The sequence below is a fragment of the Paraburkholderia bryophila genome, from assembly GCF_013409255.1.
Classification (GTDB): Bacteria; Pseudomonadota; Gammaproteobacteria; order Burkholderiales; family Burkholderiaceae; genus Paraburkholderia.
On sequence record NZ_JACCAS010000001.1, the window covers coordinates 519045 to 575424 of the forward strand.

General features: G+C 64.8%; 54 protein-coding genes and 1 pseudogene (1 of these 55 running past the window's edge). 22 read left to right on the top strand and 33 right to left on the bottom strand.

The features are described from left to right. Positions 1–342 precede the first annotated feature (342 nt). Complete coding sequence (locus GGD40_RS02255) at positions 343–513, bottom strand: hypothetical protein (RefSeq protein ID WP_179704529.1); 171 nt, start codon at positions 511–513, stop codon at positions 343–345. Between the two features lie 998 nt (positions 514–1511). Here GGD40_RS02255 and arcD point away from each other — a divergent pair. The 13 genes from arcD (at position 1512) to GGD40_RS02320 (ending at position 14846) form a co-directional block, all read left to right on the top strand. Next, on the top strand, positions 1512–2996 hold the full coding sequence (gene arcD, locus GGD40_RS02260) for an arginine-ornithine antiporter (RefSeq protein ID WP_179704533.1): 1485 nt from the start codon (positions 1512–1514) through the stop codon (positions 2994–2996). A gap of 17 nt (positions 2997–3013) precedes the next feature. Further along, positions 3014–4231 carry an arginine deiminase gene (locus tag GGD40_RS02265; RefSeq protein ID WP_179742679.1) on the top strand — a complete coding sequence of 406 codons (1218 nt, stop codon included), beginning with the start codon at positions 3014–3016 and terminating at the stop codon, positions 4229–4231. A gap of 29 nt (positions 4232–4260) precedes the next feature. Further along, positions 4261–5259, top strand: coding sequence for an ornithine carbamoyltransferase (gene argF / locus GGD40_RS02270; protein WP_179742680.1), 999 nt, complete (start codon positions 4261–4263; stop codon positions 5257–5259). 9 nt (positions 5260–5268) lie between these two features. Next, positions 5269–6183 carry a carbamate kinase gene (gene arcC, locus GGD40_RS02275; protein ID WP_179742681.1) on the top strand — a complete coding sequence of 305 codons (915 nt, stop codon included), beginning with the start codon at positions 5269–5271 and terminating at the stop codon, positions 6181–6183. Positions 6184–6232: 49 nt separating this feature from the next. Next, the gene (locus GGD40_RS02280; protein ID WP_257030319.1) at positions 6233–7246 is read left to right on the top strand and encodes an HlyD family secretion protein; all 1014 of its coding nucleotides are present in this window, start codon (positions 6233–6235) and stop codon (positions 7244–7246) included. Next, positions 7243–8187: an ABC transporter ATP-binding protein gene (locus GGD40_RS02285; protein WP_179704541.1), complete on the top strand. Its 945-nt coding sequence runs from the start codon at positions 7243–7245 to the stop codon at positions 8185–8187. Before GGD40_RS02280 ends, GGD40_RS02285 begins: the two co-directional genes overlap by 4 nt. Beyond that, positions 8184–9137 (top strand): ABC transporter ATP-binding protein, encoded by a 954-nt coding sequence (locus GGD40_RS02290; protein WP_179742682.1) that lies wholly within the window; start codon positions 8184–8186, stop codon positions 9135–9137. Before GGD40_RS02285 ends, GGD40_RS02290 begins: the two co-directional genes overlap by 4 nt. Further along, positions 9134–10270: an ABC transporter permease gene (locus tag GGD40_RS02295; RefSeq protein ID WP_179704545.1), complete on the top strand. Its 1137-nt coding sequence runs from the start codon at positions 9134–9136 to the stop codon at positions 10268–10270. The genes GGD40_RS02290 and GGD40_RS02295 overlap by 4 nt, the downstream gene beginning before the upstream one ends. A gap of 6 nt (positions 10271–10276) precedes the next feature. After that, entirely contained in the window at positions 10277–11407 is a 1131-nt protein-coding gene (locus tag GGD40_RS02300) for an ABC transporter permease (protein WP_179742683.1), read from the top strand. Positions 11408–11512: 105 nt separating this feature from the next. Beyond that, positions 11513–12943 (top strand): MBL fold metallo-hydrolase RNA specificity domain-containing protein, encoded by a 1431-nt coding sequence (locus tag GGD40_RS02305; RefSeq protein ID WP_179744845.1) that lies wholly within the window; start codon positions 11513–11515, stop codon positions 12941–12943. Between the two features lie 23 nt (positions 12944–12966). After that, positions 12967–13995: a transporter gene (locus GGD40_RS02310; protein WP_257030320.1), complete on the top strand. Its 1029-nt coding sequence runs from the start codon at positions 12967–12969 to the stop codon at positions 13993–13995. Between the two features lie 81 nt (positions 13996–14076). Beyond that, positions 14077–14658, top strand: coding sequence for a lipocalin family protein (locus GGD40_RS02315; protein ID WP_179742684.1), 582 nt, complete (start codon positions 14077–14079; stop codon positions 14656–14658). Between the two features lie 11 nt (positions 14659–14669). Beyond that, complete coding sequence (locus tag GGD40_RS02320) at positions 14670–14846, top strand: hypothetical protein (RefSeq protein WP_179704551.1); 177 nt, start codon at positions 14670–14672, stop codon at positions 14844–14846. A 90-nt stretch (positions 14847–14936) separates the two neighbouring features. Here GGD40_RS02320 and GGD40_RS02325 read toward each other — a convergent pair whose 3' ends face one another. Beyond that, positions 14937–15626, bottom strand: coding sequence for a CBS domain-containing protein (locus tag GGD40_RS02325; RefSeq protein WP_179704553.1), 690 nt, complete (start codon positions 15624–15626; stop codon positions 14937–14939). Positions 15627–16013: 387 nt separating this feature from the next. Here GGD40_RS02325 and GGD40_RS02330 point away from each other — a divergent pair, with 387 nt between their 5' ends. From GGD40_RS02330 to adhP, 3 genes are all read left to right on the top strand, one after another. Continuing rightward, positions 16014–18371 carry an EAL domain-containing protein gene (locus tag GGD40_RS02330; protein ID WP_179742685.1) on the top strand — a complete coding sequence of 786 codons (2358 nt, stop codon included), beginning with the start codon at positions 16014–16016 and terminating at the stop codon, positions 18369–18371. 116 nt (positions 18372–18487) lie between these two features. Beyond that, positions 18488–20014, top strand: coding sequence for a phytoene desaturase family protein (locus tag GGD40_RS02335; protein ID WP_179742686.1), 1527 nt, complete (start codon positions 18488–18490; stop codon positions 20012–20014). A gap of 158 nt (positions 20015–20172) precedes the next feature. Beyond that, positions 20173–21198, top strand: coding sequence for an alcohol dehydrogenase AdhP (gene adhP, locus GGD40_RS02340; RefSeq protein ID WP_179704561.1), 1026 nt, complete (start codon positions 20173–20175; stop codon positions 21196–21198). Positions 21199–21258: 60 nt separating this feature from the next. Here adhP and GGD40_RS02345 read toward each other — a convergent pair whose 3' ends face one another. Next, a complete protein-coding gene (locus GGD40_RS02345) occupies positions 21259–21909 on the bottom strand; it encodes a BON domain-containing protein (protein ID WP_179704563.1) in 651 nt (216 codons plus the stop codon). A 59-nt stretch (positions 21910–21968) separates the two neighbouring features. Further along, positions 21969–22196 (bottom strand): DUF3562 domain-containing protein, encoded by a 228-nt coding sequence (locus GGD40_RS02350; protein WP_179742687.1) that lies wholly within the window; start codon positions 22194–22196, stop codon positions 21969–21971. A 270-nt stretch (positions 22197–22466) separates the two neighbouring features. Here GGD40_RS02350 and GGD40_RS02355 point away from each other — a divergent pair, with 270 nt between their 5' ends. Continuing rightward, on the top strand, positions 22467–23396 hold the full coding sequence (locus tag GGD40_RS02355; RefSeq protein ID WP_179704567.1) for a histone deacetylase family protein: 930 nt from the start codon (positions 22467–22469) through the stop codon (positions 23394–23396). 9 nt (positions 23397–23405) lie between these two features. Beyond that, positions 23406–26084 carry a bifunctional acetate--CoA ligase family protein/GNAT family N-acetyltransferase gene (locus tag GGD40_RS02360; RefSeq protein WP_179742688.1) on the top strand — a complete coding sequence of 893 codons (2679 nt, stop codon included), beginning with the start codon at positions 23406–23408 and terminating at the stop codon, positions 26082–26084. Between the two features lie 41 nt (positions 26085–26125). Here GGD40_RS02360 and GGD40_RS02365 read toward each other — a convergent pair whose 3' ends face one another. The 5 genes from GGD40_RS02365 to GGD40_RS02385 all read right to left on the bottom strand — a co-directional run bounded on the left by GGD40_RS02365 (position 26126) and on the right by GGD40_RS02385 (position 31472). Continuing rightward, positions 26126–27268, bottom strand: coding sequence for an ABC transporter permease (locus GGD40_RS02365; protein WP_179742689.1), 1143 nt, complete (start codon positions 27266–27268; stop codon positions 26126–26128). Beyond that, positions 27265–28806 carry an efflux transporter outer membrane subunit gene (locus GGD40_RS02370; RefSeq protein ID WP_179742690.1) on the bottom strand — a complete coding sequence of 514 codons (1542 nt, stop codon included), beginning with the start codon at positions 28804–28806 and terminating at the stop codon, positions 27265–27267. Before GGD40_RS02370 ends, GGD40_RS02365 begins: the two co-directional genes overlap by 4 nt. Next, positions 28806–29891, bottom strand: coding sequence for an HlyD family secretion protein (locus tag GGD40_RS02375; protein ID WP_179704575.1), 1086 nt, complete (start codon positions 29889–29891; stop codon positions 28806–28808). The genes GGD40_RS02370 and GGD40_RS02375 overlap by 1 nt, the downstream gene beginning before the upstream one ends. Continuing rightward, the gene (locus GGD40_RS02380) at positions 29888–30595 is read right to left on the bottom strand and encodes an ABC transporter ATP-binding protein (protein WP_179742691.1); all 708 of its coding nucleotides are present in this window, start codon (positions 30593–30595) and stop codon (positions 29888–29890) included. Before GGD40_RS02380 ends, GGD40_RS02375 begins: the two co-directional genes overlap by 4 nt. A 178-nt stretch (positions 30596–30773) precedes the next feature. Further along, entirely contained in the window at positions 30774–31472 is a 699-nt protein-coding gene (locus GGD40_RS02385; protein ID WP_306456569.1) for a hemerythrin domain-containing protein, read from the bottom strand. A 95-nt stretch (positions 31473–31567) separates the two neighbouring features. On the opposite strand from GGD40_RS02385, the gene GGD40_RS02390 reads away from it, so the two are divergent. Beyond that, entirely contained in the window at positions 31568–32104 is a 537-nt protein-coding gene (locus GGD40_RS02390; protein ID WP_179742692.1) for a hypothetical protein, read from the top strand. Positions 32105–32185: 81 nt separating this feature from the next. Here the strand turns inward: GGD40_RS02390 and GGD40_RS02395 are convergent, their stop codons facing one another. The 3 genes from GGD40_RS02395 to GGD40_RS02405 form a co-directional block, all read right to left on the bottom strand. Continuing rightward, entirely contained in the window at positions 32186–32422 is a 237-nt protein-coding gene (locus GGD40_RS02395; protein WP_179704580.1) for a UDP-glucose 4-epimerase, read from the bottom strand. Between the two features lie 61 nt (positions 32423–32483). Beyond that, positions 32484–33230, bottom strand: a complete 747-nt coding sequence (locus GGD40_RS02400) for a beta-ketoacyl-ACP reductase (RefSeq protein WP_179704582.1) — start codon at positions 33228–33230, stop codon at positions 32484–32486. After that, positions 33220–33402, bottom strand: coding sequence for a hypothetical protein (locus GGD40_RS02405; protein ID WP_179704584.1), 183 nt, complete (start codon positions 33400–33402; stop codon positions 33220–33222). Before GGD40_RS02405 ends, GGD40_RS02400 begins: the two co-directional genes overlap by 11 nt. Positions 33403–33697: 295 nt before the next feature. Between GGD40_RS02405 and GGD40_RS02410 the strand changes: the two genes are divergently transcribed. Then, on the top strand, positions 33698–34999 hold the full coding sequence (locus GGD40_RS02410) for an NRAMP family divalent metal transporter (RefSeq protein WP_179704586.1): 1302 nt from the start codon (positions 33698–33700) through the stop codon (positions 34997–34999). Between the two features lie 70 nt (positions 35000–35069). Here GGD40_RS02410 and GGD40_RS02415 read toward each other — a convergent pair whose 3' ends face one another. The 12 genes from GGD40_RS02415 to GGD40_RS02470 form a co-directional block, all read right to left on the bottom strand. Beyond that, a complete protein-coding gene (locus GGD40_RS02415; protein WP_179704588.1) occupies positions 35070–35909 on the bottom strand; it encodes a F0F1 ATP synthase subunit gamma in 840 nt (279 codons plus the stop codon). Beyond that, entirely contained in the window at positions 35906–37489 is a 1584-nt protein-coding gene (locus GGD40_RS02420; protein ID WP_179742693.1) for a F0F1 ATP synthase subunit alpha, read from the bottom strand. The genes GGD40_RS02415 and GGD40_RS02420 overlap by 4 nt, the downstream gene beginning before the upstream one ends. A gap of 1 nt (position 37490) precedes the next feature. Further along, the gene (locus GGD40_RS02425; protein ID WP_179742694.1) at positions 37491–38240 is read right to left on the bottom strand and encodes a F0F1 ATP synthase subunit B; all 750 of its coding nucleotides are present in this window, start codon (positions 38238–38240) and stop codon (positions 37491–37493) included. 9 nt (positions 38241–38249) lie between these two features. Beyond that, a complete protein-coding gene (locus GGD40_RS02430) occupies positions 38250–38498 on the bottom strand; it encodes a F0F1 ATP synthase subunit C (RefSeq protein WP_179704594.1) in 249 nt (82 codons plus the stop codon). Then, positions 38495–39193 (bottom strand): F0F1 ATP synthase subunit A, encoded by a 699-nt coding sequence (locus GGD40_RS02435; protein ID WP_179742695.1) that lies wholly within the window; start codon positions 39191–39193, stop codon positions 38495–38497. Before GGD40_RS02435 ends, GGD40_RS02430 begins: the two co-directional genes overlap by 4 nt. Then, positions 39190–39471, bottom strand: a complete 282-nt coding sequence (locus GGD40_RS02440) for an N-ATPase subunit AtpR (RefSeq protein WP_179742696.1) — start codon at positions 39469–39471, stop codon at positions 39190–39192. The genes GGD40_RS02435 and GGD40_RS02440 overlap by 4 nt, the downstream gene beginning before the upstream one ends. After that, positions 39464–39736 (bottom strand): AtpZ/AtpI family protein, encoded by a 273-nt coding sequence (locus GGD40_RS02445; RefSeq protein ID WP_179744848.1) that lies wholly within the window; start codon positions 39734–39736, stop codon positions 39464–39466. Before GGD40_RS02445 ends, GGD40_RS02440 begins: the two co-directional genes overlap by 8 nt. Positions 39737–39777: 41 nt before the next feature. Continuing rightward, positions 39778–40221 carry a F0F1 ATP synthase subunit epsilon gene (locus GGD40_RS02450; protein ID WP_179704598.1) on the bottom strand — a complete coding sequence of 148 codons (444 nt, stop codon included), beginning with the start codon at positions 40219–40221 and terminating at the stop codon, positions 39778–39780. After that, positions 40218–41702, bottom strand: a complete 1485-nt coding sequence (atpD, locus tag GGD40_RS02455) for a F0F1 ATP synthase subunit beta (RefSeq protein WP_179742697.1) — start codon at positions 41700–41702, stop codon at positions 40218–40220. The genes GGD40_RS02450 and atpD overlap by 4 nt, the downstream gene beginning before the upstream one ends. Before the next feature lie 120 nt (positions 41703–41822). Further along, positions 41823–42659, bottom strand: a complete 837-nt coding sequence (locus GGD40_RS02460) for a potassium channel family protein (RefSeq protein ID WP_179742698.1) — start codon at positions 42657–42659, stop codon at positions 41823–41825. A 29-nt stretch (positions 42660–42688) separates the two neighbouring features. Beyond that, a complete protein-coding gene (locus tag GGD40_RS02465) occupies positions 42689–43129 on the bottom strand; it encodes a hypothetical protein (protein ID WP_179704604.1) in 441 nt (146 codons plus the stop codon). A gap of 22 nt (positions 43130–43151) precedes the next feature. Continuing rightward, entirely contained in the window at positions 43152–43691 is a 540-nt protein-coding gene (locus tag GGD40_RS02470; RefSeq protein WP_257030321.1) for a flavodoxin family protein, read from the bottom strand. Between the two features lie 155 nt (positions 43692–43846). On the opposite strand from GGD40_RS02470, the gene GGD40_RS37315 reads away from it, so the two are divergent. Together GGD40_RS37315 and GGD40_RS02480 are read left to right on the top strand one after the other, a co-directional pair. Next, positions 43847–44203, top strand: coding sequence for a poly-beta-hydroxybutyrate polymerase N-terminal domain-containing protein (locus GGD40_RS37315; RefSeq protein WP_179744849.1), 357 nt, complete (start codon positions 43847–43849; stop codon positions 44201–44203). Further along, a pseudogene (locus tag GGD40_RS02480) lies at positions 44145–44633 on the top strand (poly-beta-hydroxybutyrate polymerase); the annotation flags it as partial. The gene GGD40_RS37315 and the pseudogene GGD40_RS02480, both read left to right, overlap by 59 nt. Before the next feature lie 54 nt (positions 44634–44687). Here GGD40_RS02480 and GGD40_RS02485 read toward each other — a convergent pair. The 9 genes from GGD40_RS02485 to GGD40_RS02525 all read right to left on the bottom strand — a co-directional run. Further along, positions 44688–44867, bottom strand: a complete 180-nt coding sequence (locus GGD40_RS02485) for a hypothetical protein (protein ID WP_179742700.1) — start codon at positions 44865–44867, stop codon at positions 44688–44690. Between the two features lie 21 nt (positions 44868–44888). Continuing rightward, positions 44889–45419 (bottom strand): hypothetical protein, encoded by a 531-nt coding sequence (locus GGD40_RS02490; protein WP_179742701.1) that lies wholly within the window; start codon positions 45417–45419, stop codon positions 44889–44891. A 94-nt stretch (positions 45420–45513) separates the two neighbouring features. Next, positions 45514–46737: a GGDEF domain-containing protein gene (locus GGD40_RS02495; protein ID WP_179742702.1), complete on the bottom strand. Its 1224-nt coding sequence runs from the start codon at positions 46735–46737 to the stop codon at positions 45514–45516. A gap of 29 nt (positions 46738–46766) precedes the next feature. Then, positions 46767–48701 (bottom strand): methyl-accepting chemotaxis protein, encoded by a 1935-nt coding sequence (locus GGD40_RS02500; protein WP_179742703.1) that lies wholly within the window; start codon positions 48699–48701, stop codon positions 46767–46769. A gap of 190 nt (positions 48702–48891) precedes the next feature. Further along, on the bottom strand, positions 48892–49731 hold the full coding sequence (locus GGD40_RS02505) for a response regulator (RefSeq protein ID WP_179742704.1): 840 nt from the start codon (positions 49729–49731) through the stop codon (positions 48892–48894). Next, positions 49728–50948 carry an EAL domain-containing response regulator gene (locus GGD40_RS02510; protein WP_179742705.1) on the bottom strand — a complete coding sequence of 407 codons (1221 nt, stop codon included), beginning with the start codon at positions 50946–50948 and terminating at the stop codon, positions 49728–49730. The genes GGD40_RS02505 and GGD40_RS02510 overlap by 4 nt, the downstream gene beginning before the upstream one ends. After that, positions 50932–54498, bottom strand: a complete 3567-nt coding sequence (locus GGD40_RS02515; RefSeq protein ID WP_257030322.1) for an amino acid permease — start codon at positions 54496–54498, stop codon at positions 50932–50934. The genes GGD40_RS02510 and GGD40_RS02515 overlap by 17 nt, the downstream gene beginning before the upstream one ends. After that, positions 54495–56261 (bottom strand): hybrid sensor histidine kinase/response regulator, encoded by a 1767-nt coding sequence (locus GGD40_RS02520; RefSeq protein ID WP_179742706.1) that lies wholly within the window; start codon positions 56259–56261, stop codon positions 54495–54497. The genes GGD40_RS02515 and GGD40_RS02520 overlap by 4 nt, the downstream gene beginning before the upstream one ends. Positions 56262–56373: 112 nt before the next feature. Continuing rightward, positions 56374–56380 carry the final stretch of an EAL domain-containing protein gene (locus GGD40_RS02525; RefSeq protein WP_306456570.1) on the bottom strand. 1760 nt of this gene lie beyond the right edge of the window, so 7 of the gene's 1767 nt are visible here — the last part of the coding sequence; the start codon falls outside the window, past its right edge — the gene reads right to left on this strand; its stop codon occupies positions 56374–56376.

The window sequence follows — 56380 nt, forward strand, 5'->3', positions numbered from 1 at the left end:
TAATATAAATTATCAACCATCTGTCTGTCTGTGGCGGCAATATGCGAATGTCGTGTTTCAGCAAGATACAGATGTCGTGTTTTGCAGCTGATGCCATGCTGGGCGTTTCCGGCGTGACGCTGGCTAAGGAAACCGTGTGGCGCTGGATGCGTGAGGCCGGGCTGTGGATTCCACGCCGCCACCGACCATAAGATGTCCAACCGCGGTATCAAGACCGTGCAAGGGCGGCAGCGTCGATGCGCACGTGGTACCGAGGCTCGATTAACCCGTGCTCTATCGAGCGATACAAAAGACGTGGCCGCAGCATGTACCTGCGGCCACGCCGGTATCCCGCAGCTTTGCTCACTTCCGGGACAGCGCAAGCATGGCCTGCTCCAGTGCGGCGAGCCGGGCATCGGCGAGCTCGGCATGAAGCTTTATCGCGCGAATCAGGAACTGAACGTTGGCGTCCTCGCTTTTCGAGGCGAGGTCGTCAAAATCAGAAAGCAGTTTGCTGACAGTATCGGCATTCATAGCTGTTCCTTGCAGGGTAAGTAGAGGGTTTGCGATTCGACTGGACTCCTGGCAAGGAGCGATACGTCTGGCGCCGCCCCGATGGATCCGGGGCAACCGCAAGCGCCTTAAAACGTTCATGTCGCCATAACCTTGCCAGCGCTGACTCGGGCGAGCCGACGCTCAGAGCATGGCTGGCTTGCCCGCAATTTCCGGTCGGGCACGCCATTACCCAACAGGACCCGGCACACGCCTTGGCGGCCGCGTGCCGATCACAACGCGATCGGCCTTGTGCCCGGAAACGGCATTGGCGAGGACCACCGCAACGTCTTCGCCATATGCGTTGATTTCAGTCACCAACCCGCGCAGGCGATGCGTACGCAAGACTGCGAAACCATGTAGACGACAACAGCGGCAAGCTTCACGTGTTTCACATGTACCTGCAGAGTCTGCCGGCGCCCGTCGAGGTCCGGACGGTCGATGGCCAATAAAGACGATGCAAGGCGCCCTTCTGCTGCGCCTGTTCGAGCCAGAAATGGGCTGGAAATGGCCGAAAGTCCGGATCGCTTTCCCGACGAACTCGGTCCAGCGTCCTCTTCACAGGTCGGGTGCCGCTTTCAGCAATTCGATCGCAGTCCGTGTGAACAGAATAGAGGTGTCCGTGGCACCCTTCATGATCCAGATCAAGCGCATGCCAGGCATGCAATCCGCCCGCCGTACGTCAATCATGAAGCGCGTTGCGAAACCGCTTCGCAAACCCGGCAAACCGTTCATCGCCCTGCTTTGCGGTGAACCATTGTTGGGAAGCAACCCCGTTGCTCCGCGATATCCGGGATGCGACGTCCTGTTCGCGGCCCGATGTCGTTTAGGAGAACACCGGCGCGCAAAGGCAGCCTAAAGGTGACCCACATGCGAAGCATGCCCGCCAGCGCCCGCGGTCGGCGAAGGCTGATCCAGATCAATCGTTCCGGGGAGTTGCTGTGACTTAATCCATGCGTCTCCAGACCCCAGAGGTCGTCATGAAAAATTTAGCAGATCACCTGACAGGCGCACCCGTCCCATCCTCCGCACAGGCGCCGATCGCGTCGAGCGCACCGAAGCAATTGAAGCTCGGCTTGCTGACCGCCCTGGTCATCGGTTCGATGATCGGCAGCGGGGTCTTCTCCCTTCCGCAGAACATGGCCTCCGGCGCCGGCGCCGGCGCGGTGCTGATCGGGTGGCTGATCACCGGCGTCGGCATGCTGATGCTGGCGCTCGTCTACCAGACCCTGACCACCCGCAAGCCGGATCTCGACAACGGCATCTACGCGTATGCGCGTGCAAGTGCCGGAGAGTTCGTCGGCTTCAATTCGGCGTGGGGATACTGGGTGAGCGCGTGGCTCGGCAATGTCGGCTATCTGGTGATCGTCTTCGGCACGCTCGGCTATTTCTTCCCGATTTTCGGCGACGGTAATACGCGCGCCGCGGTGCTCGGTGCATCGATCGTCCTTTGGGCCATGCACTTCGTGATCCTGCGCGGCGTTCGCGGCGCAGCGGTCCTCAATGCGATCACGACCGTCGCCAAGATCATCCCGCTGCTGCTCTTCATCGTGCTTGCCCTGGCCGCCTTCAGAAGTCATGTTTTCACGCAGGACTTCTGGGGCAATCCGAAACTCGGCACGGTGTTCACCCAGGTCAAGAGCACGATGCTAATCACCGTCTGGGTGTTCATTGGGATCGAAGGCGCGAATGTGTTTTCTGCGCGCGCACAACGTCGTGAAGACGTCGGCCGTGCCACGGTGGCCGGTTTCGCGGTCGTGCTGCTGTTGCTGATGGCCGTGTCGCTGCTGTCGCTCGGTATCGTGCCGCAGGGCGATCTCGCCGCGCTGAAGAATCCTTCGATGGCCGGCGTTCTGGACAAGGCCGTCGGCACCTGGGGCGCAGTGCTGATCAGTATCGGGCTGCTGGTTTCGGTCGGCGGCGCCCTGCTCGCCTGGACGCTGCTCGCGGCAGAAACCCTGTTCACGCCGGCGAATGGCGGCGTCATGCCGAAGTTCCTGGCGCGTGAGAACTCCCACGGCGTGCCCGCCAATGCCCTCTGGGTGACGAACGGGCTGGTTCAGCTTTTCCTGCTCATCACGCTGGTTTCCAATGCGACCTATCAGGCACTGATCTCGCTCGCGACGTCGATGATCCTGGTCCCGTACCTCTTTTCGGCGGTGTACGCGACCCGCATCGCCGTCGCCGGCGAAAACTATCCGGCGGGCGATTCGGCACGTGGGCGCGACATGCTGATCGGCGCGCTGGCCACGGTCTATTGCTGCTGGCTGCTGTACGCAGCGGGCCCCAAATATCTGCTGCTCTCCGCCCTGCTCTACGCGCCTGGCGTCGTCCTGTATGGCTGGGCCAAACGCGAACAGCATGCGCGTCTGTTCAAACCATTCGAAGCCGCCGTGCTGGTCGCGTTAGTCGTGCTGGCGGCGATTGCCGCGTGGCTGCTGTCGAGCGGTGCACTCGGTCTTTAACCGACAAGGAATCTATCATGGGATTCGGCGTTTTCTCCGAAGTCGGGACGCTGCGCAAGGTCATGGTGTGCAAGCCGGGCTTGGCCCAGGCACGCCTGACTCCGCTCAACTGCCGGGAACTGCTGTTCGACGACGTGTTGTGGGTCGCGCAGGCAAAAACCGACCACTATGCGTTCGTCAGTGCGATGCAGGACCATGGAATCGACGTCGTCGACACCCATGATCTGCTGGCGGAAATTCTCCGCGATCGGCAGGCGCGCGACTGGGTGCTCGATCGGAAACTATCGCCCGGCACCGTTGACGCGGAATTGTCCGCGCAATTGCGTCCCTGGCTCGACGAGATGAAGCCGCAAGAACTCGCCATGCGCCTGATCGGCGGCATTGTGCGCGGCGAGTTGCCGTTCGAGCCTGCCGGCCTGCTGGCGCGTTGCGTGGATCACGCGGGCTTTCTTTTGCCGCCGCTGCCCAACGCGCTCTTTACGCGGGACAACAGTTGCTGGATCAACGACGGCGCCGTGCTCGGCTCGATGTACTGGCCGGCCCGCCGCCAGGAGACGTTGCTGAGCGCCGCCATCTATCGCTTTCATCCGCTCTTCAATGACGGGGCACGCATCTGGTGGGGAGACCCCGACGTCGATCACGGCGGCGCGACGCTCGAGGGGGGCGACGTGATGCCACTGTCGCGCGATGTCGTTCTGATCGGCATGGGCGAGCGCAGTTCGCCGCAAGGGGTCGCTCAACTGGCGCGCGCGCTTTTCGCCCGCGAGTCGGTCAAGCACGTGATCGCCGCCCAGTTGCCCAGCTCCCGCGGCGCGATGCATCTCGACACCGTATTGACGTTCTGCGACCGCGACCTCGTCACGATTTTCCCGCAGGTGGTCGACCGTATTCGCTGCACCAGCCTGCGCCCCGGCGAACGACCCGGGCAACTCGACGTACGCGCGGAAACCGCCCCGTTCCTCGATGTCGTCGCGAACGCAATCGGCTTGAAAACGCTGCGCACCGTCGCCACTGGCGGCGACGAGTGGGAGGCCGAGCGCGAGCAATGGGACGACGGCAACAACGTCATCGCGCTCGCGCCCGGTCTCGTGGTCGCGTACAACCGTAACGTCTACACGAACACCTTGCTGCGCAAGGCCGGCGTCGAAGTGATCACGATTCCGAGCGGCGAACTGGGCCGCGGTCGCGGCGGCGGTCACTGCATGACGTGCCCGCTGGAACGCGACCCTGTCTGACTCCCCCCACACGCTGAGGATCATCTGCCATGGCATTCAATCTGCGCAACCGGAGCCTGCTCAACATGCAGGACTTCTCGCCCCGCGACATCCGCTTTCTCCTCGATCTGGCCGCCGAGCTGAAACGGGCGAAGTACGCGGGCAATGAGGTACCGAAACTGGCTGGAAAAAATATCGCACTGATCTTCGAGAAAACGTCGACCCGTACGCGTTGTGCGTTCGAGGTCGCGGTCCACGATCAGGGCGGGCATGTGACTTATATCGATTCGGCGAGCTCCCAACTCGGCCGTAAAGAGTCGCTCAAGGACACCGCGCGCGTGCTCGGACGCCTGTACGACGGAATCGAGTATCGCGGCTTCCATCAGACCGTGGTCGAAGATCTCGCCACCTACTCGCACGTGCCGGTCTGGAATGGCCTGACCGACGAATTCCACCCGACCCAGGTGCTCGCCGATCTGCTCACCATGCAGGAGTTCGGCGAGAAGCCCTTGCATGAACTGTCGTTCTGCTACCTCGGCGACGCGCGTTTCAACATGGGCAATTCCCTGTTGATAGGCGGCGTGCAGATGGGCATGGACGTGCGGATTGCCGCGCCGCGCGAACTGTGGCCCAACGACGACCTGATCGCACAGATGCGCAGCCTCGCCGAACGCACGGGTGCGCGCGTGACGATCGTCGAAGACCCGCAGGCAGGCGTCGACGGTGCCGACTTTCTCTATACCGACGTGTGGGTGTCGATGGGCGAGTCGATGGACGCCTGGGGCGCCCGTATCGAGCTGCTCAAGCCCTATCAGGTCAATGCCGCGTTGATGAAGGCCAGCGGCAAAGCCCGCACGCGCTTCATGCACTGCCTGCCTGCATACCACAACCTCGAAACCGAGACGGGCCGGCAAATTCACGAGCGGTTTGGTCTGGCAGAGCTGGAAGTCACCGACGAAGTCTTCGAATCGGACGCATCGATCGTCTTCTCGCAAGCTGAAAACCGCATGCATACGATCAAGGCGGTGCTCGTGGCGACCCTCGGATAGGAGAACACCTTGCGTATCCTGATCGCACTCGGCGGCAATGCGCTGCTGCGGCGCGGCGAGCCGATGACGGTGACCAACCAGATCGCCAACATTCGTCGAGCCGCGGCCCAGATTGCGCGTCTTGCTCCCGGCAATCAACTGATCGTCGCGCACGGCAATGGCCCGCAGGTCGGCCTGCTCGCGTTGCAGGCCGCGGCGGAGGACGCTCCCGGCGCCACGCCGCTCGACGTACTCGATGCCGAGTCCGAAGGCATGATCGGATACCTGCTCGAACAGGAGCTATCCAACGCCCTGCCAAAGGGCCGCGAGGTCGCCACCTTGCTCACACGCGTCGAAGTGCACGCCGACGATCCCGCGTTCGGCCATCCGACCAAGCCGATCGGTCCTGTCTATGCGAAAGAGGACGCCGAACGCCTTGCCGGGCGCTACGGTTGGACCATCGCAGCCGACGGCGCCGGCTATCGGCGCGTCGTCGCGTCGCCCAAGCCGCAACGCGTCGTGGAACTGCAGCCGATCCAATGGTTGCTGGAGCGCGATGCGGTGGTGATCGCAGCGGGAGGCGGCGGCATTCCCGTGACGGTCGCCGCCGACGGCAAGACACGCTCCGGCGTCGAAGCGGTGATCGACAAAGACTTGTGCTGCGCGCTGCTGGCCGCGAACGTTGGCGCGGATCTGCTGTTGATCGCCACCGACGTCGACGCGGTCTACGAGCACTGGCACACGTCTCAGGAACGCGCACTCGGTGAGATAACGGTAGCGGAGTTCCGGGCCATGTCCTTTCCCGCGGGCACGATGGGGCCCAAAGTCGAGGCCGCCTGCGAATTCGCGTCACGCACGGGACGACCGGCCGTCATCGGTTCGCTCGACCAGATCGAACAGCTCGCCCGCGGGACAGCCGGCACGCGCGTCACCGGTGGTAAGTAGTCGTGCTGCGATGCCGCTGGTTTCACCACACCAGGGACACGACAAGACGATGTTCGACAAACTGCACATGACGTTATCCACACGCCGCCTGCGCATCCTGCTCGCGTTAGCGCTGCTTGTCGCCACTATCGGCGCCTATGGCGCGTGGCGCTGGTCGACGCTGTTCGGCCCCTCCGCGGACACGAGTCACGTCATCGTGTCCGGCAACATCGAAGCCCACGAAAGCGTGCTGAGCGTCACGCAGGTGCAGGCGCAGATCGTCAATCTGCCGTTCGACGAAGGCGCTTACGTGCAACGCGGCACCGTGCTCGCGCGGCTCGACGATAGCCTGTACCGGCAGCAGACGGAAATCGATCGCACCGATCTGGATGTCGCCACCGCGCAGATCAGCGCGAACGAAAGCACCCTGGCCGCCGCCCGGAACAGCGTCGTCAGCGACCAGTTCGATCTGGCCGAAAAGCAGCTCGATCTCGCCCGCGACGAGACGCTCCTGAAAAGCAACGCGGTCGCCACGCAGGCACGCGACCTCGCCCTCACCGCCGCGCGGCAATCCGCCGCCACGCTGGCGCACGATCGCGCTTTGGTCGACGTCGCACGCAACAACATCGCCCTGGCGCGGGCCAATCAGGCGGCGGCCGACGCGAAGCTCAAGCTCGACCAGGTGATGTTGTCCTATACCGTGCTGCGTGCCCCGTTCGACGGCGTGATCGCCGTGCGAGAAGCCGAACTCGGCCAGCTTGCGGGGGCCGGCGTCGCGATTTTTACGCTCGACGAACTCGATCATGTCTGGCTGCGCGCCTACGTGAACGAACAGGATATCGGCAAGGTTCGTCTGCACGAGGCCGTCGACGTGACGACCGACACCTACCCCGGCAAGACCTATCGCGGCCGTATCAGCTTCATCTCTCCCCAGGCCGAGTTCACCCCCAAGACGGTCGAGACGCACGCGGAGCGGGTCACGCTGGTGTACCGGATTCGCGTCGATATCGACAACCCAACGCACGAACTGCTGCCGGGCATGCCCGCCGATGGATCGATCGCACTGCTGGCGCCCGGCCAATGAGCGCTGCGCCGTCGTCCGTCGCGATCCACGCGCATGCGCTGGTGCGCAGCTTCGGCGCCGTGCATGCCGTGCGCGGCGTCAGCGTCGACATCGCGCGAGGGGAAATCTTCGGACTGGTCGGGCCGGACGGCGCGGGCAAAACCACCATCATGCGCATGCTCGCGGGGGTGCTGCGCCCGGATTCCGGCGAGATCCGGCTGGACAATATCGACGTCGTGGCGCAGCCCGAACGCGCCAAGGCGGCACTCAGCTACATGCCGCAGCGATTCGGCCTGTATGAGGACCTGACGGTCGCCGAGAACATCGCGTTCTACGGCGAACTGTTCAGCGTGCCCCGCAAAACGCAGCGCGAGCGCAGCGGCCAGCTTCTCGAGGCCGCCGGCCTCGTCCCGTTCAGGCAGCGCCTGGCCGGCCAGTTATCCGGCGGCATGAAGCAGAAGCTCGGTCTCGTCTGCGCGTTGATCCACACCCCCCGCGTGCTCCTGCTCGACGAACCGACCACCGGCGTCGATCCGGTGTCGCGCCGCGATTTCTGGGAGATTCTGTACAACCTGCGTGAAAGCGGCGTCACGATCGTGCTGTCCACGGCGTATATGGACGAGGCTGAACGCTGCTCGCGCCTCGCCTTGCTGCATGCCGGCGAGATCCGCCAATGCGACACGCCGGCGCGGCTCAAGCAGGCCATGCCGGGCGCGTTGCTGGCTATCGCCGCGGCCGATCCGCGCGCGGTGCACGATGCGCTCGTCGATGCGCCAGGCGTGCTGGGCGCATTGCTGATGGGCGACCGCGTGCACGTGCGAGTCGACGACGCAGCGCGCCGCACGCCGGAGATAACTGCGCGGCTGGCCAGCCGAGCCATCGGACCCGCGACGATTACGCCCGTCGAGCCAGGCATCGAAGACGTCTTTGTCGCGCTCGTCGGGTCGGGCAGCGCGGCATGAGCGATCCCGGCGATCCGGTCGTCAAGGCGGCGGGCCTAACCAAACGCTTCGGCGCGTTCACCGCGGTCGATCGTCTCGACCTGTGCATCGGCAAAGGCGAAGTGGTCGGCTTCATCGGTCCCAATGGCGCGGGCAAATCGACAACCCTTCGCATGCTGTGCGGACTGCTCTCGCCAAGCGCCGGACAGGCCTCGGTGGCCGGCTTCGACGTGAGCACCCAGGCCGAGGCGCTGCGGGCGCACATCGGCTACATGTCGCAAAAGTTCTCTTTATATGGCGACCTGACCTGCCGTGAAAACCTGCGCTTTTTCTGCGGCATCTACCGCGTGCCCCGTGCGGAGATCGACGAACGGATCCGCCGCGCTATCGCGATGGCAGGACTGGATGGGCGCGAGGACACGCTCGTGCGAACGCTCGCCGGCGGCTGGAAACAGCGTCTCGCGCTCGGCTGCGCGATCCTGCATCGCCCGCCCGTGCTGTTTCTCGACGAACCGACCTCCGGGGTCGAGCCAGAAGCGCGCCGACGGTTCTGGGACCTGATTCACGAGCTGGCCGCGAGCGGCGTCACCGTGCTCGTGTCCACACACTACATGGAAGAAGCGGAATACTGCCACCGCATCGCGCTGATCGACGCGGGACGGCTGGTGGCGATCGGCAGTCCAGGCGACCTGCGCGCGCACAACCTCGGCGGCAATCTGTTCGAACTGGTCTGCGCGCCGCTTGGCGCCGCCCTTGCCGCCTTGCGCGAGATGCCGGAGGTGATCGACGCCGCGATCTTCGGCGACCGCTTGCATGTGCTGATGCGCAGCGGCGCCGCAGAAGCCGGTCTTCAGCTCCTGCTGGCGCAGCGCCATATCGATGCGACGGCGCCCCGACCGATTCGTCCCTCGCTCGAGGACGTGTTCGTGCAGATCGTCTCCCGCACGAACAAAGGAGACACTACGCCATGAACCTGCGACGCCTGCTGGCCATGGCGCATAAGGAAACGCTGCAGATCTGGCGCGACCCGCGCAGCCTTGCGATCGCACTGCTCATGCCCTTGCTGCAGATGGTGCTGCTGGGCTATGGCGTCAGTCTGGATATCAGGCGCATTCCGCTGTGCATCGACGATCAGGCGCATAGCCAGATCAGTCGCGAACTGGTGCAGAACTTCGTTGCGTCGGGTTGGTTTTCGGCCGTCCATCCGCTCGACAACGAACGCTCGCTGCGCGATGCGATGGACCGTGGCACGTGCGCCGGCGTGGTCACGATTCCGGTGGATTTTTCGCGCGCACTCACGACCACCGGCATCGCTTCGGTGCAAACCGTGTTCGACGCGACCGATGCGAATACCACCAATATCGCCATTGGCTATGCGCAGGGCGTGATCGCGCGGACCACCGCGGACTTTCAGTCCCGCTGGAACCAGGCGCATGGTCTGCGGCCACAGGCAGTCGGCGTAGTCGATCTGCAGGCGCGCGTCTGGTTCAACGAAGGGCTGGACAGCCGCAACTTCATCATCCCGGGGATCGTGGCGGTGATTCTCGCGCTGGTCGGCGCGCAGCTCACTTCGCTGACCGTCTCGCGCGAATGGGAGCGCGGCACGATGGAGCAGCTTATCTCCACCCCCGTCACCGCGCTCGAAGTCATGCTCGGCAAGCTGCTGCCGTACTTTGCGATCGGCCTCGCGAATGCGGCGTTCTGCCTGCTCAGCACCGTGTTCTGGTTTCACGTGCCGTTTCGCGGCAGCATCGTCACGCTGCTCGCCACCACCGCGCTCTTTACCCTGGTGGTGCTCGGCATCGGCTATCTGGTCTCGGTCCACATTCGCAGTCAGCTCGGCGCGAGCCAGGTTGCACTGTTGTTGACCATGCTGCCAACCAGCATGCTGTCCGGCTACACCTTTGCCATCGACCAGATGCCCGCGCCGATCCAGGCCGCGACGCTGCTGGTCTACGCACGCTACTACATCACCATCCTGCGCGCCCTGTTCCTGAAAGGCAGCACCCTGACCGAGCTCGCCGCGCCGATCCTCGCGCTGGCCGTCTATGCGCTCGCGATCATCTGGATGGCCGCGCGCGCCTTCCACAAACACCTGGATTAGCTCGTCATGTTCGACCGCCTGCAGGTCATGCTGATGAAGGAATTTCTCGAGCTCAAGCGCGATCGCTGGGCCATGTTCCGGCTGATCGTGCCCCTGCTTCTGCAAGTCGTCGTCTACGGTTACGCGGCAACGTTCACGGTCAATCACGTGAGTCTTGCCGTGCTCGATCTCGACCACAGTCAGGCGAGCCGCAACCTCGTCTCGCACTTCGCGGCGACCGGAAGGTTCCATGTCGTGGACCATGCCGGCTCCGAACGCGCGCTGACCCATGACATCGACAGCGGCGACGCCTCCGTGGCGATCGTGATTCACGCGGGGTTCTCACAGTATCTGTACAACGGCCGCAGCGCGCCGCTGCAGGTCATCGTGGACGGCACCAACTCCAACACGGCGCTCATCGCGCTCGGCTACATCAACCAGATCGTGGCGCAATTCCAGAGCGATCAGGTGAAGGACGCGTGGCCCGAGTCTGCCGGCGCCGCGCCGGCCGCCGTGACGGTCGCGCTGCGCGAGCGCCCCTGGTACAACGACACCATCGACGATCGCTGGTTTTTTATCCCCGGCGTGGTCGGTACGCTCACGCTGATGCAGGTGGTGAGCCTCACGGCGTTCGCGGTGGTCCGCGAGCGGGAAATCGGCACCCTGGAGCAGATCATGGTGAGCCCGATCAGACCGATCGAATTCATCCTCGGGAAGACCGTGCCGTTCTTCCTGATCGGGCTTGCCGACGTCGCGCTGGTCACGGCGGTCGGTGTCGGCTGGTTTCACGTTCCGTTCGTCGGCAACCCGCTCGTGATGCTGGCGGGCGCCTCGCTGTTCCTGTTGGCGGCGCTCGGCCTCGGCTTGCTGCTGTCGACGTTCTCGCGCACGCAGCAACAGGCGTTCGCGCTCAACTTCTTTCTGATCAACCCGCTTTTTATCCTGTCGGGATTCGCCTTCCCCATTGCGGCTATGCCCAAAATCATGCAGTGGATTACGCTGTTCAACCCGCTGCGCTATTTTCTAGTCGTGCTGCGCTCGGTGTTTCTCAAAGCGGTGGGCTTCGACGTGTTGTGGCCGCAATTCGCCGCGATGGGCTTGCTCGGCGCGATCATGCTGGGCATCAGCGTCCTGCGGTTTCGCAAATCGCTCGACTGAATCGGCCACCCTCCCCCATTCGATGATCCATGTCAAAGCGCCAGCAGGCAAATGCAGTGCAATGGGATGCATCCCCGCAATCGGCGGGTTCTGCGCGAGGGCATGATGAAGCTGACTTTTCTGGGTGCAGCCGAAACGGTCACCGGCTCGAAATATCTGCTCGAAGGAGCGGGCCTGCGCATTCTGATCGATTGCGGTCTGTTTCAGGGCACCAAAAACCTGCGCTTGCGCAACTGGAACCCGTTGCCCACGCCGGTCGATACGCTCGACGCCGTGATCCTCACCCACGCGCATCTGGATCACACCGGCTATCTGCCCGTGCTGGCGCGCAGCGGCTATCGCGGCCCCGTCTACTGCACGCCCGGCACGGCCGACCTGTGCGACATCATGCTGCGCGACAGCGCGCATTTGCAGGCAGAAGAAGCCGACTTCGCGAACCGTCATGGCTTCTCGAAGCACAAGCCGGCGCTGCCGCTCTACACGCTCGACGATGCACAGCACGCGCTGCGGCTGATGGTCCCGCGCGAGTTCGATGTGCCCACGCCGCTGAACGAGCAATTGAGCTTCCGCTTTCTGCCCGCCGGACACATCCTCGGCGCGGCCAGCGTCGTATTGTGCTGGCGCCATACGGTGCTTGCCTTTTCCGGCGATCTCGGACGGCCGGGCGACCCGATCATGCGCCCGCCCATGAAGCTTGCGCATGCCGACTATCTCGTCGTGGAGTCGACCTACGGCGACCGCCTGCATCCGGAAACCGATCCCGAGCAGGAGTTGGCCGCGCTATTCGAGAGAACGTTCGCGCGCGGCGGCGTGGTGGTCATGCCGTGCTTTGCGGTGGGCCGCGCTCAGGAAATTCTCTATTACATCGCGCACCTCAAGCAAGCCGGCCGCATGGCGAACGTGCCGGTGTATCTGGACAGCCCGATGGCCACCGGTGTGACGGATCTCTACAGGCACCACCTGAACGAGCATCGCTTAACCGCTTCGCAAACCGCCGTCATGGACCAGGCCGCGATCATGGTGCGCACGGTCGAGCAATCCAAGGCCATCGCAGCGCATCATGGCCCGATGGTCATCATCGCCGGCAGCGGCATGGCCACGGGCGGTCGCGTTCTTCATCATCTGAGCCTCTACGCGCCGGACCACCGCAACACGATCGCGCTGGTCGGCTACCAGGCCGCCGGCACGCGCGGCGCCGCCATTGCCGCACACGAGCCGACCATCAAGATTCACGGCGAATACGTGCCGATTCGCGCACAGGTCGAGTCGATCTCATCGCTATCGGCGCATGCGGACTATGCCGAGACACTGGAGTGGCTCACGGCGATGTCGCCGGCGCCCACGCAAACCTTCATTACGCACGGTGAGCCCGCCGCCGCGGATGCGCTGCGCCGCCGGATCAGCGACACGCTCGGCTGGCCGTGCACGGTGCCGGTCTACCTGCAAAGCGTCGAACTGGCCGAAAGAGCGGCGCTCGACTGTCGGCCCGCTGCCTCCGCTGCGGCAGGAGCGGCAGTTCCGTCGGCAAAGTCATGACGGGGGCGGCAGGAACGGGCGACATGGGGCACGGCATGATCATGGAAGCGTCGCCGGCGGGCACGGTCGGCCAGTTCCCGCTGGACCGCGGATACGTTTTCTCCAGCGAGGGCGTGGGTCGCGAAATCGACGCGGATACAGCGGCCGACTGGCTCAATCGACAGCATGACAAAGATGGCGAATTCATCTGGCTGCACTTCAACGATCTGCCTACCGTGCTGGAAGGTTGGCCGCTACCGCACGTTCAACTGCCGGACGCTTTCGCCGAGACGCTAAGAGAGGGCTCGCGCTCTACCCGGATCACGCATCACAACCAGAACCTCATTGCCGTGCTCAACGACGTCGACTATGACTTCGCGCGCAAGCAACCGCTCAACGTGGCGACGTTGTGGCTGACCGTCGGCGCTCGCCGCCTGATAAGCGTACGCAGCCTCCCTCTGCGGTCGGTGAGCCAATTGAGGCAGGTCGTCGACACGGGGACCCGCTTTCGCAGCCCCATGGCGCTGCTGATCCACCTGCTGCAGGGGGAGGCCGATGTGCTCGCGGACCTCGTCCGTACGGCGGCGCAGGCGGCCAATGAGGTGGACGACACGCTGGCTGCCGGGAAACTGCCGAAACGCCCTGTGCTGGGCGGGATTCGCCGCGATCTCGTGCGTTTGCGGCGGCTGCTGGCACCCGAGCCGGCAGCACTGTTCCGCCTCGTCAACCGGCCGCCGAATTGGGCGCATGAAGACGATGTGCAGTCGCTGAGACAATCAGCCGAGGAGTTTTCGGTGACGCTGCGCGACATGGCCGGGCTTCAGGAGCGAATCAAGCTGCTGGAAGGAGAAATCGCCGATCGGGTTGCCGAGCACACCAACCGCAGCGTGCTCATTCTGACCGCCGTCACGGTCATTGCATTGCCGATCAATCTGATCGCCGGCTTCCTCGGCATGAACGTGGGCGGCGTGCCGTTGAGGTACGACCCTCGTGGGTTCTGGATCGTCACGCTGATCGCCTTTGCGCTGACGAGTCTCGCCGCCTGGCTGATCTTTCGGCTCAGGAAAGACTGATGCAACGACTACGCGGTCGACTGACCGATATGACGTACAGCGTCTCTTTGCGCGTGACGCCCAACCAACCGGATTGATCCTATGTTCAAGTCATTTGCATGCGCCGCTTCGTTGGTCATCTGTATGGCCGGCTGTGCACACGCTCCCGCTATCCCGGCCGATACGCAAGCGCCGCAGTCGGCCTGTGTCGCTGGGCCGCCCATCGATCTGGCGCGCTACATGGGACGCTGGTACGTGATCGCGGACACGCCGTTTCTGAGTGAGCAGGATTATGTCGGCAGCTACGACGAATGGACGCAGCGCGGCGACGGCCGAATCGACGACCACTATCTCGGCCGGCGTCACGGCTTCGATCAGCCGGTCACGGGCAGTCATTTCGTGGCCAGGGTAATGCCGGACACCGGCAACACGAAATGGCGCGTGGAGCTGATCTGGCCGTTCGAAGTCGTGGTCGTCACCGCGTATGTGGACCCGGACTATCGTTACACGATCCGCTGCATGGCCGACGGCAACATGATGTGGCTGCTCTCGCGAACGCCCGCGATGGACGACCCCACCTATGCTGAGATGCGCGCCCGGATCGGCCGGATGGGTTTCCACCTCGACCGGGTGCAGCGCGTTCCGCAAAGTGCCGGGCAAATCGGTCAGCCGGGTTTTCAGTAAGCGCGGTCGCCGTGGGGGAGCGCTTCTGGCGCCGGGCCTTCGACGTCGAGTTCCTGGTCGACGAAGGCATGATCGCCGCGCACGATACGGACCTGTTCTGCTTTGCGGAAGCGGCTTCGCAGATCTGGCGAATCATGACCCATTGGTACGAACAGGCGAAGGTTCAGCAAGAGCGCTGCGGCGATTGACGCATCCAGCAACTGGTGAGATGACGGCCCGGAACCGGTCGAAGGATGCGCTTCGGCTGGCCGCGGGCGCGACATGGCCGCGACGTGCCGTCAGAGACCCGGCATCACAGGATAAGGCTCCGTATGGTCCTCGACCCGCTTCACGCCGGGGATCCCTTCGGCCGCGACGCGCACGGCCTCGATGGCGTCGAGCGAGTGGAACACGCCCCACAGATGAATGACCCCGTCGCTCACCACGACGTTGCGCCCGGCGAATCCCCAGTTGCGACCGGCCAACTCGCCCATCAGGACAGCGCGAATCTCGCCGTCGGACAACGTGGTGTCGGTGAGCGGATCATCCGGCACGCTGGCCAACGCCTGGACCAGATTGGCCCGACTGACAATGCCGACGAGCCTGCCTTCTTTCTTGACCGGCACGCGCTTGATGCGGCGTGTTTCCATGAGGTTGGCGATTTCGCCGAGCGTCGTTTCCTCGTTGACGGAAACGACGCGGGTCGACATGACGTCGGCCACTTTCAGCGCGTGGGCCTTGATGTAGTCTCGCGCGCTTTCGCCCGACGCGAACATCTCGAGCCATGACGAGCGCGGGCGTTGATCGGTGCCGAGCTCGACGCGGCGCAGCATATCGCCTTCGCTGATCATACCCACCAGATGGCCGGCGGCGTCCACCACCGGCGCACCACTGATCTTACGGTCGGCGAAGATACCGGCAACTTCACGCACGGTCATCTCGGGTGTCACCGATACGACCGGGCTGGTCATAACATCTGAGGCACGCATGGCAAGTCTCCTTTGATAGTTGTAGCCGGGTCAGCCGGCCACACATCAGTCAGACTATGTCCGCGAAGCTCGCGGACTTTTGACGTGCATCAGTGCTCCTCCCGATAGCGCGACGGTATGCCCTTCTTCGGCCATGGGGGCCGGCGGCGCAGTCTGCCGGGTTGGCGGCCAGGGGTCTCGCACAAACGGCACCGCAAGCAGCGTTGACTACCCCGGACTATCCGACGGTAGCGCATGTTTTCTCAACCACCTCTGCTGCGGGGTAAATGTTGCCGATTCTGGTCGAGGCACCCAGTTTTTTCTACGGTTACAAAGAAGGAAATCCTGGTGCGCACCCGGGGGCGCATCAAGAACGGGGCCTGGCTGTTTTTTCCATGAGCGTTCTCCATGACGAAGGTTGCAATTGCCGATGCACACGGCGTCATGCGAGACGGTCTTCGCGCCCTTCTCGCAAGCACGGGAGAGTTCGAAATCGTCGGCGAAGCGGTTGACGGCGCCGGTACGCTAGCCCTCGCGAAAACCACCGACGCAACCCTTCTTACGTTTGGGCTCGCCATGCCCGGTGTCCATGGCATCGAGCTGATTCCTCTGATCAAGCTCGAAAATCCGCTTCTGCGCATTCTGGTCGCGACGCGGTATCCCGAGCAGGCGCGTGCGATGCTGGTGTGCGCCGGACAATCTTCCTTCAAGATCCGCCGGTGCGACGCCGTTATACTGAAGTCACCCCGTAGTCAGCCCGGCCTCACGGTTTGCAGGGCGCTTTCCAGAAGCGGTTTCAATATGCGACTTGCAGGCTTTAGATTGAAGCGGCGGCGCGCAGCCGCGAGCAATGAACTCATCGGCGCGCAGTTCGACGCCTTTTCGCGGCAGGTGCCGCTGCTCTACTTCATACTTTTGATCAACACCGGAGCAGTTGCTTACACGCATCAGCCCCACTCGCCCGCATGGCTTTCGATCGACATACCCGTCGTGCTGGGTTTCATCGGCCTGGCGCGTCTTCTGGTGTGGCTCGGGAGGCGGGGCCAGCATCGTCGGCTAACCGACGGCGAGATGCGGCAACGGCTGTCCGCGGCGACCTGGTTTACGGCGGCGTTCGGCGTGGGCTTCACGGGTTGGGCGTTCGCACTCTATCCATACGGCGATGCCTATGCACGCGTGCAGATCGCGTTCTCGATGGCGATCACCGTCATCGGCTGCGTCTTTTGCCTGATGCATCTGCGCCGCGCCGCGCTGTTGCTGACGGCGATCGTGGTGCTTCCGTTCACGGTGTTCTTCGTGCGCACCCAGAATTCGATTCTGGAGGCTATCGCACTGAACATGTTCCTCGTCACCATCGCCATTATCGTGATGATGCTTACGCATTACCGCGACTTCGCGAACCTGATCGAATCCAGAAAAATCCTGCAAGATCTCAGCGACGCCAACTCGACGCTGGCGAACGAGGACACGCTGACCGGCTTGCCGAACCGCCGCTCGTTCCTGAAAAGGCTTGAGGGACTCTGCGCCGAGATGGCCGGCGGCGGCCGGACCTTCGCGGTCGGCGTGATCGATCTCGACGGCTTCAAACAGGTCAACGACCTTCATGGACATCAGACCGGCGATCAAGTCCTGGAGGAGGTCGGCAAACGGCTGAAGAAGCTGCAATCGAAGCTGCAATCCGCTGGGTGCACGTTCGCGCGTTTAGGTGGCGATGAATTCGGACTGCTGGTCGGGAACGAAACGGAAATCGACTGCCTGCAGGGGCTGGGCAAAACGATTGCCGCTGCGCTGGAAGCGCCCTATCGGTGCGCCGGTGCAAACATCAGGCTGTCCGCGTCGCTGGGTATCGCGCAATTTCCCGTTGCCGCGACGACGCCCGGCCAGTTGTTCGAGCGCGCGGATCACGCGCTCTATCATGCCAAGGAACACGGGCGCGGCGGCACCACGATCTTTTCCGGCGCGATTGAAAGCGCGATACGCCGCACGAACATGATCGAGCAATTGCTGCGTCAGGCCGACCTGAATCGGGAAATGAGCCTGCACTATCAACCCATTATCGACGTCACGGATCAACGCGTCGTGTCGTACGAGGCCCTGGCGCGCTGGCGCAATCTGACGCTGGGCGACGTGCCGCCTTCGGAATTCATCGCCGTCGCGGAGCGCAGCGATCTGGTCCGCGCGATCACGCTGGTGCTGTTCGGCAAGGTACTTGGCGCGTTGCAGGAAGCGGAACCCGCAGTTCGCGTGTCGTTCAATCTGTCGGCCCAGGACCTGAATTCGTCCGAGACGATTCCTGCCATCATCGACATGATCCGGCGTAGCGGCATTTCGCCCGAGCGCCTGACCATGGAGATTACCGAAACGGCCGTGATCCGGGATTTCGATCAGGCGCGGCACGCATTGACCGAACTCAAGAAGCTGGGCATGCACATCTCGCTCGACGACTTCGGAACCGGCTTTTCGAGCCTGCATTGCATTCACCGACTGCCGCTCGACAAGGTAAAGATCGATCGGAGTTTCGTGCGGGAAATCGACTTCGACGGCGGTGCGCAGGACATTGTCCGCAGCATCGTCGGTCTGTGCCGGAGTTTGAAACTGACGTGCGTGGTCGAAGGCGTGGAAACCGAGGCACAGGCAACAACGCTGCGCGGACTGGGTTGCAACGTCATGCAGGGCTATCTGTTCGGCCGGCCGGCCCCGGTGCTCAGTCACCCCGCCGGTGCCCGGCGCCCCCTCGCGACGCCTGCAGGTAGCGCGCCGCGCTAGCCTAACGTTGACCTGTATCAAGCGCGCCGCGGCGCAGTGCGTTTTGATGTGAAACGTACGGCCCGCTGCACGAGGCACACGTTGCACACAGGGCCGGGGCAACCGGGGGCGGTGTCATGTGGGATGCGATTGTGTTGGGTTCCGGCATCGGCGGTCTGGGCGCCGCGGCCGCGCTCGCGCGTCAGGGGCGGCGCGTGCTCGTGCTGGAGCAGCATGACGTGGCCGGAGGGCTCACCCAGACCTTCACGCGCGCGGACTGGACCTTCGCTACGGGCGTGCACTACATCGGCGGGGTGGGCGACATCACCGGATCGAGCGGACAGATCGGCAGGCTTCTCGCGTGGCTGACCGGGGGTGCGCTTCGCTTCGTCTCCTGCGGCAATCCTTACGACATCGTTCGTTTGCCCGATTTCGAGTTCGCCATCCCGTACCCGGAGGCGCGCTATCGCGAAGCGCTGCTGGCACGCTTTCCGCAGCAGAGCGAAGCCGTCGGGCGCTGGTTTGCCGCCTGCGAAGCCGCGCGGCACTCGGCCTTCGCGATGTTCGCGATGCGCGGCATGCCGCAGTGGCTCGCGTGGGGCATGCATCTGATTCAAGGCGACGAAGTCGAGCGCTGGGCGCAATGCACGCTCGCCAGCGCACTGGCCGACGTGCCCGACGCGCAATTGCGCGCAGTGCTCGGTGCCCGCTGGGGCGACTATGGTGCGCCGCCGGAGCGTGCCCCGATGCTCGAACATGCGCTCGTCACCAGTTCGTACAATGCCGGTGCGTACTATCCGGCAGGCGGCCCGGCGCGCTTCGCGAGCACGCTCGTTCCCGTCGTCGAGGCAGCGGGCGGCGAGGTGCAACTCGGCGCCTGCGTCGAACGCATCCTCGTGACCGGCGGCCATGTGGTCGGTGTGGCGTTCAACCAGGGCGGCACGCGCCGCACGGAGTTCACGAGCCGCGTCATCTCGGCGATGGGCATCGCCAACACCGTGTCCTGCCTGGATGCCGCGACGGCACCCGCGTGGCAGGACACGCTGCGCGGGCTGCGCCCGGGCCTTGCGCACCTGGCGCTTTACATCGGCTTCGATGGCGACATCGCCGCGGCGGGCGCCTCCGGCGCCAATATATGGATCTACGAAAGCGAGGAAATCGGCCGGGTGTGGCAGAACGTCGAGGAAGACGACCCGCCGGGGCTGTTCGTGTCGTTTCCCTCGATGAAAGACCGGACATGGGCGGGTAAGCCGACGGCCGAGGTGATTGCATTGTGCGACGCGCGAGCCTTCGCCTCCTGGCTGGATACACCGGACGGCCGACACAGTGCGCCGTACCAGGAACTGAAAGGACGAATCGAACAGCGATTGCTGGCACGGTTCCGCAGACACTTCCCTGCCCTCGCACCACTGATCCGCTTCCACGAACTGTCGACACCCGTCACGCAGCAACGCTACCTGCGCTCGCCGGGTGGCGCCATGTATGGACTCGATGTGACCGCAAGCCGTTTGACCAGCGCGGCGCTGCGCGTGCGCACACCGGTCCACGGCTTGCTGCTTGCCGGCCAGGACGTCACGGGGCCCGGCGTCGCGGGCGCTTTCATGGGCGGCCTGATGGCCGCGGCCGTCATCGAGCCGGCGATCCTCACGCGCTTTGCCAGCTAGCGCGATCGCGGCAGGGGCAACCGGATAGAGCGGCGACGCTTCATGTCTCAGCGGCCCGCGTTCGCCGGCGCATCACCCGGCGGATTCCTGATCCACGTCAATTTGCCCACCTGCGCCGCGCGGATACTGGGGCACCTCAGCCCCTCCCGGAGAATCCCATGGCTCAGTCGATGAAAGCCGCTGTCGTCCACGCATTCGGAGAACCGCTTCGCATCGAGGAAGTACCCGTGCCCACACCGGGCCCAGGACAGATCCTCGTCAATATCAAGGCAACGGGCGTCTGTCACACCGACTTGCACGCGGCCGACGGCGACTGGCCCGTGCGTCCCTCCCTGCCCTTCATTCCCGGTCACGAGGGGGTCGGCTTCGTCACGGCTGCAGGTTCGGGTGTCAAGGCGGTCAAGGAAGGCGACCGGGTGGGGGTGCCGTGGCTCTATACCGCCTGCGGTCACTGCGAGCACTGCCTCGGCGGCTGGGAAACGCTCTGTCATGAACAGCAGAATACCGGCTACTCGGTGAACGGCAGCTACGCGGAATACGTGCTGGCCGATCCGAACTACGTCGGACACCTGCCCGCGCAAGTCGGCTTCGAAGAGATCGCGCCGATCCTGTGCGCCGGCGTCACCGTCTACAAAGGCATTCGCATGACCGACACGCGGCCCGGCCAATGGCTCGCGATCTCGGGAATAGGCGGACTCGGCCATGTGGCGGTTCAATACGCGATCGCGATGGGCCTGCATGTCGTCGCCGTGGATATCGCGGAGGACAAGCTCGCCCTCGCGCGCGAACTGGGTGCGAAACTCACCATCAACGCGGCGACCGAGGATCCCGCCGCCGTGATTCAAAAGGAAATCGGCGGGGCGCACGGCGTGCTGGTCACCGCAGTATCGCGTAGTGCATTTGCGCAGGCGCTCGGCATGGTCCGGCGCGGCGGTACGGTTTCGCTCAACGGTTTGCCGCCCGGCGATTTTCCGTTGCCGATCTTTTCGACCGTGCTCAACGGCATCACCGTGCGCGGATCGATTGTCGGCACCCGGCAGGATTTGCAGGAGTCGCTCGAGTTCGCCGCGGAAGGACGGGTGCGGGCGCATATCCACCTCGACCGTCTGGAAAACATCAATACGGTGCTTGCCGATCTCAAGGGCGGCAAGGTCGACGGCCGCGTGGTACTGAAGCTCGATTGAACGGCGCCCCGTGTCGTGACTCACCACGACTCACGACACGGGGCGACCGCCTACGGCATGCTAGCCGACGGTCAGATTATCGACGACCGCATGGACACCCGGCGCCGACCATGCCGCTCCCCGCGCGGCCGATCGCTCCGCGTATGAACCCACGTTGCCCGTCAGCGTGACGATGCCCTCGTGCTCGGTGACCCGGATGTGATTCGCTTCGCGCTCGGCATGGCGTTGCAGGGCCTGGCCGATCTTCTTCCCGATGTCTTGCGCCGCCAGGCCGCCGCCCACCTCGATCAGATTGGAGACGCCCGTCACGCCGCGCATGTGGCGCACCGCGCGTGCGACCACCTGGCGCTGGTAAGCCCAGTCGACGTCCCCGCGCAAGGTTATCCAGCCCTTTTCGACTTGCACCTGAACCGAGCTCTCAGGCACGCCGACCGTCCATTTCAGGATCGAACGAATCGAGTTGGCGATGTCTTCGTCGGTTCTCACCGCGCCGTTCGGCAATCGAACGTTCATATCGACCACCACCGCCTTGACGCCGGCGACCCGTTGCGCGGCTTTTTCCGCTGCCAGCTTTTCCGCGTAGCTGGACGGATGCCCCGACAGCGTGACAATCCGCTCTTTCACTTCGACGCCGACGTCGGTCACCGTCACCGCGGGATCCCACGCAAGCTCCTCTTCCACATCGTGCTGCAACTGCTGGTCCGTTTTCATCGCATTCTCCTAAGGTGGCATCGACGTCCTGGAATTGGGTTGGTGCCGCAGCGCGCCTGTCATCCCCCGCTTGCGAGACGATGGCTGCCGGCCCGGTTGTGAGCGGCGCTCTGTCTTACCTTGTCGCCGACCTGTTTGATCGCAATCAACGGAATGTAGTCGTGGATCCGCGCGCCGGCCGACAAACGGCCGATCTCGTCGTCTACCATGCGGGCCAGATCGTCTTCGTTCAGATCGGTCCCTTGTGCGATATCGAGCAGTGGCACCCATAACGTGTTGCGAGGCATGACGAAACTCCCGGTGAGAAAAGGCACGATGCATGAATGCACACACCCTGCGCCTAATGTGATCTCAACGCGCCTGTCGCAGCTTGACCTGAGTCAAGGCTCCGATGCCGTATGCGGTGCCTGATAGAGATGCCGGCCAACATGCGTTTCCGGCAGGCATCCCAGCCGCGTTCGCAATCAGCGTCTGGCCGACCGCGTGACGATTGAAGTCGACGCGCGGCGCCCCCATACCGGGGTCCAACGGCAGCAATCTCGTCACCTCGAGCCACCATGCAACCCGCCTATATTTCGCACGATGATTGCGCTAGACACGAGATGGGAGCCGGACATCCCGAATCGCCGGACCGTATCGGCGCGATTCACGATATGTTGCTGATCAAGGGCCTGCTCGACTGCATGCAGACTTACGAGGCGCCGCTGGCAACGGAAGATCAACTGGCCGAGGCGCATTCGTTGTCGTATATCCGCTCCATCGCCGGGATGGTGCCGTTCGAAGGCTATGTGCGTGTCGACCCGGACACGAGCATGAACCCTCATACGTACCGGGCGGCGTTGCGCGCCGCCGGTGCCGCAGTACTGGCGACCGATCTGGTGCTGGCCGGCGAGGCCCAGTGCGCCTTCTGCAATATTCGGCCGCCTGGGCACCACGCGAAATACGCGGCGGCGGGCGGGTTCTGTTTTTTCAACAATGTCGCGGTCGGCATTCGCCATGCGCTAAACACGCATGGACTCACACGCGTCGCGCTGATCGATTTCGACGCCCATCACGGCGACGGCAGCGAAGACATTTTCCACGCCGATGCCCGTGTCCTGATGTGCTCGATCTTCGAGGACAAGCTGTACCCGTTCTGCGGCAACGAGCCGCGCGGTGAGAACATGGTCAACGTGCCGCTGCCGACGCGTTCGTACGGCGACGCGTTCCGGGCGGCGGTCACGCAGACATGGCTGCCGGCGCTCGAGGCGTTCAGGCCGGAGATGATTTTCATCTCGGCCGGCTTCGACGGTCATCGCGAAGACGACATGGGCAACCTCGGCCTCGTCGAAGCGGACTATGCGTGGGTCACCGGGCGGATGGTCGAGGTGGCCCGGCGCCACGCCAAGGGGCGTATCGTGTCCTGCCTCGAAGGCGGCTACGAACTGTCGTCGCTTGCACGGGCCGCCGCCGCGCACGTGCGCGCTCTCATCGACATGGATTGCTGAGCCCCGCTCATGGACAAACATTACCTGACACCGCTCTTCTCCCCGTCTTCCATCGTGGTGTTCGCCGGCAAGCCCGACGACCCCGGCAGCCAAAGCCACTACGGCCGTTGCGCGAGCGTGCTGATACGGGAAAGCGGCTTCGCCGGTCCGGTCACGTTCCTCGATGTGGGCATGAGCGGCACGCTCGCCGAACTGGCTCATTCGCGCGCCGACCTGGCCGTGATTGCCCTGCCGGACGACGAATTGCCCTCGGCCCTGGAAGTCGCCGGGCGGATCCAGTGTCAGGCCGCGCTGATCATTTCGTCGGGCGTCGATCAGACGCAGGCCCGAGCGCTGCATGCCATTGCGCGCAAACACGGTATTCATTTGCTAGGACCGAACTGTCTCGGTTACCAGCGCCCACGGCTGAAGATCAATGCCAGCGTCGCCGGCGGGCTGGCGCAGCAGGGCTCGCTCGCCCTCATCTCGCAATCGGGCGCCCTGACCTCGTCGATCCTCGACTGGGCCAACCGGAATGCGGTGGGTTTTTCGATCGTGGTGTCGCTCGGGCCGAACACGTCGGTCGACCTTGCGCAAACGCTCGATTTCCTGGCAACCGACCCGGCCACCCAAAGCATCGTCATCTACATGGAGGGCATCACCGACGCGCGCCGCTTCCTCAGCGCGCTGCGGGCCGCCGCGAACACCAAGCCGGTCGTCGTGCTCAAAGCCGGCCGCAAGGCCGCCGGCTCGCAAGCCGCGCTCACCCATTCGGGCAACATCGTCGGCAGCGACGAGGTATTCGATAGCGCCTTGCGTCGGGCCGGCGCGGTGCGCGTGCGCTCGTTTACCCAGCTATTCTCCGCGGTCAAATGTCTCGCCTCACGCTATCGTCCGGTGGGCTCGAGACTGGCGATCGTGACCAACGGCGGTGGACCGGGCGTGCTGGCCGTCGACTGGCTGATCGAGCTGGGCCTGGGACTCGCGCGGCTGTCACCCGAAGCCGCCGCCGCGCTGGCGCCGCACCTGCCGCCGGTCGCGACCCTCTCGAACCTGCTGGACCTGTCGGAAGAAGCGGGTCCCGACCACTACCGGGCGGCGATTGCCGCCTGTGCCGTGGATCCGGACGTCGACGGCATACTCGTGATCTATTCCCCCAAGCTGGAAATCGACCCGACTGCGGTAGCGAGGGCGCTGGTGCTCGCGAGCGTCGATATCGGCAAGCCGCTTCTGACGTGCTGGATGGGCGACGAGAAGGTCGCTGAAGCACGCGAAATCATCAATGGCGCGGGCATCGCAACGTTCCGCTCACCCGAGGCGGCGGTCGATGCGTTCGGCAACATCGCTTCGTTCTACCAGAACCAGCAACTGCTGCAGCAGACTCCTCCGCCGCTGTCGCAACTCGCCAAACCGGACCTGGCCGGCGCGCATATCCTGATCGAAAGCGTGCTCGCCGAACGACGCAAGGTCCTCACGGAGATGGAGTCGAAAGCGCTGTTGGCCGCGTTCCACATTCCGATCACGCAAACCATGCTGGCCCACAGCGCCAACGAGGCGATGCTGATTGCCAGTCAGCTCGGCTATCCGGTGGCACTGAAAATCGACTCGCCCGATATCCCGCATAAATCGGACGTTCAGGGCGTCGTGCTCAACGTGCTCAATGCCACCAGCGTGCGCGACATCTACAACGACATGATGGCGACCGTGCGCCGGCTCAAGCCGGCGGCGCAGATCAACGGCGTGACCATTCAGAAAATGTCCGGCATGAAACACGGGCGCGAACTCTATATCGGCATGGTCACCGATCAGCCGTTCGGCCCGGTTATCACATTCGGAGCGGGTGGCACCATGATCGAATTGATCGACGACCGGGCGGTCGAATTGCCTCCGCTCAACCAGTTCCTGGCGCAGCGCCTGATCATGCGGGTACGCTCCGCGCAAACGCTGGGCGAATGGCGCGGTGCGCCGGCCGCCCGCCTGGAAGCGATCGAACAGGTCCTGCTGCGCGTCTCGGAGATGGTGTGCGCGTTGCCGCAACTGCGTGAGATGGACATCAATCCGTTGATCGTCGACGAGTCGGGCGCGCTGGCGGTGGATGCCCGCGTCGTGATCGACAACGCCCAACCCTCACTGCACCGCTACGACCATCTGGCCATCCTGCCGTACCCGTCGAACTACACGCAGGAATGGCCGATGCCGGGCGGCGGCCAATACATGTTGCGGGCCGTGCGGCCCGACGACGCGCAGATGCTGCAGACCTTCGTGCGCAAGCTCTCGGACCAGTCGCGCTATTACCGCTTTGTCTCGTCGCTGCGGGAACTGTCGATACCCATGCTGGCGCGGTACACGCTGATCGACTACGACCGCGAAATGGCGCTCGTCGCGGTCTGTCGGGAACGCACGCCGGGCGAAGACGGCGAATTCAGCGAAACCGAACGCATGATCGGCGTTTCGCGCTACATCGCCAACCCCGATCTCACCAGTTGCGAGTTCTCGCTCGTGGTGGACGACGAGTTCAACGGCCAGGGGATCGGATCGCGCCTGATGCTGTCGATCATGGACGTGGCGCGTCACAAAGGTCTGAGCGAAATCGACGGCCTCGTGCTGGTCAAGAATGCCGGCATGCTGAAACTGATGAAGACGCTCGGCTTCCAGATCCAGACCTATGCGGAAGATCCCGACTTCAAACTCTGCAGCAAAACCCTGTAGCACGCGGCCGGCGTGAATCGTCGCGCGCCGCGTCGCGAACCTTATCCCCTGAAGATGTCGAACGGCTCGATCGTGAGCACCTTGCGCACGCCGATGTAGCTGGAGATGCCGGCAATCAGCACCACCATGCCGAACGCCAGCGCGAGGTTCCAGAAGGTGGTGATGGCGGCGTAGTTGGGCACGGTGGCTTTCGCGAGCGAAATCACGAGGGTGACCAGGCCGACTCCCAGGCCATAGCCCGTCAGCGCCGTGAAGGTCGCCATGAACAGGATCATGTACACCAGTTCGTGCCGCTTTGCCCCGATGGCCTTGAGCGCGCCGAACTTGTCGAGGTTTTCCAGAATGAAGGTGTAAAACGTCTGGCCTGAAATAGACAGCCCGACAATGAAACTGATCACGGTCATCAGCAGGATATTGGTGCCGATGCCGGTCTGGTACGTGTAGTAGTCGGCAATGCGCCGGTTGAACTCGTCACGGGTCAGCGCAAGATAACCGAGCCTGGCGACCTGCTGCTTGATGCCGGCAATCGCCGCATCGTTTTTTGCCTGCACGAGGATATAGGAGATCGTGAAGCGCGTGCCGGGAATGTACTGGATCGCGCGGTTGTAGGTGGTATAGAGCGTGGGCACGCCGTTGAGGCCGTTCGCGGCGACCTCGGCGACGCCGACGATCACGCCACGGTGGTCGTTGATTTCGAACGTGGTCCCGATTTTGGGATTTTCCAGCTTGGAGAACTCGGAATCCTTGACGACCATGAAGGCATCGTCGGCATAGATGTCGAGGATGTTGCCCTGCTTCATGTTCGGGCGGCCGAACAGGCTGGCGTCGTCGAGCCCCACCACGTTGACGGACTGGTAGGCGCCGTCGGCGAGCTTGAGCTGGGCGCCGCCGATAAAGAGCGGCACCGCGTACGCGACGCCGTCCATGCTCAGGGTAGCGTCCAGCAGATAGTCGGGCAGCGGAAAGGCGCTCGTCGGCGTGTTGACGGCGGGGTCCATGATCCAGATCGACGCGCCGATATTGGTCACCGTCGAATAGGCGCGGTTCAGGATGCCGGCGAACATCGCGGTCATCTGCATCATCAGGAACACCGCGAAGGTGATGCCGATCAGCAGCGCGGAGAATTTCGCCCGGTCGTTGACCAGCAGCTTGAAGCCGATGCGCATGATGCCGCTGTATTTCATGGCTGCGGCGCCCCGCTCGCTTCGTCCTGCCGGTTCCACCAGCCGCCGCCCAGCGCGACGAACAGCGCAACGGTATCCTGGTGACGCTGGGCGACGGCCTGGAGATAGGCAATGGTGGTCTGGTGGAGTTGCACGTCGCCTGCCAGCACGTCCAGATAGCCGATCGTCCCCGCGCGGTAATTGGCTTGCAGCAGGGCCAGCGCTGCCGCCGCGTCGCGCTGCGCTTGCGCTTGCGCGTCGAGAGCCTGTGCGTCGTACTCCAGTGCCTTGAGCGCGTCGGCGACCTGCGCGAACGCGGCCAGCACAGTCTGCCGGTAGTTCGCCGCCGACTGCCGGTACGCGTCGATCGCCGCCTTGCGTCCGTACCACAAACTGCCCCCCTGAAAGAGCGGCACTGTCACCGACGGACCGATGCTCCAGAACCTGAAGCTGTCCGTCGAAAGATTGCCGAAGCTCGTGCCTCCCGCGCCGTAAGTGCCGCTCAGGCTGATGCTCGGGAACATCGCGGCGGTGGCGACGCCGATGTTGGCGCTGGCCACGTGCCACTGCGCCTCGGCGGACAGAATGTCGGGACGCTGCCGAACCAGATCGGAAGGCAAACTGACGGGCAGGTCTTTGGGCAACACGAGCGAACTCAAATCGATTTCCGTCAGATTCGCTTCGGAAGGAAACACGCCTTGCAGCGTCGCGAGCAGATGATCCGCTTCGCTGATTTTCTGCCTTAGGGGCGCCAGCGACGCCTGGTTGGCGGCGATCAGACTGTGCACGCTCAAGACGCTCGAATAGGCGGCCGTACCGGTGCGCACCTGGGTTTCGGTGATCTCGAGCTGCTGGTTTTCGAGGTCGATCAACTGTTCCGTCGCGCGAATCTCCGCGGCATAGGCCGCGCGCGCGATCGTGGTGTTCACCACGTTGGCCGACAAGGTCACATAGGCTGCCTTGGTCAGATAGCGCTGGTAGTCCGCCTGGGCCTGCAGTCCTTCCACGGCGCGGCGCTTGCCGCCGAACACGTCGAGCGCATAGCTGACGGTGCCGCTCGCCGTCACCAGATTGAAGATCGTGGCCGGCGCCGCCGAACCGTTCTCGAGCGGCGCCGAGCGCTCGCGGCCGCCCTGCACCTGGGCGCCGATCTGCGGATAGAAAACGCCGTAGCCGGCGCGCAGATTGTCCTGGCTCTCGCGCAAGCTGGCCTCGGCCGCCTCGAGCGTCGGATTGTGGGCAAGCGCTTGCTCGACGCTCACGTCCAGTTGCGGCGATCCGAACAGGCGCCACCAGTCGAACGGCACCGCGGTGCCCGGCGTGAAATGCTGCGACTCGCGGTTCGCGGTGACCGTCGTCGCCACCAGCGGCTCATGGGTATAGGCCTGCACGGCGGGCGCCGCGGGCCGGCTGAAATCGGGGCCTACCGCGCAGGCGCCGAGCAACGCCGCGGCCATCACGCCGGGCCAGACCGGGCGCCATGCGCAACGCTGCAAGACGCCTCGCAAGGACGCATTGCCGCTCGTCGGGTTGTCGCGTATCGGCTTGAGCGGAGACATTATTTGGGCCCGATAAAGACGTCGACCAACAGGCCCGGATAAACCATCGGGAGATCTTTTTTGCGGAAGCGGAAAATCACCGGCAACACACGGAGGTCGACTTTTTCCGCGCGCTGGTTGGAGAGCTCGATCTTGGGCGACACATAGGGCTGCACGCGCACGAACTCCAGCGGCACCTTGATGTCGGTGCCCCGCACCGAGAGTTGCGCCTGCATGTGCGTAGGTGCGGGCAGGCGCGCGACCAGAATCTCGTCGACGTAACAACGCACCGACAGATAGTCTTGCGACGCGCCCATCACGACGAGTGGATCGAACCCCTGCGTATAGGCGTCGTACACGCCCTGAGACGACACATAACTACCCGGCGTGCCGTTGAGTGCGAGCACGACCCCATCCGCTTGCGCCGTCACCGTATATTTCTTTAGCAGCGCACCGGCGGCCCTGTACGACTGGCTCAGCGCCTCATATTGTTTCTGGGCATTGCTGATGTCGTAACTCCATGCCCCCGCGCGCGTCAGCTCATACTGCCGCTGCGCGACTTCCAGGCTCGTCTGCGCCTGGGCGACGGCGTCCTGAGCGGTGTCCACCGCGTCCTTGCTGATCGAGCGGTTATCGAACTCGTAGGACGCGCGGCGCTTGTCGTACTGGTCGCGCGCGGCCTTGAGGTTCGCTTGCGCCTGATCGACCTGCGCCTTCGTCACCGCGAGGGTCTCCTTGCGCGGCTCGGCCTGAAGCTCCTGCAAGGCGACCCGCGCCGCCTCCGACTGCGCTCGCAGTTGCTGGGTCGTGGCGGACTGCACGGAGTCGTCGATCTCCAGTAACGGCGTGCCGGCTGCCACCTGCTGCCCCTCGTGGACCAGCACCCGCGTGATCGGACCCGCCACCTCGGGATAGATGTTGACGTTCTGCCCGCCAACCTGTTCGCTTTCGACAATGCCGTCCGCGTAGATCGCCGTCGCATAGGGGTTGCTCACCGGCGCGAACACCGGCGGTTGCGCCTTGCGTTGCGTCCCGAAGAGAAAGGCGCCTGCCAGCGCGACCAGGATGCCGAGGATCGCGAGACCGAAAATGACCCGGGTTTTCATTCCGTGCCCTTGTCCAGACCGGTGATACGTCCGTCTTCCATATGGATGATCCGGTCGGCGTATTCGTTGATCCGTGCGTCGTGCGTCACGATGACGATGCAGCGATTCTGGTTGAGGACCTTCTCCTTGACGAAGGCAATGATCATTCGCCCCGTGTCGCCGTCGAGCGAAGCGGTCGGTTCGTCCAGAATCAGAATCTGCGGCGCGCCCACGATCGCACGGGCAATCGCCACACGTTGCTGTTCGCCTCCCGAGAGCTTGACGGGCAGTATCTCGCTGCGGTTTTTCAGACCGACCACCTCGAGGCATTTCACCGCCGCCCTGATGGATTCGTTCCAGTCCTGGTGCTTCAGAATCAGCGGAATCGCAACGTTCTCGGCGCTGGTCAGTCGCGGAAACAGATGGTAGTCCTGGAAGACAAAGCCGATGGTGTTCAGGCGGAAGTCCGCGAGGCGGTCGTCGTCCAAGGTCCAGAGGTCGTCGCCGTTGACGCTGACCGTGCCCGCGTTGGGCCGCAGAATGCCGGAGATCATGCTGAGCAACGTGGTCTTGCCGCTTCCGGACGGTCCGACGATGAATAACATCTCGCCGAAATGCGCCACGAAGTCGACACGGTTGACCGCCGTCGTTCGCGTGCTGCCGTCGCCGAACCATTTGGTCAGGCCTGCCGCTACGATTGCTTCGTGTTTCGCCTGGTCGGTCATCTCGGGAATCCGTGGTCGCCGCCCACACCAGAATCAGATTTCTGGCGCCCGCTCTTTCGAGGTGAGCGACGACATTTTTTGCGTTATTCGCGTGATAACCATCGTGTCCGAAAACGAATCGACGCTATTGATTTGAGTCAATCAGGGGCATAGGACGCATTTCTATCGTCCGTGTCGGTCAGCGACTCACCTGGGACGCAATGTTCGAGATCATGCAGAACAGCTTGTCGAGATCTTCCTCGACTTCGACGCCCTCAAAGGGATCGCGATTCGCACCGAATGCGGCATCGATCTCTGCCCAGTCTTCGCGGGTGAGCACGCGCAGCGCGACGGGCAGCACAACCTCTTCCTCGATGCGGCGGTGGTTCGCGTAAAAGTCCGCGTATCGCTCGACCTTTCTGCGAAAGTCCTCGAGCGCGGCATCCCCCACCAGTTCATAACGCGTGAGCGAATGTTCGAGACTGCGGACCCTCACTTCGCCTTCGGCATGCTGCCGGTTCAGTTCATCCAGAACATCATTGATCTCGCTAGTTCGCGCGCGTAGCCGCGCAAACAGGTAACGCTCCTCTTTCGGGTGATGCACTCTCTCCGGATATTCGCGGATGTAGTACAGCATGGCCCGGAAGATCACGAACGCCGGTGAGGCGCCGGCCTGTTCGCGCCGGTGAACAAATTGAAGCATCGCGCCAATTACAGTGGTCAGTTGCTGATGCTCCTTGATGATGATGCTGCATCCGTCCGTACGCGCCCAGGCTGTCATGGGAGAACTCCGTTGAGTCGTTTTCGCTGCGCCACGCGCACCGTGGATGCAGCGTCTGCCGCGAGCCGGTCGATGGTCGCTGATGACGAGCGTGAACCCGCTGAAAGCGTCGCGCATTGATGACGATCAAATCCACGACGGCACTCGCCACTAAGCTTGAACCACGACATTTTCGATCCGTATGTTCACCGTGAACCAAACAAGGGGCAGCCATGTCGACCCACACTGACGAAGTCACCTACCTGCTGGATCGCGCGGCCACGCTCGACGCAGCGGTGCAAGCATTGGCGATAGCGCTCGAGGCACCCAGCCAGTCGCCGCGCTTCGTGCTGAAAGGTATCGTGTACAAGTCGTTGAGCGAGCGGCCGGGCTTTACGGTCACGCTGCACGGCGTCACCCTGCAGTCCGTGTACGAGCAGGTGCTGGACCGCTCGGGGAACTGTCCGGAGCTGTTCGGACGAATTCACCTCTGCCTGCCGGACGACGGCGGCACAGCGGGCGACGTCGTGATCAGCCTGCTGATCGCCGACACAGGCGACTATTCGGACGACGGCACGACGCACTGGGCCTATAGCACGTACGACGAAACCGGGCGGCCCAGCGAAACCAACCGCTACCGGCTCTCGCTGGCCATCGCACGAGCCGTGCAAGCCGTGCTGCCGGTGCTGCCGCTTGCTGCGACGATCACATCGTCGAGCGAAGAAGCGGCCAGTCATCCGGCACAAACGGATGCACAGCATGCGGCCTGAAGCCGTGAGAACCCGATAAGCTAAACGAACCAGAGCGGGCCGGCTCACACCGGCCCGCTCTTTCAATCTCCGCCTTCAGACCTACATGGACAAGGTTTTCGACATCTTCAACTGCACCCACACCATGCCTTCGCGCAAGCCGGCCAGCACGGCCTCGCGTTCGTTTGGAAAAATGCTGCTGTGTCTGAACTCGTGCGCGAAGACGCCGTCGGGCGTCGGGTGGCTAATTTGGATCGAGCAGTCGAAACCGCCCGGCACCTGATGCGTGACGGCCGCGACCGACCAATCGCCGTCGTTGACCTTACCGGAAAGCGCCATGAACCGCTCCTGATGTCGAATGCCAATGTGAAACCCGGGCCACGGGTTGCTTGCCCACGCTTCATCCCATGTGCATGCCGCCGTTGATCGCGAGATCCGCTCCCGTGATGAACCCCGCGTCGTCCGAGCACAGAAACGCCACCAGCGCCGCCACCTCGTCGGGTTGACCGAGTCGGCCAAGCGGAATCTGCGGCAGGATCCGGGTCTCCATGACTTCCTTCGGCACGGCGTCGGTCTTGGGTGTCGCGAGATAGCCGGGCGACACCGTATTGACGGTAACGCCGTGCTGCGCGAGTTCGAGTGCCAGCGACATCGTGAAACCATGCACGCCCGCCTTGGCCGCCGCATAGTTGGCCTGACCGAAGGCGCCGCGCTCGCCGTTGACCGAGCTGATGTTGACGATCCGGCCGAAGTTCTGCGCAACCATGCTGTTCAGCAAAGGCTTGGTCATATTGAACAGCGAATCGAGGTCCGTACGCAGCACTGCGTCCCAGTCGTCCTTGTTCATCTTGGCAAAGGTCGAATCGCGTGTGATGCCGGCGTTGTTGACAAGAATGTCGACCGATCCGAATTCGTCCAGCACGCGCGAAGCACAATGCGCGCACGAATCGTAGCTGGTGACGTCCGCTTCGTAGGCATGAAAGCGGCGGCCGGCATCGCGTTCGCGCATCAGCCAGGTCGCGACGTGGTCGTTGCGTTCGGAATGCGACATGGCCACCACCATGCCGGCGTCATGCAGGCGCCGGCTGATGGCGGCGCCGAGCCCGCCCATTCCTCCGGTGACGAAAGCAACCCGTTTAGGCGACATGCTGTTCTCCTTTCCGAGCAACGCCGCGCGACGCAGCCGGCGACGCGGCCGCATTCAGCCGTTCGAACTCGCCGGCTCGCTGACAGGCCTGTTGCCTCCTATCCATTGCGTGGAGCGCGAGACCGAGGTTCGCCCGGTACAGATCGGGCAGCGAGGTGGATTCGGTTGTCATGATGATCCTCCGGAGTTTTCATGAGACGCGTGCCTGCCCGTGCGCTTGCGATTTACTCCACCGATAAGCGCGCGACAGCCGTCGATTCAATGTAAGCGCCGGCGCCGCCGCGCGGTTGACCTGTATCAAGCGCGCGGCTGGGCGCCGATGCGGGCGGCATCGGTTGTCGGAAGCGGCTCGAACGACACACTCGTTGCTTGATCCAGCGCAATCGGTGCGCCGGCGCCGCAGGTATTTTTGAGCGACGCCGGCCGATTCACGCGCCGCCTGTTTTGCGCTCAAGCGAGGTAATGAAATGGATGTCGGCGGCGGGTCGTACGCTGGGTACTTTCGAACCCTCTTCTCACGGCTGAAAGAGCACCCGTTGGCGCGGGTCGGCCCGGGCCTCATCACAGGCGTGGCCGACGACGATCCGAGCGGTATCGCCACCTACTCGCAGGCCGGCGCGCAGTTCGGCCTGAACATGCTCTGGACCATGCCGCTCGCCTTCCCGCTGATGGCGGCGGTCCAGGCCATGTGCGCGAACCTCGGCCGCGTCACCGGCAAAGGGTTGGCCGCCAACATCAAGGACGCCTTTCCGCCGAGCGTGCTCAGAGGCGTCGTGCTGCTGCTGCTGATCGCCAACATGCTGAATATTGCCGCCGACGTCGCCGCGATGGGCGAAGTGGCCGAGCTGGTAAGCGGTATCGATCGCCACCTGATGACGGCCTGCTTCGTGTTCGGCACCCTGCTGCTGCAAGTCTTCGTGCCGTACCACCGCTACGTGTTCTTTCTGAAATGGCTGACGCTGTCGCTACTCGCGTATGCCGCGGTGCTTTTCACGGTTCACGTGCCGTGGCGCGACGTGGCGCTGCGCACGCTATGGCCGCATCTGACACTGAACGGCAACGCGGCCGCGATGGTGGTCGGCGTGTTCGGCACCACCATCAGCCCTTACCTCTTCTTCTGGCAGGCGTCCGAAGAAGTGGAGGACATGCACGCCCACGGCGGCGGCGTCGCGCTCACCGCGGACGCGCGTGCGGCGATCCCCGAGCTGCGCCGCATTCGCTGGGACACATGGAGCGGTATGTTCTATTCCGACCTGACGGCCTTCTTCATCATGCTGGCGACCGCCGTCACGCTGCATCCAGCCGGAGTGACCGATATCAACACGGCGGCGCAGGCAGCGAGCGCGTTACGCCCGCTTGCTGGCCATTTCGCCTCGCTGCTGTTCGCGGCGGGCATTCTCGGCGTGGGCCTGATCGGTGTGCCGGTGCTGGCGGGCTCCGGCGCTTATGCGCTGGCGGAATCGATGAGCTGGCACGAAGGACTCGAACGCAAACTGCGCGACGCGCGTGGCTTCTATGCCGTCATCGGTGTCAGTGTGCTCGCCGCGCTGGCGCTCCAGTACTCGCCGATCAGTCCGATGAAGGCGCTGTTCTGGAGTGCGGTCATCAACGGCGCGGTGGCGGTGCCCTTGATGGTCGTCATCATGATTCTCGTGTCCAGAAAATCCGTGATGGGGGCGTTCACGGCGAGCCGTTCAATGCTGGCACTCGGTTCGATTGCCACGCTGATAATGGGCGTGGCCGCCGTGCTGATGTTGCTGCCGGGCTAGCTCCGGCAGGACGACAGCGGCCGGGTGATCCGCCATCGGAGAGAGCCCGGCGAGCAGCGGCGCACCCGGTTCACACAGCGCTGCCGGCCGCCAGTTCGACGATGTCGGCGGTGATTTCGTCCTGGCGGACCTGCCGGTACTGTTGCGTCAGCGTGTCGAGCGTCTCTTTCACGTTGGCGCGCGCGGCCAGCATCGCCCGCACCCGCGCCTCGTTTTCCGCGGCGAACGAGAGCATCAGCGCCTCGCACAATTCGACATACACGTAAGCTTCGACCAGTCCCGCGAGGAGCGGCCCGGCGGGCAGTGTCAGTAACGGCGGTTGGCCGTGCCGCGCGAGTTCGAAACGCGAGAAGTCGAACGGAATCAGACGGCGCTCCACGACCTCGTTATGCGACGCAATGCCGGGCACGGCATGCACGATGCGCACGCCGGAGACCGGCCGCCCCGCGAGCCGCAGGTAAAGCGCGTCGGTCACGCGGCTGGCGAGCGCGGACACGTCGTCGGCATGAGAAGCCCCTGGCGAGCACCATGCGACCGTCACGCCGCGCTCGTGCGCCGCGATCTCGCCGCGTGATCCCACCAGCAGGAGCTCGCACTCCGTCGAGGACTCGCGGGCTAGCGCGTGCGCCAGAATCTGCTCGTTGAAGGCACCCACGAAACCCTGCTCCGCACACAGCGCGATGTCGATCTGCACGCCTCGCGCCGGCGACTCCGCCGTGGGCTGCGTGCCGTGTGCGAGGACGGCGCCGATCGCGGCGCCGACCGTCGCGGCCGACGAACGGATGCCGGGCAGCCGCCCTTGCGCTTCGCGTGAACGCGCCGCCGCGATGCCGCGCATCGCCCCGATCACGGCATCGAGTTGATGTGCGGTACGCGTGCGCGACTCGATTTCGGCGAGCTTGCCGCTCATCGCGCGGTATCCGTGACGGACCCGCGGCCCGCGGCGGGGAGCGTCAACAGGTCGACGAGTTCGCGCACCATGGCGATCAACGCGGCCTGAGCATCCGGTGTCAACGGTGTCAACGATGCCAACGGCAGCGGCTCGCCCGCATCCGTCGCAGCGGCTTGCGCATCCGTCGCCCCGGCTTGCGCGAGCCGGCCGCGCGCCCGCGCGGCGAGTTCGCTTCGCACCAGGGCGGCGATCGCGGCTGGCTGCGCATCGAAAACACCCGCCGCCAGGGCGGCGAGCAAGGCGATTTCGTCGACGGTACGCAACGCGCTGAAACGCGGCTGCGCGATCAGCGCCCGGATGCGTTCACCGCGGGCGATTTTCCGCGCGACGTGCGCGTCGGTCAGGCCGCCGAAGCGGCTGAACATCTCGAGTTCGAGAAACTGCGCATAGTCGAGACGCAAGCGCCCGGACACCTCGCGCAAAGCCGGATGCTGCGCCTTACCGCCGACCCGGCTCACGCTCAGACCAATATCCACGGCGGGCCGCTGATTCGCGGCGAACAGCGCGGTGTCCAGCACGATCTGGCCGTCCGTGATCGAAATCAGATTGGTCGGAATGTACGCTGAGAGATTGCCCGCGTCGGTCTCCGCGATCGGCAGCGCGGTGAGCGAACCGCCGCCCAGTTTCGCCGACAGCCGTGCGGCACGCTCGAGCAGCCGGGCGTGCACGTAAAAGATATCGCCCGGATAGGCCTCGCGCCCCGGCGGTTCGCGCGTGAGCAGCGCCAGCTCGCGATGGGTCGCGGCATGTTTGGTGAGATCGTCGATGACGACCAGCGCATGCTGGCCGCGATCGCGGAAGTACTCGGCGATCGTGAAGCCCGCGAACGGCGCGATCCATTGCAGCCCCGGCGCAGACGCCGCAGCCGCCACCACGAAAATGCAGCGCTCCGGCGCGCCGTACTGCCGCACGGACTCGATCACGCGCTGCACGGCGGTCGTGCGCTGGCCGATCGCCACATACACGCAGATCATGTCCGAGTGCTTCTGATTGACGATCGCATCGACGGCGAGCGCAGTCTTGCCCGTCGCGCGGTCGCCGATGATCAGCTCGCGCTGGCCGCGTCCGATCGCGAACAATGCGTCGACCAGCAGTACCCCGGTCTCGACCGGTTCGCTCACCAGCTCGCGCTCGATAATCGACGGCGCCGGCCGTTCCGCCGGCAGGCGCAGCGTCGCCACGATCGGCTCGTCGCGGTCGAGCGGCCGGCCGAGCGGGTCGATCACGCGCCCCAGCAAGCCTTCGCCCACCGGCACCTCGAGCACGGTGCCGGTGCGCGTGACGCGCGCGCCCGCTTCGACCGCGCGGCCGTCGTCGAGCAGCACGACGCTGATCTCGTCGGCGTCCAGGGTGTGGGCAAAACCCGTTGCGCCGTTCTCGAAGCGCAGCAACTCGTTGAGCGCCGCATCGGGCAGTCCCGAGACGAATGCGATGCCGTCGCCGACGCGCTCGACGCGCCCGAGCGTTTGCGCCTGCGCGGCGACCGGCGTGTGTGCCAGCGTCGCGCGCTGCCGTACGAGCCAGGGATCGTCGGTCATGTCAGCCGGGCACATGCGTGTCCTCCCCCAGCGCCGCGGCGAGCCGCGTGAGATCGGCCGCGAAATTGTTGCTCACGACGGCGTGAGGCGCGCGCAGTTCCAACCCGGCAAGCAGCGACGGCTCGACCTCGAAGCGAAGCGGCACCGTTCGTGTCAGACCGTTCGCCAGGACGGCGCGGCAGCGTTCCTGCTCCTCGGCGCTGAGCGCGCGCGGCGCAGCCAGCACGAGCGTCGCGCCGGGTGCGGCGAGTTGCGCGCGAACCGGCTCGGGCAATTGCGCGAGACCGTCGGCAAGACCGTCGATGAAGCCCGCGACGCAGGCGGCGGGCGGCAATCTGGCGAGCAGTTTCGTCGCGATGTCGATAGCGAGCGCAGTCGCCCGGCGTGCCGCGAGCTTGTCCTGTTCGACGCGCGCGGCCTCGGCTTCGGCGCTGGCCGCGGCGCGCAATCCGGCGGCCTCAGCGCGCGCCGCGTCGAGTAGCGCGGCCTTTTCCGCCGCCGCCTCCTGGGCGACCGTTTGCATCGCGTCGCGCCGCGCGGCGACGATCTGCTGCGCCTCGCGCGCCGCCGTGTCGCGCTCGACGAGCGCCGCACGCTTCGCCGCGTCGGCGTCGCCGATCAGTGCCTGGGCGGCCTTCTGCCGCTCGGCGATGATCTGCGCGACCGGGCGGAACAGAAAGCGCGACAGCAGCCAGATCAGGACCAGTGCGTTGATCGTCTGCAGCGCGAGCGTCGACCAGTCGATTCGCATGGGTGCCGCCTACTTGACGAACGGGTTGGCGAACAGCAGCAGCAACGCGATCACGAGGCAATAGATCGCCATCGTCTCGATCATGGCCAGCCCCACGAACAGCGTGCGCGAAATGGTGCCCGCCGAATCGGGCTGGCGGGCGATCGCGTCCATCGCAGCGGCGACGGCACGGCCTTCGGCCAGCGCCGGCCCGATCGCGCCGAACGAAACGGCAAGCGCTGCCGCGGCGATACTGACGACTTCGATGAGATTGTTCATGAGGCTTCGCCCTTTTTTACGCTGACGGAGTGATGGGGATCGGTGATGGCCGCGCCGATGAAAACCATCGACAGCACGGCGAAAATGTAGGCTTGCACGGCGCCTGTCAGCAGGTCGAGCGCCATCAGTGGAATCGGCACGAGCAGCCCGGCGAGCGACAGAATGATGCCGATCACGAAGACGCCGCTCATCACGTTGCCGAACAGCCGCACCACCAGAGAAAACGTGCGCGTGATCTGCTCGACGACGTTCAACGGGATCATGACCCAGCTCGGTTCGGCAAAGGCCGCGAAATAGCCGGCCGTGCCGCGCGTGCGGATGCCGTGGAACACCGTGGCGCCCAGCACGATCAGCGCCAGCGCGGCGTCCGTCTCGATATGCGCGGTGGGCGGCGTCACGCCCGGCACCAGCGCGGACCAGTTGGCCACCAGCACGAACAGGAACAGCGTGCCGATCAGCGCGCGGTAGGTGCCCGGCTCAGTCTGCATGGTGTCTCGGATTTGCTGATCGAGCGTGTCGACCAGCAGTTCGAGCGCGGTCTGCGCCTTGCCCGGCGTCAGCGACAGCTTGCGGCACAGCAGCACCGAGATCGCCGTGACGACGGCCATGATGGCCCAAGTGGCGACGACGGGCCCGGTGATCGCGAGCGGACCGAGTTGCAGCAGCGGCGCGGTAACCAGCGGCGACTCGATCATGAAACGGCTCCGGCACGGCGTACCGCGATGGTGCGAGCGAGCAGGATGCCGGCCATGCCGGCGAGCAGCGCGAGCGCGCCGGCGTGGGCGAGGAGCAGCAGCAGCGCGCCGGTCACGGCGAAGCGCGACAGTTGCAGCGCCAGTGCCGTGGCCGCCCTGCCCTGGGCAAAGAGCGGCCAGTTCCAGCGCAGCGACATGAAGTGCCAGGCGCCCGCCAGCGTGCCGAGCGCAAGACCCATGGCAAGCTGCGCCGCGATCGACGGCAATGAATTAGTCATGAGGGTCTCGTTGTTGACGATGCATCCATTTCCACGCCGACCAGAAGCCCACCGCCGCACCGATCATCAGCAGCGGCGCGGAGAAGAACACGCGGGTGCCGAAGGTCCGGTCGAGCCAGTGGCCGACGGCGAGTCCGAGCAGCGTGGGCAGCACGATGGCCCAGCCGAGGATGCCGATCTGACCGAGCCGGCTGCCGAGCGACGGCTCCGGATCGGCGCGTCCGCGTAGATCGCGTTCGGCGACCTCGCGCGCGACGTCGGCCATGCGGTCGTCACGCGATTCGCCAGTACCGGGACGGGGCGGATTCATTGCGGCGTGGCTCCCAATGCAGCTGCGTCCGGGCCAGGATGCAGATAGCGCAGCATCTGCCGCACGGCGCGCGCATGCAGGCGCAACTGATCGACGCGGGCGCGCCGCGCCGCATCCTCTTCGGCCGCGTGGTAATCGCGCACGGCGACTTCGAGACTATCCAGCGCGGCGCCGGCAATCGCCTCGCGGCAGGCGATCGACACCTGAGCGCCGCGCGCGACCATCAGCACCCCGCCGTCCACCGCGCAGTAACGGGTCGCGCCGTCGGCCTCGGTCCAACGCACCACCGACGGCATCAGCAGCGTCACGAAGTCGGCATGCCCGGCGCGGATGCCGAACGAACCGCTCTCGTCCTGGGCGCGCAGCGAGACGATCTCGACGGCGTCGAACCACACCCGGGCCGGCGTCGCGAGGGTGAGCGTCAACGCGGCGCCGCTCATTGCACCGGCTCCGCGACGTGCACCGGCGCGTCCTGCGCGGCGGCGGCCTGTTCCTTCTCGCGCGCTTCGTCGAGCGAGCCGATCATGTAGAGCGAACTCTCCTGCCAGGTATCGCATTCCCCCGCGAGGATCGCCTTGCAACCCGCAATCGTGTCGGCGACCGGCACGGAGCGGCCAGGTGCTCCCGTGAAGGCCTGCGTCACGGCGAACGGCTGGGTCAGAAAACGCTGCAGCCGTCGCGCCCGGCCGACGAGGACGCGGTCGTCGGCGCCCAGCTCCTCGATCCCGAGCAGCGAGATGACGTCCTGCAGTTCGCGGTAGTGTTCGATGATCCGGCGCACCTCCGTCGCGACCTTCACGTGTTCGTCGCCGACCACCAGCGGATCGAGCAGAATCGACGACGAGGCGATCGGATCGATGGCGGGATACATGCCCTCGGCGGCCATCGCACGAGACAGCACGACCATGCTGTCGATGTGCGCGGCGATCGCCGTCACGGCAGGATCGGTGAAGTCGTCGGCGGGCACGTACACGGCTTCGATCGCGGTGACCGACACGCCGCCGACCGACACGATGCGCTCCTGCAGGCTCGCGACTTCGCTCGCCAGGGTCGGCTGATAGCCCACCCGCGACGGCATGCGCCCGAGCAGGCCCGACACTTCCGCGCCCGCCTGGACGAAGCGGAACACGTTGTCCATCAGCAGCAGCACGTTCTGGCGACGCTCGTCGCGGAAATACTCGGCAATCGTCAACGCGGTGAACGGCACGCGCCAGCGCGCGCCGGGCGGTTCGTTCATCTGCCCATAGACCAGAACGGTGCGACCCAGCACGCCCGAGGTCCGCATATCCAGCAGCATTTCGTGTCCTTCGCGCGAGCGCTCGCCGACGCCGGCAAATACCGAGATGCCCTGGTAGCGCTCGACCATCGCATGAATCAGTTCCATCACCAGCACGGTCTTGCCGACGCCCGCGCCACCGAACATCGCCGCCTTGCCGCCCTGGGCGAGCGGCGCAAGCAGGTCGATCACCTTGATGCCGGTGGAGAACAGCGAGGTCGCGCCGGTCTGCGCGGCAAGCGGCGGCGCCGCGCGATGAATCGGACGACGCTCGATCTGCGCCGGCAGCGCCGCGCCGTCGTCGCGCGGCTCACCCGTCACGTCGAGCAGCCGGCCGAGCACCGCCTCGCCGACCGGCGTCGCCAGGGGACCGCCACAGGTTCGCACGCGCGTGCCGCGGCGCAATCCGGCGGTCGCTTGCAGGGCCAGCGCGCGCACCGTGGTGGCGCCGAGATGCGCCTGAACTTCGGCCAGCACCGGCGCAAGATCGTCCGGCAGGACGATCAGCGCGTCCTCGATGGCAGGCAGCGCCTCGCTCGCGAAGCGGATGTCGAGCACCGCGCCGCGCACGGCGATCACGCTACCCTCGACGGCCTCGCTGGCCGATAAGCTGTTCGGCGCGATCGTTGCGGGTTGAGTCGACATGCAGGGCTCCTTGCGGCAAGGTTCGAACAGTCGCACGATACCGCCGCGTGGCGCGGGAAAAGTGACCTTGATCAAAGCGAAGCGAGAACGCGCCCCGGCAACGACCGTGAAGGACGGGCCTTAGTCGTGTTTGCCGGGCGTGGGATCGCGACGGTCCACCACCTCGCCGGTCGCGCGCGAGCCGCCGCTCAAGGCATGAACTTCCCTGCGCAGGGCCGCGATCTCCGCTTGCAGCGATTTGATGTCCCGATGCATTTCGCGACGCAGCAGTCGCTCTTCCTGCTCGACGAAGATCGCCGCGATGCTCGCGAACACGAGCGACAGCAAACCGTAGCCCAGCAGCACAACGAACGCGGCGAAGACGCGCGAGGCCGGTGTGGTCGGCGCCATGTCGCCGTACCCAACGGTGGCGCTGCTTTCGAAAGCCAGCCAGACGCCCTCGGCGTACGTGTGCACGCCCGGTTCGAGCCAGTAGAATCCCGCACCCGCCGAGGCGAGCAGCACGGCGGCCGTCGCGAGCAGCAACAGCAAGCGGTTCGGCGAGAAGAATCCGCGCAGCGACACAGCGATGCGCACGGCCACGAGACCGACGAACAGGATGCGCAGACACCATTCGAAGGACGACCACGCCGACACGCCCGACATCACACTGGCGCACGCGCCGATCGCGATCAGAACGTCGTAGCGGTTGCGCACCAGCACCCCCGCGGGCTTGCGACTCAGATGCGCAAGCCACGCCAGCGAGGCCACGAAACCGGCCGCCATGCCGGCATAGAGCAGCCGGCCCAACTGGTGCAGGCGCGCCGATTCGCCGGCCAGTTCCAGGTAAAACGCGGGGATCGCGAGCAGGCTGAAGCCGAGTAGCACCCATTGAAGCCAACGCCATGCGTGCATGGCGGGTTCACCGTCGCGGCGATCGATACCGCCCAGACCGGCGAGCCGAAAATCTTCGTTCATAGCGCCACTGTGTCCGACGTTGCAAGGGGTTACGCGCCGGCGCCGACGAAGGCCCGGAAATCCGTTTCGACCGCCTGAACCTGCTGGGCACAACGCGTGTAGAGCCAGCCCGGATCGCCGTCGGCGTTATACATGCCACGGCACATCCCTTTGATGCTGATGGTGGAGAGGCCGGACGGGTCGGTCGTGCGCACGGCCCAGACATAGACCGCGCCGAAACTATGCGGCTCGGCCGTTTCGATCACGGCGTCGTCCGCGCGGCGAATCGGTGTCACCGAGCGCTGCGAGACGTATCGTTTTGTCATATCCCAGATACGGTCGCAGTCGGCTCGCGCGGAACAGCTCACCGCAGCGCCCGCGCGCGCCGTCTCAAGCTGGATCTCCGTATCGCGCTGCATCGCGACCCGCGCTTCGGTGCTGCATGCGCCGAGCCAGACGACAGCGAACGCCAGCAGAAGCCTCCCGTTCATGTCCCTTGTCTCCTTCGACCGATCAGCCGATCCATTCGATTTCGCGCATGCGGGCGAGGTGCCTTTTTAGCGCCTGGGCAAACCCAGCCATCGCGGCATACGCACCCTGATGTGCCGCGGCGGCGGTGACTTTGCATTCGGCGACGACCGGCCGGTGCGCGAGTGCGCGCATCGCGCGAAGCGCCTCGTCGGCGCCGCGTCCGCCAAAGCTGCAAAAAAACGCCACCTGCGGAAGCTGCGCACGATTTTCGATCAGGTACGAACGCACCGGCGCCGAGACGGAACCGGCCCAGACCGGTGAGCCGATCACGACGAGGTCGTACGCCGAGACGCTCAGCCCGGCTGGAACGATTTCCGATGGCTTGCGGCGCAGCGCGTCCAGCAACGACCGCAGATAGCCGCCCGGACCCACCCGGTCGCTGCAATCGCAGATTTCCTCCAGGTCGGCGTTCAGCATGCCGGCGATGGCTCTAGCCAATAACCGCGTCGTTCCGGTGCGCGAGAAATAGACGACAAGAACTTTTGCTTCGGACATATCCCCCTCCGTGCCGCGCTCGGACATGCATTGGCATGAGCGATTGGCAGTGCATGCCACGAGCATAGGGGCGCGGCGCTCCGTCTTGATGATCCATGTCAAGCAATGAGCCGCACCAGCAACATGTGATTCAGATCAACCGGCAGACCGGCGTTAAGTGAGCTAATCAGCTCACGCTAACCATCACGGAACTTTGTCATGAGCAATCTCGCGGACTCGTTCGGCAACAGACGCTAACAGCGGGAACGGTATCGGGCGATGCCACGACTCGCGCGCGGGACACGCCCTTTCGCGATCTCGATCACGCCAGGGAAGCGCTGATCGCGCGGCTCACCGCGGGCTTGTCGCCGGCGGCGTTGCGCGCGGCGCTGGCCGACTGGCTCATTCATCTTGCCGCCGCGCCGGGCAAGCAACTCGAGCTGGCGTCGCTCTGGGCCGCCCATGCGCGAAGCCTGTGCGCGTATCTCGGACAGATCGGGCTCGGCCAGCATGCCCTACCGGATGCACTCGGAGTACCTGCCCCGGCTGTTCCTCGATAACGATCTGGCCTGCGGCCGCTACCTGATCGACGAGCGGCCGGTGTCGGTGCGCAACATCCGGGCGCCGATGCTCTTGGTGGGCACCGAACGCGATCACATCGCGCCATGGCGCTCCGTCTACAAGATCCACAACCTGTCCGATACCGACATCACGTTCGTGCTGGCGAGCGGCGGTCACAACGCCGACGTGGTGAGCGAGCCCGGTCATCCGCATCGGCACTTCCGGCTCAGGCACAGCGCGGCCGACGACCGCCGCATCGGCCCCGATCAATGGCTGACCCAGGCGCCGCCGCTGGACGGCTCGTGGTGGCCCGCGTGGCTCGACTGGCTGGCCGGGCATTCGAGTGCGCGGCGCATCGCGCCGCCGGCCTTCCAGGCGGGCGGCGAGGACCTGCCGGATGCACCTGGCACCTATGTCTATCAGCACTGATCTGCATTTCCGGGCCGCGCTGGAAAGGACGCGTTGCGGCTCCCGGTCTGGCGTCTATACGGCGTCGACGATCTCGTCGAGGACCGCCAGCAGCCGTTGCAGTTGCGCATCCCGCGCGCGCAAACGTCGCAGCACGTCCGTCTGGTCGGGCATGGCGTCCATGGCTTCCTGCACCTCGAGAATTTTTATGGCGAGAGAACCCAGAAAGAAATTGTAGGCATCCTGTTTAGTCATGGCGTCCTCGCCGCAGATCGTCTAGAAGCGGGCCCGTGCAGCCGTTCTTTCCCCGCAACCGCGGCTCGGCGATTGCAATCGGATCAGTGCGTGGCGGAAGTGCTCGACTTCATCGTCGGCCAGCTCGACGATCAGGCGGGTCTTCGCCAGATGGGAGCGGGCGGAAACCACGGCCGACTCCACCGAACCGGCGATTTCCGCACAACAGAGCATAACCGCGTCGCGGTCCGCTTCCGAAATGTTGCCGTCCAATACCGCGACCAGCGCACCCGCGGCGCAGTCGAGCTTCGTGATCAGTTCGCGGGTCAGCGCCGACGCAAGATTCAGCCGCAACGCGCCGCCCATGCTCAACGTCCCCTCGAACAGCGCTACGGCCTCGTTCATGTGCGGCTTCGAGCGCGCCGCGTCGCGGACCGCGTTGACCACGGCGGCCTGCAGCGCCCGCAGCACACGATCCTGTGAACCGATCAGGTCGTCAAGGCGGCGCACCTGCTCTGCCGTTGCACGAAGAATGAATAAATGGTCACCCAGGTGGGCTCGGAGCGAATTCATCGGTTGTTCCATCTCATGTCGAAAGGGCCAGCGTCGCAGATGCACTGCGCGCGGATTCGCGAGCGTGCTCTCATAGTCTGCTCACCTGCCAGATTTAACGGACGCCTGCACCGTTGCTGAAGTGCGTCGGTGCGGTGCTCATTGTGTCGACGGCGATCGCCGCGTCCGTCGCTTGCACCTGGTTGCGGCCGTTGCGCTTCGCACGGTATAGCTGCGCGTCCGCGGCCACGATCAGATTCTCGTGCCAGTCTTCGTCACCCACCGGCCAGGGCGTGCAGGCCACGCCGAAACTGGCCGTCGCGCCGATGTCGCAGCCGTGCCCCGCCGCGGTTCGACTGGCCTCGAATAGCCGACGAAACCGCTCGGCCAGCGCGATCGTCTGGTCGATCGTCGTATCGGGCAGCAGAACCAGAAACTCCTCACCGCCGTAGCGCACGACGCTGTCGACGTGTTGCCGCGTATTGAGCAGCAGAATGCTCGCGAATTTCTGCAGCACGGTGTCGCCTGATGCGTGACCGTAGCTATCGTTGACCGCCTTGAAGTGGTCGATATCGCAGAGAATCGCGCCAAGGCAATGCTGATGCCGCCGGCACCGGTCCAGTTCGGTGCTGAGCAGCACCTCGTCGAGATAACGACGGTTGAAGCAGCCCGTCAGATGATCGCGAATGGAAAGTTGGCTCAGAAGCCGGTACGCGCGGTACTGGTCGCGCGCAGACTTGTGATGGCGGCGCGCCGCGATGACGCCCGCGCTGTTGGCCAGAACGAGCCAGATCGTCAGTGTCGACAGGCTCGGGCCGCTCAGCCGCTCGACGCTGGCGGCCACGACGAGGAAGAGCGCCGTTGAAAGCGCCGCGAGCGCCTGAGTCAGCAATAGCGAGTTCGGAATCAGCACGTACACGACAAATAAGATGACGCACATCGCCAAGCCGGTCCATGACGCATCGGGCGGCTGTTGCCACACCGTCAACAGAAAGGTCCCAATGCCGATGGTTTCGACGATAGTTGCAACACAGCGGACCACGCACACGGACTCTTTACAAACGTGCACGGCGTAGAGGCCGAATGCTGCGCTCAGGACCGAAACAAGCCAGGCGCACAGCACTGCAATTGCCGGCCGCTCGCCGGAGAGGCCAAAGTGAAACAGCGAAATCGTCAGGAACGCCACGCAGAAGAACGTCGTCGCCACGCGCAGCGAAGCCCGTGCAACAGGTAGCTCCTGGCGTTGGAAGCTCGCCTCGAGACGTCGATCCTTGAACGCGACGGACCAGTTCCCGAGTTCGAAATCGGCTGCGTGTGCGGGGCGGCGGTGCTCGCTCATTGCCTTGTCTCGTGCCTGCGTGTCGAGGATCAATGCGACTCGAGATGGAAGACCGACACCCCGGCGCGCAACGCGTGGGCCTGTCCCGCCAGCGAGGTGGCGGCGGCCGCCGCTTCCTCCACCAGCGCCGCGTTCTGCTGGGTGATCTGATCCATCTGCGCAATCGCGACGTTCACCTGATCGATCCCGGCGCTTTGCTCGACGGAGGCGGCGGAAATCTCGGACATGACGGTTGCGAGTTGGCCGATCACGCTGACCGTGTGCGTGACCGCGAGTCCGGCACCCTGAACCACGGCGGTGCCGTCGACAATACGACTCACCGAGGTTTCGATCAGCCCTTTGATGTCTTTGGCGGCGACGGCGCTGCGCTGCGCGAGCGCTCGCACTTCGCCGGCAACGACGGCAAAGCCCCTGCCCTGGTCGCCCGCCCGCGCGGCCTCCACGGCGGCATTCAACGCGAGGATATTGGTCTGGAAGGCGATGCCTTCGATCACGCCGATAATTTCACGCATACGCAGCGAGCTGTCCGATATCCCGCTCATGATCCCGACGACCGATTCGACGGCCTCGCCGCCACCGCGCGAGGCCTGCGCGGCGGCGTGCGCCAATTCGGTTGCCTGGCGCGCGTTGTCCGTGTTCTGCCGCACCGCCGCGGTCAGTTGTTCCATGCTCGACGCGGTCTGCTGGAGCGACGCGGCCTGCTCTTCCGTGCGCTGCGATAAGTCGGTATTGCCGACGGCGAGTTCCTCCACGGCGTCCGCAATCGAGCCCGCGCCGCTGCGCACATCCGCCACGATGCCGCCGAGACTCTGATTCATCGTGTTGAGCGCCCCGAGCAGGCGTCCGGTCTCGTTGCCGCCCGGCACCTCGACCGTCGACGTGAGGTCGCCTTCCGACACGCGTTGAGCGAACGCCACCGCCGACGCGATTGGACGCGTGACCGAGCGCACAACGGCGACCGCAAACAGGCCGGCCACGAGCAGAACACCCGCGATCATGCCGAGCAGCAGAATCTGTTCGCGGCGCAGACTGTCGCCCTGCTGGCCGAGCAGGGTGTCGAGAAAGTCGATCGCCGTGGCGTCCGCCTTATATGCTGATTCCACGGCCTGCGCAAACGGCGGCTTGCCGGACGGCATGGCCGGTGCCTGGTGCGAGAGGTCGACGAGGCCTGCGCGGGTCGCATTGACGGCCTGATCGACGAGCGCCTGTGCGTCATCGATTGGCTTGCCGATGGAGGCGCCGATTTGCGGGTTGGCCGCGATCGCCTTGGCGAAGTCGTCGTGTGCCGCGCCACCGCGTTCGCCGATGCGCTCCAGTAGATCGGCCAGCGCCACACGCCGGGCAGCGTCGGGTTGACCTTCAGCGGCCGGCAATGCCGTGGCGAGTTCCGTTTTCGATAGCTCGTTGGTGAGCGCGGGCAGGTCGACGAGTGCGCCGCTGATCAACTGATAGCTATCCAGATCGGCATCGAGAGACAGTTGATAGTGGTCCAGAAAAACGCCGTTCGCGGTCAGCAATTGCTGGATGAGCGCGCCGTATGCGGCGCTTGCCTGCTGCGCGTGGTCCTGCGTGGCGGCAGCCGGTTTCAGGTCGGTCCACAACTGTTGCGCTTTCTGCCATGCGGCAACCGCGGGGTCCTTGCTGTCGATGTCCGCCTTGATCTGCGCACCGACTTCGGCAAACGCCTCGTCGGCCCGATCGGTCGCCGCGCGGATCTCGCCGCTTGCGTCCGAGCCCGACCGTCCGCTTGCGAAGTCCGCCTCGCGGCGTTGCTGAACCGCATGCAATGCGCGCAAGGTGGCACGCTCGATCGCGATGCCGCTGCGTTCCAGATGCTTGGTGTCGACCAGCGCGCTCGTGCTGTTGATGAAGAGTACGGTCGGCATCGCCACCAGCAGCAAGGCGATCGCCGCCAGAATCAGAAATTTTTTCGACAGGTTGAGTGTCGCCAGCAGCTTGTTCACTGAAGCCTCCAAGGTGTAGATCTATCTGGCGCTCCGGTACATTTCCGTTCGCCGCGATGTGGTCCGTTTGACCGTTCACCTTTTTTTCGGCCCCCCTGGCCGTTGCTGAAGTGGTTCAGTGAATTTCCGACAAATCGCAGCGGGAAAAACAAACAGATCGACGCGGCGCGGGAGGCGCCGGCCGGAGGGATCAGCCGCGTTTGAACGAGCCGTGCCTGCGCGTGCGCGGCGCGACGTTGCGTGACAACGCCAGCACTTCGTCGCGCAGTTTGGCCGGCGAGAGCGGCTTTTCGAAGTAACGCGCGTGCGTCATATCCTGCGCTTTGAGCCTGAACGTTTCGGCCGGATGGCCGGTCACGAAAACCACGGGAATCGCGGCGAAAGCCGGGTTGGCGCGCATGGCCCGGCATACGTCGAAGCCGTCCATGGTGCCGCCGAGCACGATGTCGAGAATGATGACGTCCGGCGTCGACGCGCGCAGCAGGCCGAACGCGGCTTCGGCTTCGCCGGCCGTGCGGATGTCGCAGCCTTCACGTTCGAGCGCCGCGCTCAGCACCTTGCGCGAGACCGCATCGTCGTCGAGAATCAGCGCGCGGATGTCGGCCAGCGGCTGAGGCCGCAAACGGCGTATGTGCGTGATGCCGGCGGAGCGCGGCACCGCCGACAGGGCCGACACGGTGGTGTCGGCCTCCTCGACGAGACCCAGATCGAATAGCGTGCGGATCTTGAATGCATCGCCCGACGACCAGTGCGGCAGAGCGAGGCATTCCAGAGCGGCCGGCGCGCCGAGAAACAGGTCGAGCGTATTGTCGGCACCCAGCTTGAGACCGGCCTGCCTCACGAGCGCAGCGAACTCTTTAACGAAATCGACGGGCCGGCGCACCGCGAACTCCACCCGATGCAACGCGCCGTTGCGACAGGCCTCGACCGTGGCCGGCCAGTTGCCCGCGCCCGCCGCCAGGCAGGCGTCCTCGACACGGCGCAACGTGTCGGCCGAGACGCCCTGAACGTTAAGCAGGTGTTCGTTCATACCACGCTCCCCGAGGCGACTTCGTGCGTACAGGCGCCGCGCCCGGCCAGCCAGCCGAGCAGATCCGCTTCGCTCAATGCGGGCGACCAGAGCCAGCCTTGCCCCGCGTCGCAGCCGTGCGCGAGCAGACGGCGATACACGTCCTCCGTTTCGACGCCTTCCGCGACCGAGCGCAAGCCCATTTGCCGGGCTAACGCGATCAAGGAGCCGAGGATCCGTTCCGCATCGGGGTTCTGCACCGAGGTCGAGACGAACAGCCGGTCGAGCTTGAGCTCGTTGAAAGGCATGCGCAGCAGCGAGACTAGCGAAGAGTGTCCGGTGCCGAAGTCGTCGATGGAGAGCTGCACACCAGCGATCCGCAGACGCGTCAGCACGTCGCTCGCCAATGCCGAGTCGCCGATCACACTGCTTTCCGTGATTTCCACCACGAGCGACTGCGCCGGTACGCCGTTTTCCGCGAGCAACCGCGTAATGACGGCTAGCGTCTCGTGATCCACGATTGACGGCGACACGTTGATCGCGACCGTCAGCTCGGGGAATTCGTGCCGCCAACGCGTGCAGGCTTGCAGCGAAGCGGTCAGCATCAATTCCGTGAGCGCGCGAATCTGCCCGGTGGCTTCGGCGAGCGGGATAAAAACGTCGGGTGGCACGGCGCCGAAGAGCGGCGAATTCCATCGCGCGAGTGCTTCGACACCGATCGGCAGGCCGCTCGACAGATCGATCTTCGGCTGAAACGCGGCCCTGATTTGCCGGGCGCCGATAGCGGCGGCGAGATCTTGCGCCGTGACGCGCGGCGCTTCCCGTTGAGCCGGCCGCCACGCGGATGCCGGGGTGGCCTGCAACAAGGCGGCCAGCTGTTCGAAGCGCGCGGGCTTGCCCAGCGACCCGGCGACGTGGATGCCATGCGCCTGGGCAATGCCCGTCGCGGCCGTTCGCGTGCGTTCGTCACAGCCGCTGATGAACGCCACCGGACAGGCGGCGTTGCCGCGTCCCAACTCGCGCAGTACGTCGAGGCCGGCTTCGTTGCCCAACTGCAGGTCGAGCAGCACCATGCCGATCACTTCGCGGGACAGCAGTGCGGTTGCCTGTTGCACGGTGGCGGCCGCGAAACTCGCCATGCCGAGCTTCCTCGTCATCGCGCTCAGAAATTTCAATTGAACGGGGTCGTCCTCGACGATCAACACACTCCCCCTCGTCTCGTTATGCAGATCGGACATGGCTGGCAGCCTCCTCGAGAATGCGGCCCAGGCGGGCGGACACGGCGGTGAAGGCAAGCTTCGCATCGCTGACGAGCGGCGTGACGCGCGCGCGGTCGCCGTCGGTCGCCGCGCCCTCCAGTTCCTTCATCAGCGCGGAGAAACGGATTGCACCGACATACGCGCTGCTGGATTTCAGCGCGTGCGCGATCTGGCCGATGCGAGGCAGCGAGCCTTCCGCGAGAGCCCGGCACAACTCGCCGATCTGCAACGCGGAATTGGTACGGTACGTACTGACGATGTCGTCGAGGATGTCGGGCATCCCGTCGTCGGCCAACGCCCGCAACTCCTCGATACAGGCCAGATCGATGATCGCGGCATCTTCGGCCTCGTGGTCCTTCGTCGCGGACTGCTTCGCGCCTTGTGCCGCCGCCACGTCGATATACGTCTTCACCCTGGCGGACAATTCGGCGAACGTGAACGGTTTCGCCATCACCTCGTTCATCCCGACCGCCTTGCATTGCACGACGTTCGCGGAAGTCAGGTCGGCCGTCACGGCGACGATCGGCACGGCGCGCGCGCCACGCGCCCGCTCAAGCGTGCGGATCGCGGCCGAGGCCTGCAGGCCGTCCATTTTCGGCATATGGCAATCCATCAGAATCAGATCGAATTGGCCTTGTTCGTACAGACGCAGCGCTTCTTCACCATCCGCCGCCACTTGCGCGGCGAGGCCGAGTCGGCGCAGCGCCGCGAGTGCGACAGCCTGGTTGGTCGGATTGTCCTCGACGACGAGAATGCGAGCCGTGACGGCCGCCGGCAAGGCGCCGCGAACCTCATCCACCGGCACAGTCGCGTCATCGGCCAGGACCGGCCGGACACCGTCGTCGAGCGCGGCGTGCGCCGCTTGCCCGAGCGTCGGCAGGGCGCGTTCGACCACCACCGGCAAGCTCACCGTAAAGGTCGCGCCGTGCCCCGGCGTGCTGTTCAGTTCGATACGCCCGCCCAGCCGCGCGACCAGTTCACGCACCAGAAATAGTCCGATGCCGGCGCCGTCGTGTTCGCGTGTACGGCTCTCATCCGCCTGCGAAAACGACGCAAAGATGCGCTCGTGATGGCTCGCTGCAATGCCGGGTCCAGTGTCCCGTACCGCGACGACGAGGGTGTCGTCGCCCTGCTCGCCGGCCATCAGGCGCGCACTCAGGGTAATGGAACCGCGGCGCGTGAACTTCACGGCGTTCGACAGAAGGTTGTACACGATCTGCCGCAGTCGCTCGGGATCGGACCAGACGACAGCCGATGCCGTGTTGCCGACATCGAGCACGAAGCTCACGCCGTTCGCCTCGGCTTCCCGCCGATGCGGCCGCGCGGTGCGCTCGATCAACTCGACCAGTTCGAACGACTCGTTCTGCAGCGCGAGCGAGCCGGCTTCGATTTGCGCGATATCCAGAATCTGCTCGATGACCCGCTTCAGCGCCGCGCCGGATTCGCGAATGCTCATGAGCATTTCGTGCTCGTGGCCCGTCTGATTGAGGTCGAGCAGCAGATCGGCGGGCCCGAGCACGCCGTTCAACGGCGTACGCAACTCGTGGCTCATGCGCGCCATGAACTGGTTTTTCGCGGCGTTCGCCTCTTCGGCGACATTCTTCGCGGCCAGCAGCGCCTGCGCCAGTTGCTGTTGCTCGATGACTTTCTCGCGCAACGACTGGTTGGCAAGCGTCAACCGTTCGCGCGCGGAGCGCAGTCCTTCGCGGGCATCCGTCAGTCCGTTCGCGGCAGACGCGACTTCGGCCTGAAGTTCGTTGAAGCTGCGGGCCATTTCGCCGAGTTCGTCATTGCTGCGCACCTCGACGCGGCGAATGTTGATGTCGGCCGTGGCGGCATTCAGATCGCCCCGCCCCAACGCATTCATCGCCTTGGAAAAATCACGCAGCGTGCCGCTCGCCAGCTTCCTCGCGGCATTGCTCACGTCCTGCGCGGAGTGCGCGATCATGCCGGGCAGCACGATGCCTACCGTGATGGTGAGCATCGCCACCGCGACGAAAATGTCTTCGAGGGCCGTGGTCAGCGGGAGCTGGTTATGCGGCAGTTTCGAAACCGCCAGAATGTAGCCGGCGCCGTCGAGCGCCAGAACCAGAAGCATCGCGCCGGTAAGACGCAAATGCAGCGTCGGCGCGAAGCCCGGCAGACCCGCAAGCCGGCGGTCTTCCCACTTTCTCCACGCGTAGACCGCGGCGCCGGAATAGGCCATGGCCAGACCGAACACGACCGTCGGCAAACCGAACTGCTGGAACCCGAGCACGGTGCTGGCACCCCAGATCGCCGCGGCGATCACACCCAGCCCGATCGTGTAACGCGGCGCCCTATACAGCCTTACCGCGTCCGGCGCATGGCGGCGCATCAGCCAGACGGCCACGCTCGGCAACGTGATACCGATCAGATAGGTGAAATTCGCCGCGGCCACCAGCCAGATCGGATCGCCGATCAACAGGAAGACGATCGCGAACGCGGCGGTCGCCAGCGTCGCGACGAGCGGCACGTCGGTTCGCGTGCGCCACGACAGGCAGCGCGGTGCGAGACCGTCGTCGGCGAGTTGCGAGAGGGTTCGCGCGGCACCGGCGAGGGGCTGGATCGTGCCGTGGAACATATTGAACATCATGAACCACATGGCCGCGGATTTCGCCATGGCGCCGAACACGGGCGCGAAGGTCGGTCCGAGCACCTGGCCGAGGTCATCGCCCAGCGGCTTCGCGCCGAGTGTGCCGAGCCAGATCAGCGGCAACACGATGAAGTACACCGATGCCATCGCCGCGCTCGCCTTCATGGCGCGCGGCACGTTCTTTTGCGGATCGCGAGTCTCGGCGACATGGCAGGCGGCGGCTTCGAAAGCCGGCGCGGCGAAGCCGATCAGGTAGAGCCCGGCCATCAGCGAAGTCAGTCTGCCAAACCAGCCTGCAAACGGCGTGACCAGATGAAAGTCCACCGCCTTGTGCCAGTCGACGGAGCCGGTCAGCACGGGCGCGAGCGCGGAAATGAAAGCGAGCACGGCCGAACACGTGGCGATCGGCACGGCCAGCCGCGTGACCCATTTGATCCCTAGCAGGTTGACGGCAGTGAAGAAACACACCAGCGCGCAGGCCATCAACGGGACCGGCACGCCTGGCAGGAACCATTGGTTGATCGCGGTGGCCGACAGGATCGCGGTCAGGCCGCAGGTCGGCACCCAACCCCACCAGTAGCACATGCCGGTCAGCGTCGAGAGTATCTGTCCATAAGGCTTGAACGCCTCGGTGCATGCCGCCGCGATGCCGCCCACCTTATGCGGCGACAGCATCACCAGTTCGATCCAGCCCGGCAACGCCGCATAGCTGAGCAGCAGGCCGAGAATCAGCAATGGCACGGCGGCGCTGCCCTGCCCCAGAATGTCTCCCTGGCCGGCAAACAACGCGGCGATCAGAAACAGGCTCTGGTTGCTGCCGCCCATGGCCAGGGCGGTCGTTCCCACCCAGCCGATGCTGCGTCGGAACGGCCGGGGCGACGCGCTGTCGGGGCTCATTTTCAGGAAGCTTCTCATAGGGTGCCTTCGTGATCAGCGGCGCTGACCACTGGATCGCGACGCGACAGGATGTCCATGATGGCGCGGTCGAGCATCGTCGCGCTGACCGGCTTGACGAGATAGTCGTCGAACAGATCGACGCGCGGATCGTCGACCGGCTTCGAACGGCCTGTGACCGCGACTAGCGGCGCGGGCAGGCCGAATTCGGTCTGCTCGTGCAACTCGCGCGCGAGTTCCAGACCGTTCAGATCGGGCATGTTGATGTCCACGACCGCGAGATCGATGGGCCGGGTTCGAAGCATCGCAAGGGCTTCGCGTCCGCTCGCCACGGTTTCGACCCGGTAGCCCAGCCGCGTGAGCAGCGCTTTGCTGATCTTTCTGCTGACGTCGTCGTCATCGGCGATCAGGACCAGATGGTCTGCGCGGTGAATGCCAGGGCGCGTGTCGAGCGCGGGCGTGTTAGCGAGCGTATCCGGCGGCGCAATGTCGAATGGAATCGAGCAGGTAAAGACCGTGCCGACATGCGGCGAACTGTTGCATGCGATGGTTCCGCCCATGGCCTGCACCAGCTTCTGGCAGATCGCCAGGCCGAGTCCGGTGCCGCCGTAACGGGCCTTCATCTCCGGCGCACCCTGGGAAAAACTCTCGAACAGACCGCGCGCGACCTCGTCGCTCATGCCGATGCCGGTATCCATCACGGAAAACGTGACCCGTGTTCTGGCGGAGCAATCCGGCTGCGCGTCTAGTGTCATGCGTACCGAGCCTTGGGACGTGAACTTGATCGCGTTGGTCAGCAGGTTTAGCACGATCTGCGAGACGCGCGTGCGGTCGCCGACTACGTACTCAGGCACGCTCGGGTCGACCTCCAGCGTCAGCGCGAGTCCTTTGTTGGCGGCTTGCGGCCTGACTACGGCAAGCGCGCAGCGCAATTCGCGGCGCAGATCGAAGGGTTGCCGGTTGAACGTGAAGCCGGTCGCCTCCAATTGGGCGAGATCGAGCACCTCGTTGATCATCCGCACGAGCTGGCCGGTCGAATCGCGCAACGTGTCGATGCCCGGTTCGTCGACCGCGGGCTGGTTGCGCGCGCAGATCATCTCGACCATCCCGGCGATCGCATTCAAGGGCGCGCGCACTTCGTGCGTCACCATGGCGAGGAAGTCGGCGCGCGCGCGCTGCGAAGCCAGTGCGGCGGCCTCGTTGTCGCGACGCTGGGCCAGTTCGGCCTCGAGACGAAACGTACGCAACCGCAGATGCAATTCGTCGACGACCAGGGCGGCGAAGTCTTTCAGCGCCTCCGTTTCGGACGCGCTCAGCACGCGGGGCTTCGTATCGATGATGCACAGGGTTCCCACCTTCTGATCGCCCTCGATCACGAGCGGCATGCCGGCATAGAAGCGCAGATTGGGCGGCCCGACCACAAAGGGATGACCGCGAAACGATTCGCTCAACGTGGCATCCGGGATAACCAGTACGTCGTCCTGCCGAAGCGCCGCCTGGCAGAAAGAGGCCTCACGTGGCGCGGAGTCGATATCGACGCCGATTTTGGCCTTGAACCACTGATTCTCCCGCGCGGCCAGCGAAATCAGGCAGATCGGCGCGTGGAAAAACTCGCTGACGCGCCGCACGATCCGGTCATAGGCAGCCTCGGGCAAGGTGTTCAGGATCTGCAGAGATTCCAGCGTCGCGAGCCGCCGGCGTTCCGTTGGATCGGCCGGGCACAGCGGGGGCGCGGCGGCGTCGACCGGACACGTGGCCAGGTCGCAGGTGAATTTATCTGCCATATCCTCGTTGTCTCCGGGACGGGTTGGGCTTCTCTCGGACTAACGGCACACCCGTTCGTTGGTGAAGGCGCTCTGAAAAAAAATCATGGAGTGCTTTTGATCTTTGTCAAATTCACTGT

What these genes read in the sequence shown, in the direction of transcription:
- GGD40_RS02255 (WP_179704529.1), bottom strand. Translation starts at nt 513, where the DNA reads ATGAATGCCGATACTGTCAGCAAACTGCTTTCTGATTTTGACGACCTC.
- arcD (WP_179704533.1), top strand. Translation starts at nt 1,512, where the DNA reads ATGAAAAATTTAGCAGATCACCTGACAGGCGCACCCGTCCCATCCTCC.
- GGD40_RS02265 (WP_179742679.1), top strand. Translation starts at nt 3,014, where the DNA reads ATGGGATTCGGCGTTTTCTCCGAAGTCGGGACGCTGCGCAAGGTCATG.
- argF (WP_179742680.1), top strand. Translation starts at nt 4,261, where the DNA reads ATGGCATTCAATCTGCGCAACCGGAGCCTGCTCAACATGCAGGACTTC.
- GGD40_RS02280 (WP_257030319.1), top strand. Translation starts at nt 6,233, where the DNA reads ATGTTCGACAAACTGCACATGACGTTATCCACACGCCGCCTGCGCATC.
- GGD40_RS02285 (WP_179704541.1), top strand. Translation starts at nt 7,243, where the DNA reads ATGAGCGCTGCGCCGTCGTCCGTCGCGATCCACGCGCATGCGCTGGTG.
- GGD40_RS02290 (WP_179742682.1), top strand. Translation starts at nt 8,184, where the DNA reads ATGAGCGATCCCGGCGATCCGGTCGTCAAGGCGGCGGGCCTAACCAAA.
- GGD40_RS02295 (WP_179704545.1), top strand. Translation starts at nt 9,134, where the DNA reads ATGAACCTGCGACGCCTGCTGGCCATGGCGCATAAGGAAACGCTGCAG.
- GGD40_RS02300 (WP_179742683.1), top strand. Translation starts at nt 10,277, where the DNA reads ATGTTCGACCGCCTGCAGGTCATGCTGATGAAGGAATTTCTCGAGCTC.
- GGD40_RS02305 (WP_179744845.1), top strand. Translation starts at nt 11,513, where the DNA reads ATGAAGCTGACTTTTCTGGGTGCAGCCGAAACGGTCACCGGCTCGAAA.
- GGD40_RS02310 (WP_257030320.1), top strand. Translation starts at nt 12,967, where the DNA reads ATGGGGCACGGCATGATCATGGAAGCGTCGCCGGCGGGCACGGTCGGC.
- GGD40_RS02315 (WP_179742684.1), top strand. Translation starts at nt 14,077, where the DNA reads ATGTTCAAGTCATTTGCATGCGCCGCTTCGTTGGTCATCTGTATGGCC.
- GGD40_RS02325 (WP_179704553.1), bottom strand. Translation starts at nt 15,626, where the DNA reads ATGCGTGCCTCAGATGTTATGACCAGCCCGGTCGTATCGGTGACACCC.
- GGD40_RS02330 (WP_179742685.1), top strand. Translation starts at nt 16,014, where the DNA reads ATGACGAAGGTTGCAATTGCCGATGCACACGGCGTCATGCGAGACGGT.
- GGD40_RS02335 (WP_179742686.1), top strand. Translation starts at nt 18,488, where the DNA reads ATGTGGGATGCGATTGTGTTGGGTTCCGGCATCGGCGGTCTGGGCGCC.
- adhP (WP_179704561.1), top strand. Translation starts at nt 20,173, where the DNA reads ATGGCTCAGTCGATGAAAGCCGCTGTCGTCCACGCATTCGGAGAACCG.
- GGD40_RS02345 (WP_179704563.1), bottom strand. Translation starts at nt 21,909, where the DNA reads ATGAAAACGGACCAGCAGTTGCAGCACGATGTGGAAGAGGAGCTTGCG.
- GGD40_RS02350 (WP_179742687.1), bottom strand. Translation starts at nt 22,196, where the DNA reads ATGCCTCGCAACACGTTATGGGTGCCACTGCTCGATATCGCACAAGGG.
- GGD40_RS02355 (WP_179704567.1), top strand. Translation starts at nt 22,467, where the DNA reads ATGCAACCCGCCTATATTTCGCACGATGATTGCGCTAGACACGAGATG.
- GGD40_RS02360 (WP_179742688.1), top strand. Translation starts at nt 23,406, where the DNA reads ATGGACAAACATTACCTGACACCGCTCTTCTCCCCGTCTTCCATCGTG.
- GGD40_RS02365 (WP_179742689.1), bottom strand. Translation starts at nt 27,268, where the DNA reads ATGAAATACAGCGGCATCATGCGCATCGGCTTCAAGCTGCTGGTCAAC.
- GGD40_RS02370 (WP_179742690.1), bottom strand. Translation starts at nt 28,806, where the DNA reads ATGTCTCCGCTCAAGCCGATACGCGACAACCCGACGAGCGGCAATGCG.
- GGD40_RS02375 (WP_179704575.1), bottom strand. Translation starts at nt 29,891, where the DNA reads ATGAAAACCCGGGTCATTTTCGGTCTCGCGATCCTCGGCATCCTGGTC.
- GGD40_RS02380 (WP_179742691.1), bottom strand. Translation starts at nt 30,595, where the DNA reads ATGACCGACCAGGCGAAACACGAAGCAATCGTAGCGGCAGGCCTGACC.
- GGD40_RS02385 (WP_306456569.1), bottom strand. Translation starts at nt 31,472, where the DNA reads ATGCGCGACGCTTTCAGCGGGTTCACGCTCGTCATCAGCGACCATCGA.
- GGD40_RS02390 (WP_179742692.1), top strand. Translation starts at nt 31,568, where the DNA reads ATGTCGACCCACACTGACGAAGTCACCTACCTGCTGGATCGCGCGGCC.
- GGD40_RS02395 (WP_179704580.1), bottom strand. Translation starts at nt 32,422, where the DNA reads ATGGCGCTTTCCGGTAAGGTCAACGACGGCGATTGGTCGGTCGCGGCC.
- GGD40_RS02400 (WP_179704582.1), bottom strand. Translation starts at nt 33,230, where the DNA reads ATGTCGCCTAAACGGGTTGCTTTCGTCACCGGAGGAATGGGCGGGCTC.
- GGD40_RS02405 (WP_179704584.1), bottom strand. Translation starts at nt 33,402, where the DNA reads ATGACAACCGAATCCACCTCGCTGCCCGATCTGTACCGGGCGAACCTC.
- GGD40_RS02410 (WP_179704586.1), top strand. Translation starts at nt 33,698, where the DNA reads ATGGATGTCGGCGGCGGGTCGTACGCTGGGTACTTTCGAACCCTCTTC.
- GGD40_RS02415 (WP_179704588.1), bottom strand. Translation starts at nt 35,909, where the DNA reads ATGAGCGGCAAGCTCGCCGAAATCGAGTCGCGCACGCGTACCGCACAT.
- GGD40_RS02420 (WP_179742693.1), bottom strand. Translation starts at nt 37,489, where the DNA reads ATGACCGACGATCCCTGGCTCGTACGGCAGCGCGCGACGCTGGCACAC.
- GGD40_RS02425 (WP_179742694.1), bottom strand. Translation starts at nt 38,240, where the DNA reads ATGCGAATCGACTGGTCGACGCTCGCGCTGCAGACGATCAACGCACTG.
- GGD40_RS02430 (WP_179704594.1), bottom strand. Translation starts at nt 38,498, where the DNA reads ATGAACAATCTCATCGAAGTCGTCAGTATCGCCGCGGCAGCGCTTGCC.
- GGD40_RS02435 (WP_179742695.1), bottom strand. Translation starts at nt 39,193, where the DNA reads ATGATCGAGTCGCCGCTGGTTACCGCGCCGCTGCTGCAACTCGGTCCG.
- GGD40_RS02440 (WP_179742696.1), bottom strand. Translation starts at nt 39,471, where the DNA reads ATGACTAATTCATTGCCGTCGATCGCGGCGCAGCTTGCCATGGGTCTT.
- GGD40_RS02445 (WP_179744848.1), bottom strand. Translation starts at nt 39,736, where the DNA reads ATGGCCGACGTCGCGCGCGAGGTCGCCGAACGCGATCTACGCGGACGC.
- GGD40_RS02450 (WP_179704598.1), bottom strand. Translation starts at nt 40,221, where the DNA reads ATGAGCGGCGCCGCGTTGACGCTCACCCTCGCGACGCCGGCCCGGGTG.
- atpD (WP_179742697.1), bottom strand. Translation starts at nt 41,702, where the DNA reads ATGTCGACTCAACCCGCAACGATCGCGCCGAACAGCTTATCGGCCAGC.
- GGD40_RS02460 (WP_179742698.1), bottom strand. Translation starts at nt 42,659, where the DNA reads ATGAACGAAGATTTTCGGCTCGCCGGTCTGGGCGGTATCGATCGCCGC.
- GGD40_RS02465 (WP_179704604.1), bottom strand. Translation starts at nt 43,129, where the DNA reads ATGAACGGGAGGCTTCTGCTGGCGTTCGCTGTCGTCTGGCTCGGCGCA.
- GGD40_RS02470 (WP_257030321.1), bottom strand. Translation starts at nt 43,691, where the DNA reads ATGTCCGAGCGCGGCACGGAGGGGGATATGTCCGAAGCAAAAGTTCTT.
- GGD40_RS02485 (WP_179742700.1), bottom strand. Translation starts at nt 44,867, where the DNA reads ATGACTAAACAGGATGCCTACAATTTCTTTCTGGGTTCTCTCGCCATA.
- GGD40_RS02490 (WP_179742701.1), bottom strand. Translation starts at nt 45,419, where the DNA reads ATGAATTCGCTCCGAGCCCACCTGGGTGACCATTTATTCATTCTTCGT.
- GGD40_RS02495 (WP_179742702.1), bottom strand. Translation starts at nt 46,737, where the DNA reads ATGAGCGAGCACCGCCGCCCCGCACACGCAGCCGATTTCGAACTCGGG.
- GGD40_RS02505 (WP_179742704.1), bottom strand. Translation starts at nt 49,731, where the DNA reads ATGAACGAACACCTGCTTAACGTTCAGGGCGTCTCGGCCGACACGTTG.
- GGD40_RS02510 (WP_179742705.1), bottom strand. Translation starts at nt 50,948, where the DNA reads ATGTCCGATCTGCATAACGAGACGAGGGGGAGTGTGTTGATCGTCGAG.
- GGD40_RS02515 (WP_257030322.1), bottom strand. Translation starts at nt 54,498, where the DNA reads ATGAGAAGCTTCCTGAAAATGAGCCCCGACAGCGCGTCGCCCCGGCCG.
- GGD40_RS02520 (WP_179742706.1), bottom strand. Translation starts at nt 56,261, where the DNA reads ATGGCAGATAAATTCACCTGCGACCTGGCCACGTGTCCGGTCGACGCC.